Annotated in this window: 51 protein-coding genes (1 of these 51 running past the window's edge); 21 read left to right on the top strand and 30 right to left on the bottom strand. The window is 40.6% G+C overall.

The window, feature by feature from the left end; translation table 11 throughout:
- From K5Q58_RS08270 to K5Q58_RS08260, 3 genes are all read right to left on the bottom strand, one after another.
- On the bottom strand, window positions 1-1,900 hold the 5' portion of the coding sequence (locus tag K5Q58_RS08270; RefSeq protein WP_220753469.1) for an efflux RND transporter permease subunit. The gene continues 1,169 nt to the left of window position 1, outside the view; the window shows 1,900 of its 3,069 coding nt (coding positions 1-1,900); the start codon lies at window positions 1,898-1,900; its stop codon lies beyond the left edge, outside the window.
- 76 nt (window positions 1,901-1,976) lie between these two features.
- Window positions 1,977-3,077 (bottom strand): efflux RND transporter periplasmic adaptor subunit, encoded by a 1,101-nt coding sequence (locus tag K5Q58_RS08265; RefSeq protein WP_220753468.1) that lies wholly within the window; start codon window positions 3,075-3,077, stop codon window positions 1,977-1,979.
- 1 nt (window position 3,078) lies between these two features.
- Window positions 3,079-4,164 carry an efflux RND transporter periplasmic adaptor subunit gene (locus tag K5Q58_RS08260; protein WP_220753467.1) on the bottom strand — a complete coding sequence of 362 codons (1,086 nt, stop codon included), beginning with the start codon at window positions 4,162-4,164 and terminating at the stop codon, window positions 3,079-3,081.
- A 142-nt stretch (window positions 4,165-4,306) separates the two neighbouring features.
- Here K5Q58_RS08260 and K5Q58_RS08255 point away from each other — a divergent pair, with 142 nt between their 5' ends.
- Together K5Q58_RS08255 and K5Q58_RS08250 are read left to right on the top strand one after the other, a co-directional pair.
- Entirely contained in the window at window positions 4,307-4,696 is a 390-nt protein-coding gene (locus K5Q58_RS08255) for a thiol-disulfide oxidoreductase DCC family protein (protein ID WP_220753466.1), read from the top strand.
- A gap of 21 nt (window positions 4,697-4,717) precedes the next feature.
- On the top strand, window positions 4,718-5,494 hold the full coding sequence (locus K5Q58_RS08250) for an SDR family NAD(P)-dependent oxidoreductase (RefSeq protein ID WP_220753465.1): 777 nt from the start codon (window positions 4,718-4,720) through the stop codon (window positions 5,492-5,494).
- An 85-nt stretch (window positions 5,495-5,579) separates the two neighbouring features.
- On the opposite strand, the gene mdh is transcribed toward K5Q58_RS08250, so the two are convergent.
- Window positions 5,580-6,515 (bottom strand): malate dehydrogenase, encoded by a 936-nt coding sequence (gene mdh / locus K5Q58_RS08245; protein WP_220753464.1) that lies wholly within the window; start codon window positions 6,513-6,515, stop codon window positions 5,580-5,582.
- Window positions 6,516-6,832: 317 nt separating this feature from the next.
- Between mdh and argR the strand changes: the two genes are divergently transcribed.
- Entirely contained in the window at window positions 6,833-7,303 is a 471-nt protein-coding gene (argR, locus tag K5Q58_RS08240) for a transcriptional regulator ArgR (RefSeq protein ID WP_153912722.1), read from the top strand.
- Between the two features lie 153 nt (window positions 7,304-7,456).
- Here the strand turns inward: argR and K5Q58_RS08235 are convergent, their stop codons facing one another.
- The 6 genes from K5Q58_RS08235 to K5Q58_RS08210 all read right to left on the bottom strand — a co-directional run bounded on the left by K5Q58_RS08235 (window position 7,457) and on the right by K5Q58_RS08210 (window position 13,837).
- Window positions 7,457-8,395, bottom strand: coding sequence for a Dyp-type peroxidase (locus tag K5Q58_RS08235; RefSeq protein WP_220753463.1), 939 nt, complete (start codon window positions 8,393-8,395; stop codon window positions 7,457-7,459).
- A gap of 108 nt (window positions 8,396-8,503) precedes the next feature.
- Entirely contained in the window at window positions 8,504-9,532 is a 1,029-nt protein-coding gene (locus tag K5Q58_RS08230) for an ABC transporter ATP-binding protein (RefSeq protein WP_220753462.1), read from the bottom strand.
- A 1-nt stretch (window position 9,533) separates the two neighbouring features.
- Entirely contained in the window at window positions 9,534-11,165 is a 1,632-nt protein-coding gene (locus K5Q58_RS08225; RefSeq protein WP_220753461.1) for an iron ABC transporter permease, read from the bottom strand.
- A 53-nt stretch (window positions 11,166-11,218) separates the two neighbouring features.
- Window positions 11,219-12,238, bottom strand: coding sequence for a Fe(3+) ABC transporter substrate-binding protein (locus K5Q58_RS08220; RefSeq protein ID WP_220753460.1), 1,020 nt, complete (start codon window positions 12,236-12,238; stop codon window positions 11,219-11,221).
- Between the two features lie 224 nt (window positions 12,239-12,462).
- Entirely contained in the window at window positions 12,463-13,212 is a 750-nt protein-coding gene (locus tag K5Q58_RS08215) for a ferredoxin--NADP reductase (RefSeq protein WP_220753459.1), read from the bottom strand.
- Between the two features lie 40 nt (window positions 13,213-13,252).
- Window positions 13,253-13,837 (bottom strand): DUF5610 domain-containing protein, encoded by a 585-nt coding sequence (locus K5Q58_RS08210; RefSeq protein ID WP_220753458.1) that lies wholly within the window; start codon window positions 13,835-13,837, stop codon window positions 13,253-13,255.
- A 265-nt stretch (window positions 13,838-14,102) separates the two neighbouring features.
- Between K5Q58_RS08210 and K5Q58_RS08205 the strand changes: the two genes are divergently transcribed.
- The gene (locus K5Q58_RS08205) at window positions 14,103-15,584 is read left to right on the top strand and encodes an FMN-binding glutamate synthase family protein (protein ID WP_220753457.1); all 1,482 of its coding nucleotides are present in this window, start codon (window positions 14,103-14,105) and stop codon (window positions 15,582-15,584) included.
- Between the two features lie 532 nt (window positions 15,585-16,116).
- Here K5Q58_RS08205 and K5Q58_RS08200 read toward each other — a convergent pair.
- Both K5Q58_RS08200 and K5Q58_RS08195 read right to left on the bottom strand, forming a co-directional pair.
- A complete protein-coding gene (locus K5Q58_RS08200) occupies window positions 16,117-16,365 on the bottom strand; it encodes a hypothetical protein (RefSeq protein WP_153912714.1) in 249 nt (82 codons plus the stop codon).
- Window positions 16,366-16,503: 138 nt separating this feature from the next.
- The gene (locus K5Q58_RS08195) at window positions 16,504-18,291 is read right to left on the bottom strand and encodes an ABC transporter ATP-binding protein/permease (protein ID WP_220753456.1); all 1,788 of its coding nucleotides are present in this window, start codon (window positions 18,289-18,291) and stop codon (window positions 16,504-16,506) included.
- Between the two features lie 382 nt (window positions 18,292-18,673).
- Here K5Q58_RS08195 and K5Q58_RS08190 point away from each other — a divergent pair, with 382 nt between their 5' ends.
- Window positions 18,674-18,847, top strand: coding sequence for a hypothetical protein (locus tag K5Q58_RS08190; RefSeq protein ID WP_102528249.1), 174 nt, complete (start codon window positions 18,674-18,676; stop codon window positions 18,845-18,847).
- Between the two features lie 69 nt (window positions 18,848-18,916).
- On the opposite strand, the gene aroG is transcribed toward K5Q58_RS08190, so the two are convergent.
- The 6 genes from aroG to K5Q58_RS08160 all read right to left on the bottom strand — a co-directional run bounded on the left by aroG (window position 18,917) and on the right by K5Q58_RS08160 (window position 25,631).
- A complete protein-coding gene (aroG, locus tag K5Q58_RS08185) occupies window positions 18,917-19,969 on the bottom strand; it encodes a 3-deoxy-7-phosphoheptulonate synthase AroG (protein WP_220753455.1) in 1,053 nt (350 codons plus the stop codon).
- Window positions 19,970-20,289: 320 nt separating this feature from the next.
- Window positions 20,290-21,519 carry a tetratricopeptide repeat protein gene (locus K5Q58_RS08180; RefSeq protein WP_220753454.1) on the bottom strand — a complete coding sequence of 410 codons (1,230 nt, stop codon included), beginning with the start codon at window positions 21,517-21,519 and terminating at the stop codon, window positions 20,290-20,292.
- 189 nt (window positions 21,520-21,708) lie between these two features.
- Complete coding sequence (locus K5Q58_RS08175) at window positions 21,709-22,074, bottom strand: hypothetical protein (RefSeq protein WP_259651288.1); 366 nt, start codon at window positions 22,072-22,074, stop codon at window positions 21,709-21,711.
- A gap of 98 nt (window positions 22,075-22,172) precedes the next feature.
- A complete protein-coding gene (locus K5Q58_RS08170) occupies window positions 22,173-23,423 on the bottom strand; it encodes an ammonium transporter (RefSeq protein WP_220753453.1) in 1,251 nt (416 codons plus the stop codon).
- 10 nt (window positions 23,424-23,433) lie between these two features.
- Window positions 23,434-23,772 (bottom strand): P-II family nitrogen regulator, encoded by a 339-nt coding sequence (locus tag K5Q58_RS08165; RefSeq protein ID WP_220753452.1) that lies wholly within the window; start codon window positions 23,770-23,772, stop codon window positions 23,434-23,436.
- A 545-nt stretch (window positions 23,773-24,317) separates the two neighbouring features.
- Window positions 24,318-25,631, bottom strand: a complete 1,314-nt coding sequence (locus K5Q58_RS08160; protein ID WP_220753451.1) for a polymer-forming cytoskeletal protein — start codon at window positions 25,629-25,631, stop codon at window positions 24,318-24,320.
- Window positions 25,632-25,860: 229 nt separating this feature from the next.
- On the opposite strand from K5Q58_RS08160, the gene K5Q58_RS08155 reads away from it, so the two are divergent.
- Entirely contained in the window at window positions 25,861-26,481 is a 621-nt protein-coding gene (locus K5Q58_RS08155) for a helix-turn-helix transcriptional regulator (RefSeq protein WP_220753450.1), read from the top strand.
- A gap of 99 nt (window positions 26,482-26,580) precedes the next feature.
- On the top strand, window positions 26,581-27,789 hold the full coding sequence (gene zapE, locus K5Q58_RS08150) for a cell division protein ZapE (RefSeq protein WP_259651287.1): 1,209 nt from the start codon (window positions 26,581-26,583) through the stop codon (window positions 27,787-27,789).
- Between the two features lie 107 nt (window positions 27,790-27,896).
- Here the strand turns inward: zapE and K5Q58_RS08145 are convergent, their stop codons facing one another.
- The 3 genes from K5Q58_RS08145 to glnE form a co-directional block, all read right to left on the bottom strand.
- The gene (locus K5Q58_RS08145; RefSeq protein WP_220753449.1) at window positions 27,897-28,178 is read right to left on the bottom strand and encodes a DUF3081 family protein; all 282 of its coding nucleotides are present in this window, start codon (window positions 28,176-28,178) and stop codon (window positions 27,897-27,899) included.
- 198 nt (window positions 28,179-28,376) lie between these two features.
- Entirely contained in the window at window positions 28,377-29,345 is a 969-nt protein-coding gene (locus tag K5Q58_RS08140; protein WP_220753448.1) for a sensor domain-containing diguanylate cyclase, read from the bottom strand.
- Between the two features lie 251 nt (window positions 29,346-29,596).
- Complete coding sequence (gene glnE, locus K5Q58_RS08135) at window positions 29,597-32,458, bottom strand: bifunctional [glutamate--ammonia ligase]-adenylyl-L-tyrosine phosphorylase/[glutamate--ammonia-ligase] adenylyltransferase (protein ID WP_374758486.1); 2,862 nt, start codon at window positions 32,456-32,458, stop codon at window positions 29,597-29,599.
- 246 nt (window positions 32,459-32,704) lie between these two features.
- Between glnE and K5Q58_RS08130 the strand changes: the two genes are divergently transcribed.
- The 8 genes from K5Q58_RS08130 (at window position 32,705) to K5Q58_RS08095 (ending at window position 39,578) form a co-directional block, all read left to right on the top strand.
- The gene (locus tag K5Q58_RS08130) at window positions 32,705-33,673 is read left to right on the top strand and encodes a hypothetical protein (RefSeq protein ID WP_220753447.1); all 969 of its coding nucleotides are present in this window, start codon (window positions 32,705-32,707) and stop codon (window positions 33,671-33,673) included.
- A 9-nt stretch (window positions 33,674-33,682) separates the two neighbouring features.
- On the top strand, window positions 33,683-34,582 hold the full coding sequence (locus tag K5Q58_RS08125; RefSeq protein WP_220753446.1) for a DUF350 domain-containing protein: 900 nt from the start codon (window positions 33,683-33,685) through the stop codon (window positions 34,580-34,582).
- A 4-nt stretch (window positions 34,583-34,586) separates the two neighbouring features.
- A complete protein-coding gene (locus tag K5Q58_RS08120; protein ID WP_220753445.1) occupies window positions 34,587-36,335 on the top strand; it encodes a polyamine aminopropyltransferase in 1,749 nt (582 codons plus the stop codon).
- Window positions 36,336-36,415: 80 nt separating this feature from the next.
- On the top strand, window positions 36,416-36,829 hold the full coding sequence (locus K5Q58_RS08115) for a YjfI family protein (RefSeq protein ID WP_220753444.1): 414 nt from the start codon (window positions 36,416-36,418) through the stop codon (window positions 36,827-36,829).
- Window positions 36,830-36,840: 11 nt separating this feature from the next.
- Window positions 36,841-37,530 (top strand): PspA/IM30 family protein, encoded by a 690-nt coding sequence (locus K5Q58_RS08110; protein WP_220753443.1) that lies wholly within the window; start codon window positions 36,841-36,843, stop codon window positions 37,528-37,530.
- A 7-nt stretch (window positions 37,531-37,537) separates the two neighbouring features.
- On the top strand, window positions 37,538-38,194 hold the full coding sequence (locus tag K5Q58_RS08105) for a hypothetical protein (RefSeq protein ID WP_220753442.1): 657 nt from the start codon (window positions 37,538-37,540) through the stop codon (window positions 38,192-38,194).
- A 29-nt stretch (window positions 38,195-38,223) separates the two neighbouring features.
- Entirely contained in the window at window positions 38,224-38,547 is a 324-nt protein-coding gene (locus K5Q58_RS08100) for a hypothetical protein (protein ID WP_220753441.1), read from the top strand.
- Window positions 38,548-38,768: 221 nt separating this feature from the next.
- Window positions 38,769-39,578 carry an ion transporter gene (locus K5Q58_RS08095; RefSeq protein WP_220753440.1) on the top strand — a complete coding sequence of 270 codons (810 nt, stop codon included), beginning with the start codon at window positions 38,769-38,771 and terminating at the stop codon, window positions 39,576-39,578.
- A gap of 109 nt (window positions 39,579-39,687) precedes the next feature.
- On the opposite strand, the gene K5Q58_RS08090 is transcribed toward K5Q58_RS08095, so the two are convergent.
- Window positions 39,688-41,169 (bottom strand): inorganic triphosphatase, encoded by a 1,482-nt coding sequence (locus K5Q58_RS08090; RefSeq protein WP_220753439.1) that lies wholly within the window; start codon window positions 41,167-41,169, stop codon window positions 39,688-39,690.
- 224 nt (window positions 41,170-41,393) lie between these two features.
- On the opposite strand from K5Q58_RS08090, the gene K5Q58_RS08085 reads away from it, so the two are divergent.
- The 6 genes from K5Q58_RS08085 (at window position 41,394) to K5Q58_RS08060 (ending at window position 47,613) form a co-directional block, all read left to right on the top strand.
- The gene (locus K5Q58_RS08085; protein ID WP_220753438.1) at window positions 41,394-42,077 is read left to right on the top strand and encodes a TIGR00153 family protein; all 684 of its coding nucleotides are present in this window, start codon (window positions 41,394-41,396) and stop codon (window positions 42,075-42,077) included.
- Window positions 42,078-42,102: 25 nt separating this feature from the next.
- Entirely contained in the window at window positions 42,103-43,371 is a 1,269-nt protein-coding gene (locus tag K5Q58_RS08080) for an inorganic phosphate transporter (RefSeq protein ID WP_220753437.1), read from the top strand.
- Window positions 43,372-43,620: 249 nt separating this feature from the next.
- Window positions 43,621-44,184, top strand: a complete 564-nt coding sequence (locus K5Q58_RS08075) for a TIGR04211 family SH3 domain-containing protein (RefSeq protein ID WP_308443221.1) — start codon at window positions 43,621-43,623, stop codon at window positions 44,182-44,184.
- 488 nt (window positions 44,185-44,672) lie between these two features.
- A complete protein-coding gene (locus K5Q58_RS08070; protein WP_220753511.1) occupies window positions 44,673-46,031 on the top strand; it encodes a Na+/H+ antiporter NhaC family protein in 1,359 nt (452 codons plus the stop codon).
- Window positions 46,032-46,192: 161 nt separating this feature from the next.
- Window positions 46,193-46,897: a hypothetical protein gene (locus tag K5Q58_RS08065; RefSeq protein WP_220753435.1), complete on the top strand. Its 705-nt coding sequence runs from the start codon at window positions 46,193-46,195 to the stop codon at window positions 46,895-46,897.
- Window positions 46,898-46,911: 14 nt separating this feature from the next.
- Entirely contained in the window at window positions 46,912-47,613 is a 702-nt protein-coding gene (locus K5Q58_RS08060) for a pseudouridine synthase (protein WP_220753510.1), read from the top strand.
- A gap of 25 nt (window positions 47,614-47,638) precedes the next feature.
- Here K5Q58_RS08060 and K5Q58_RS08055 read toward each other — a convergent pair whose 3' ends face one another.
- The 8 genes from K5Q58_RS08055 to K5Q58_RS08020 form a co-directional block, all read right to left on the bottom strand.
- On the bottom strand, window positions 47,639-49,795 hold the full coding sequence (locus K5Q58_RS08055; protein ID WP_220753434.1) for a S46 family peptidase: 2,157 nt from the start codon (window positions 49,793-49,795) through the stop codon (window positions 47,639-47,641).
- A gap of 265 nt (window positions 49,796-50,060) precedes the next feature.
- Window positions 50,061-51,266, bottom strand: coding sequence for an amino acid permease (locus tag K5Q58_RS08050; protein WP_220753433.1), 1,206 nt, complete (start codon window positions 51,264-51,266; stop codon window positions 50,061-50,063).
- 460 nt (window positions 51,267-51,726) lie between these two features.
- The gene (gene nqrF, locus K5Q58_RS08045; RefSeq protein WP_220753432.1) at window positions 51,727-52,944 is read right to left on the bottom strand and encodes an NADH:ubiquinone reductase (Na(+)-transporting) subunit F; all 1,218 of its coding nucleotides are present in this window, start codon (window positions 52,942-52,944) and stop codon (window positions 51,727-51,729) included.
- Between the two features lie 76 nt (window positions 52,945-53,020).
- The gene (gene nqrE, locus K5Q58_RS08040; protein WP_055025195.1) at window positions 53,021-53,629 is read right to left on the bottom strand and encodes an NADH:ubiquinone reductase (Na(+)-transporting) subunit E; all 609 of its coding nucleotides are present in this window, start codon (window positions 53,627-53,629) and stop codon (window positions 53,021-53,023) included.
- Window positions 53,630-53,634: 5 nt separating this feature from the next.
- Window positions 53,635-54,255, bottom strand: a complete 621-nt coding sequence (locus K5Q58_RS08035) for an NADH:ubiquinone reductase (Na(+)-transporting) subunit D (RefSeq protein WP_220753431.1) — start codon at window positions 54,253-54,255, stop codon at window positions 53,635-53,637.
- Window positions 54,255-55,025, bottom strand: a complete 771-nt coding sequence (locus tag K5Q58_RS08030) for a Na(+)-translocating NADH-quinone reductase subunit C (protein WP_220753430.1) — start codon at window positions 55,023-55,025, stop codon at window positions 54,255-54,257. The genes K5Q58_RS08035 and K5Q58_RS08030 overlap by 1 nt, the downstream gene beginning before the upstream one ends.
- Window positions 55,015-56,232 (bottom strand): NADH:ubiquinone reductase (Na(+)-transporting) subunit B, encoded by a 1,218-nt coding sequence (locus tag K5Q58_RS08025; protein ID WP_220753429.1) that lies wholly within the window; start codon window positions 56,230-56,232, stop codon window positions 55,015-55,017. Before K5Q58_RS08025 ends, K5Q58_RS08030 begins: the two co-directional genes overlap by 11 nt.
- Window positions 56,232-57,593 (bottom strand): Na(+)-translocating NADH-quinone reductase subunit A, encoded by a 1,362-nt coding sequence (locus tag K5Q58_RS08020; RefSeq protein WP_220753428.1) that lies wholly within the window; start codon window positions 57,591-57,593, stop codon window positions 56,232-56,234. The genes K5Q58_RS08025 and K5Q58_RS08020 overlap by 1 nt, the downstream gene beginning before the upstream one ends.
- Window positions 57,594-57,671: the final 78 nt, after the last annotated feature.

Here is a 57,671-nt window from a genome sequence, read left to right as displayed (position 1 = left end):
CATCAGTTAAGGTTTCAAAGTCAGTAGTACGAATCGAAATCTGCGCATAAGATGCATAGTTTTTTTCAGGCGAATACGTCAGCAAGAAACGCGGAAAACCCTTACCTATGGTCGAAGCCACATACTCAACATTATTCAGTTCAACCGCGATAGCCTCCATTCCTTCAACCACCGTTTGGGTTTCACGAATATCTGTGCCTTCTGGCATCCACACATCCACTAAGAATATCGGTGTTGTCGATGGCGGGAAGAAAGATTGCTTAACGTATGCAAAGCCGTAAATTGACACACAAAACGCAATAACGACAGCAACGACGCTAACCCAACGAAAGCGCATACAGACATCAAGCAGTGCCTTGTAGTACATGAAGAATGCACCGCCATATGGATCTTTTGGCTCACCTTCTGACTTTTCAGCTTCTGCGCCGAAAAATAATTGTGCGAAGAACGGTGTAATCGTGATGGCAGTAATCCAAGATAAAAACAGTGAAAACAACAATACCCAGAAAAGAGAACCTGCAAATTCACCGGTTGAATCCGGCGATAAACCAATTGGCGCAAACGCGGTAATGGCGATAACTGTCGCACCAAGTAATGGCCACATCGTTTGTTTTACAATACCCTGAGCCGCCTCAAGGGTCGTTTGTCCTCGTTGCCGCCCAATAAGTATGCCTTCAACAATAACAATGGCGTTATCCACCAGCATACCAAGGGCAATAATCAGCGCCCCCAGTGATATCCGCTGCAGTTCAATTTCAGCTTGCAGCATCAACATGAAGGTGCCTAAACAGGTTAAAAATAAAATTAACCCGATTAATATCCCTGATTTAAAACCCATGAATACCAGCAGTACACCAACCACGATCACCACTGCAGCAATCAAGTTCCATACAAAGCTACCTACCGATGCATCCACCTCGTTAGGCTGGTTGTACATGGTTTCAATCACCATCCCCGCAGGACGGACACTTTCGATACTAGCAAGCTTAGCATCAATGGCTTTACCCACCTCAACCACATTCACGCCAGTTGAAAATGAAATACCAATATTAATGGCATCATGTTGATCAAACTTAAGCAAATTAGTGGGAATATTTTGAAAGCCGCGCGAGACTGTGGCGACATCTTTTAAATAAATGAGTTTGTCACCCTGGGTACCCGGGATAATCAGCTCTTCAAGCTCGCTCACCGACTTAAAGCCGCCACTGGTGCGGATTTTCAGGTTATCGGCAGACACTCGGATATTACCGGCATCTGACACCATGTTTTGCGAATTCAGCAAGTTTTGAATAAGCGATGGATCGATGTTCGAACTGGCCGCTTTGTTCAGCGACATTTCCACAAACACTTGTTCTTGTTGATTACCTGCTAGTGACACCTTGCCCACACCTGGCACCAGTTCAAGCTCACGCTTAACATAGTCAACGTAATCCAGAATATCGCGGTAACTGTAGTCTGTACCACTGACCATTAACATGATGCCGTATACGTCGCCAAAGTCATCATTCACAATCGGAGTTTGCACTCCAGGTGGTAAACTAGCCGACATATCGTTTACTTTGCGGCGCAGCTCATCCCATATTTGCGGTAGCTCTTCTGGGCCGTATACGTTTTTCATGGTCACGGTGATTTGTGACATACCTGAGGTGCTCAGCGAGCGTATATAATCCACATAAGGCAAAGCTTGAATTGCCTTTTCAATGGGATAAGTCACTTCCTCTTCTACTTCTGTAGATGTTGCGCCAGGATATAAAGTCACTACAACAGCATCTTTAATGGTAAATGGTGGATCTTCTAACTGACCTAAACCGGTAAATGCCATTAAGCCACCGATCAGTAATATCAATGTGAACATCCAGCTGATAACGGTATTTTTTACAAAGTAGCCTGCTATATTCATTACACACATTCCCTTGTATCAGCTTTTCTGGTGGCGTTTGGATTGTTTAAACTCAGTGAGTATTGATGATTCATCTTTACCCCTCCTGCAGCAATTTGACTTGCTGACCTTTAACTAACCGCGCCGCGCCAGTGGTAATGATGGTTTGGCCATCATCAAGTCCACTTGTCACTTCGATTTCATCACCGACAATCACCCCTAAGGTGACAGGTTGATATTGAATAGAGTTATCTGCCGCGTTATAAAGCCACACGCCACTTGTTTGAGTATCGATATCACTGCCGTCTTGCATCACAACAGCTTCAATAGGCACCAAAAACTCTCGATGGTAGGTGTAAGTCATGTTACTTAAGTTCACCGTCACTTTAGCGGGCATCCCCTCGAGCACTTTGTATTTAGGGTCTAAATCCACCGCGATAGTCGCAATATATGTTGATGTGGTCGGGTCTTTTTCAGTGTTAACTTCCAATAACCGCCCTTTAAAAGTGGTATTCGGAAAAGCTTCAAAGCTCACATTTAATGCTCCAGGCTTCTGCCTGTCCTCTTGCTTTTTCGATACCGCAATTAACATATCAGGGATTTGCACATCGACTTCAATTCGTTCAACTTTTTGGATGCTCAGCACTGACACTCCCGGCTGCACGTTTTCAAATGACTCTAGAAATACATCACTGACAATGCCAGAGAAAGGTGCTCTAAGTTCCGTATACTGCAGATTTAACTGCGCTTGTCGCTCCTCAGCTTTAGCCACTAAATATTGGGCATTCATTTGATCGTATTCAGATTGAGCCATCAACTTGCTTTCAACCAACTGTTTACCACGCTGAGCCTGTTTAAGACTGACTTCCATTCGAGCTTTACGATCGCTTAAGGCAATGGTGTAATCACGCTTTTCAAGTACGGCTAATAAGTCACCTTTTTGGACAACTCGACCCTTTATTGCAGGAATACGCTCTATACGGCCTTCAACACGAAAGGATAAATTGGTTAAATCCTGCGCCCTAGCAACACCATTAAATTCGCGCATCACTTCATTGTTGGCATCGGGTAAGGTGTATGTTTTTACTAAGGTTTTAGTTGGCTCGATATTCACCGCACGTTCACATGCGGATAAGCTCAGAAGTCCAAATATCACCACTGCGATGCTATTGGATCTAGCGTACTGAATTATTTTCATATTATAGCCCTCGCTCTTTAATCCACTTCACCGCAGCTTGGCCATCTTTAAGCTCAGCGGCTCCTGCGACGACGAGCCAATCACCATCATTTAGCCCTGACATCATCCGAGTTCCCTGTAAGGTAACAGGTACCTTTTTGACTCGTTGCTGAGTCGGTGACCAAGTAAATACATAGGCTTGTTGTTTTTCTTGGACCACTGCGCCTTTGGGGATTTTCGGATGGGCATCGGCTGTTCTTGCGGGCAACTTAACTTTAACTCGTGCTGACATTCCAGGTAGGACATTCAACTCCTCTGGCATAGGCAGCGTTAAGATAATGGTGTAACTACTGGTGGTGGGGTCAGCTACAGTATTGAGCTCTTTTAAACGAGCAGGATACCATTGCTCGCGGCTATCAAATTTAACTTCTATATTATCAATATCTTCTAGACTTTTATCCGACTTTTGTAAAAAGCCAATGAACTGCTCAGGTAACTGAAAGCTAATATCAGCAGCGGAATCTGTACGGATGCCCATGACTTCTTCTTGGGCTTGTACAAATTCAAATTCACGCTTATTACGTTTAGATATCACCCCTTGATACGGCGCTCTGAGCTTAGTGTAAGTGACATCTGTTTTGGCTTTGTCTAATGCAGCTTGTGCAATAGTGTAATCACTTTTAGCTTGATCATAATCATTACGTGATACCACGCCCTGTTCAACCAGTGACTCATTCCGCTCAAATAACACTTTAGCCAACTCATACTGTGCCTGCGCTACTGCGAGTTGTTGCTGGTATATATCACTGTCTAAAATAGCTAAAATATCGCCAGGTTCAACAGGGTCTCCAGGTCTCACTAATATCTGTGCAATCTCACCAGCCACTCTAAAAGATAATGCCGCTTTGTCAGATGCTTTCACTTCACCGGGTAAGAAACGCTCACGATATTCGGTACCAACATCAACTTGGATAACTTTAACTGGCCGTGGGATCACTGTATTTGAGACTTCGTTGGCATCTTCGGCAACGGCAATATTAATAAAGGTGCTAGAAATAACAGCGGAGGTTAACAATAAAAAAGAAGTAAACTGGCTGAGTTTCTTCATATTTTGTTCCATCAAAAGTGTGCAATTAGTTTGATACTAACACTCAATTACACCTCAGAATAGGTGCGAAAGCACACATAAAAGATCCATTCTGTGATATTCGGCGTAATACTTTCTAATCAAAACAAGTCGAGGCAGTACTATGGAGTTACGTATTTTTTATGATAGCGCTTGTCCATTGTGTAGCAATGAGATGCAGCAGCTTAAGAAGCACGACCGCCTACACAAAATTGAGCTTGCTGATTTAAACCAAGAAGGCTTCGAGCAAAAGTATCCTCATATCGATCTTGCAGTTGCCAATTCTATTTTGCACGCAGAAACCAATACAGGTGAAATATTACGTGGCCTTGACGTTACCGCCAAAGCTTGGGCATTAACGGGTAAACATAAATGGATACAACTACTGAGGTTACCTTGTATTAAACCCTTTGCCGATGTGGCATATCGTGGCTTTGCCAAAAACCGGTATAAAATATCTTACTTATTAACCGGTCAACAACGCTGCGAAACTGGCAGTTGTAACCTAAAATAATTATGAGTAATTACAATAAGTATGAATAATCTCGTGCTAAAGCCCGTCAATTCTGCCGTAATTATTGGTTCATCTTCCGGCATTGCCAATGCCATCGTTGATGAACTTATTGAGGATGTTGATATAGAGCAGATCATAACCATTAGCCAAAATGAGAACAGTAACCTCAGCGGAAACCACGGCAATGACATCAATCACGTACATAAGGTTTGTAATTATTCAGCGCAAAGCATTGCCAATGTTTGCCAAGATTTATCATCAATCAAAGGCTACTTGGTCAAAGTGTTTATTTGCAATGGCAGACTGCATTCTGTAAATACTGAAGATGAAACCGCAATAAGCCCAGAAAAGCGCTTAGAAGAAATAAATCCTGAATCAATGCAGGCTTTGTTTCACTCAAACGCCATAGTACCCATGCTGTGGTTGCAACAGTTAGCGACTGTGGTTAATAGCAAACAAAATTGTGTTATCAGTGTATTAAGTGCCAGAGTGGGCAGTATTAGTGACAACCATTTAGGTGGGTGGTATAGCTATCGCGCATCAAAAGCTGCCTTGAATATGTTACTTAAAACCACAGCAATTGAATATGCTCGCAGGGCCAAAAACGTCAAACTCATTGCCTTTCATCCAGGTACTACCGATACCGAGCTATCTAAACCTTTTCAAGCAAATGTACCTGAGGGTAAATTATTCACAGCAGGATTTGTCGCTAAACAATTAATGAAGACTCATCAACAACTGGTCTTTGATTGCAAAGCTGAATTTTTAGATTGGCAAGGAAAAACGATTAACTGGTAAATTGGCTATTTGATGATCAATTAGATAGCAGGCACAAAAAAGCGAAGCTCAAGGCTTCGCTTTTAAAGTTAAAAAACCAAGTGGTTTATTTAACGAATTCAACACCTAGGTTGATATCGCCTTTTAATGTATCAAGCATTGCATCACGAGCATTCGCTTCAAAAGCACTTACTTCACCGTAAGCTAATACTTTTTCTACGCCGTTTTTACCAAGTACAACTGGTTGCGCGAAGAATTCAGCATGTTCACTGCCGCCATCTACGTATGCACATTCAACAACGTTCGCTTCACCTTGAAGACCACGAACTAAAGATAGGCCGAAACGACATGCCGCTTGACCCATTGAAAGTGTCGCACTACCGCCACCCGCTTTAGCTTCAACAACTTCAGTACCAGCATTTTGGATACGAGTGGTTAATGCAGCAACTTCTTCATCAGTAAAGCTTACGCCTTCAACCTGTGAAAGAAGTGGAAGAATAGTCACACCACTGTGGCCGCCAATAACGTTAATGTTAACGTCAGCAACGTTTAGACCTTTAAGATCTGCGATGAAAGTTTCAGAGCGGATAACATCCAGTGTAGTCACACCGAATAAACGATTCTTATCGTAAACACCTGCTTTTTTAAGCACTTCTGCAGCGATAGCAACCGTTGTGTTCACTGGGTTTGTGATCACACCAATTAAGGCTTTAGGGCAAGTTGCTGCTACTTTTTCAATGAGGTTACGTACGATACCAGCATTGATATTGAAAAGATCTGAACGATCCATACCAGGCTTACGTGCAACACCCGCTGAAATAAGAACAACATCAGCATCAACTAGTGCAGGAGTTGGATCTTCACCTGCAAAACCAGCCACTTCAACGTCTGTTGGGATGTGGCTTAAATCAACAGCAACACCTGGAGTAACAGGAGCAATGTCATACAGAGACAACTTTGAGCCTGCTGGAAGTTGAGTTTTTAATAGTAAAGCTAGGGCCTGGCCAATACCGCCAGCAGCACCAAGTACAGCTACTTTCATAATTATCTCCAATAACGTTCTAGTGTTTGACTTCTAAGTTTATGATTCGCAGTCTGTGACATAGATCATATTTCTTGTGGCGTCACATTACTGCATCAGCGACACAATTTCAATTATCCCTTAGTGGAGTAAAGCAATTAACTTATTCTATGATATGTATATAAATAATCACTGATTTACCCACTTACACTGTAAAGTGAATTTTTATTCACCAATTTAGCTTATTTCTTGACTTGTGTTGTTTATATATTCAAAATGAACCCGTTTTGTGAATATATTGTATTCATTTTAAAAATTACTAATAAGACGAAAAAAATATGCCAGCGACCAAGAATCAGGATGAACTCGTTAGAACGTTTAAGTCGATACTAAAGGAAGAGCGCTTTGGAAGCCAAAGTGAGATAGTTAATGCGCTGCAGGCGGAAGGGTTTGGCAATATCAACCAATCAAAAGTTTCGCGTATGCTGAGCAAGTTCGGTGCTGTTCGTACCCGTAATGCCAAGCAAGAAATGGTGTATTGTTTACCTGCTGAGTTAGGTGTGCCTACTGCAGGTAGCCCAGTCAAAAACTTAGTGTTAGACGTTGATCATAACCAAGCTATGATAGTGGTTCGCACCAGCCCGGGCGCTGCACAGTTAATCGCTCGTTTGCTAGACTCAATAGGTAAGCCTGAAGGAATTTTAGGTACCATTGCCGGAGATGACACAATTTTCATCTGTCCATCTAGCATTAAGACTATTGATGATACGCTTGAAACGGTTAAGTCACTATTTAACTATAGTGAGTAGCTTTTACGAGTAGCTTTTACGAATAGCTGTTATGAACCATTTTCGTAATTAATACCTGCATGTTTGCGAGTATCAGCCAATAAAAAAGCAATGCCTAGGCATTGCTTTTTTATGTCTCAAATTTATGTGATGGCTTGTGCCATTACAATGAGATTAGTCGTTAGCAAACTGTGCTAAAAAGTCTAACGAAGGCGCAAAGAATGATGAACCGGTTAATGCTTTAGTGAACTGCATCAAGTGATCATGATTACCGTGACCATCACCATGTACCATGCTACGAAGCATTTCTTCAAAGTGAGTCGGCTTGTTGCAAGTAGAGATAAACATCAAACCTTGCTCTTTTAGCGAACCAAACGGCATACTTTGACGCAAAATCTCCATCGACTTACCATCAGCATCTTTTAGATTAACTCGCTTGATATGGCTGGTTAATGGCTTATCTTCTGATGCATATTCAATATCATCTTGCTTAGTACGACCGATAATATCTTCTTGCTTCTTCTGCGGTAGACGGTTCCATTTACTTAAGTTATGCGCATATTTTTGCACATGAACATAACTACCACCTTTAAATGAGATATCCTCATCTGCCACTAAAGCAACATCTTGACGGCTACGCCCTTTCGGGTTTTCTGTGCCATCGACAAAGCCGGTTAAATCACGGCTGTCCATAAATCTAAAACCGCGTTCTTCTTCGATTAACTCAACTAAACCTTCAAACATTTGGCTGATTTCGTTGGCAACCAAATGTAAGATGTCATAACGATCACAGCGAATATGCATAAACAAATCATATTCTATCGCTGGCGCGTCACGATTACCTTCACTCATAGCAGGAAAAGGACGAAGTTGCGCAGGACGTTGGTCGCCAAAAATGGTGTCCCAATAGTTAGCACCTATTGCGACGAAGCCATTAAAAGCACTGTCTGCATATTGATCTGATAGCTCATAAATATATTGAGCAACATTGGCTAAACAAGGGCGTAGTTGGGCTTCAACGCCGTCATTTACATTGAACATCAAGTAGACGCTATGCAAATTCCCTTCAGCACAAACTCCTAACTGTTCACGAGGCATATTCTGTGTTTCCATTTTGGAATCAATCACCTTTAACAATAATAAGATTAAAATAGTGTAAGGTAATTAAGCAAATTATTCCTTACGCTCTAAGCAATTATTAACCAACTTTGACTTAAATCACTAAAATATCACTAACGGATGCGCCGATACTGATAGGTTAACTTTTTGGCCAAGTGTCAACGTCGTTAATTGACTTCTCACTTCGAGCGTTTGTAACCCTACTTTAACCCAATAATGACAAATTGTACCCAGAAAACGACGCTCAACAATTTCGCCATGTCCTTGAGCGGCAGGTTGTAAGTCAATCTGTTGTGGTCTTAATAACAACTCACCTTGACTATTAAGAGGATGATTAAGGACTGTAGTGCTTTCAATTAACCCTAAAACTGAGGATATCTGTGTCGTACTTTTAATCGTTACCGTAATGTAGTTACCTTCACCCAAAAACTCAGCCACATAACGTTCATTGGGCTCACCATATAACTCTTCAGCTAAACCATGTTGAACAATGCCACCTTGTTTAAAGAGTGCCAATTTATCGGCAAACACAAAGGCTTCATCTTTGCTGTGCGTTACAAAAACCGCACTAACATTGCGCTGTTTGAGAATTTGTCTGATTTCTAACATCATTTCACTGCGCACTTGCGAGTCGATATTAGAAAATGGTTCATCAAGCAATAACAACTCAGGTTGGTAAGCCAGTGCACGAGCAATAGATACCCTTTGCTGCTGCCCCCCCGATAACTCGTGTGGGTAACGTTTACCAAGTCCTTCAAGTTTTACCAATTGCAACATATCATCAAGACGCTCACAGCGCTCTTTATCCGTTAAACCTTTAACGCCAAATAAAATATTGTCACTTACGGTTAAATGAGGAAATAAAGCGTAGTCTTGGAAAATCATCCCTATGCCACGTTTTTCACTTGGTACGAATACGTCATCAGCACTAAGCGTTTGACCATTAATCGCTATACTACCTTCACTGATCGCTTGTAGACCGGCAATTGCACGAAGCAAAGTGGTTTTACCGCAGCCACTAGGGCCTAACAGAGCTACTATTTCACCTTGCTCTAACGTCAGGTTTAACCCATTAAGAATCACCTGTTCTTGGTAGTCACTTTTTACATTTTTAATGGTCAATGTGGACATATTAGCTCTCTTGCTCCAAAGAACGGTTAAGATAAATCAACGGGATAAGTCCAACAAGAACAATCACAATTGCCGCGAGCGCGCCATGTTCAAGTTGCTCATCTGAAACGAATTGGAAGACATGGGTTGCAAGGTTTTCAAAACCAATTGGACGTAATAATAGTGCTGCTGGCAGCTCTTTCATACTTTCAATGAACACTAACAGCGCACCAGCAAAAATACCTTTACGCAATAAAGGTAAATGAACTCGCCATAATAACTGTCTTGGTTTTTGTCCCATGGTAATGCTCGCCATATCTAGTGAAGGCGAAATACGCTTATAACTGTTTTCAATACTGCCAATTGAAATCGCGACAAAACGGACACAAAAAGCAAAAATCAGTGCAAAGACACTACCGGTAAATAGCAAGCCTGGACCACGAGCATCAAAGTAGTCATAGATATCGTTAATAGCGAAATCCAAATAGGTTAGCGGCACTAACACCCCAATGGCTAAAACTGTGCCAGGTATTGCGTAACCAGTACTGCTCAACCTTGAAGGTAAGATGTCACTTTTACGCGGACTAACACGCCTGATAAACATCATCACTAATGCCAGCACAACACAAATAAAACTCACCACAGCTGCAATGTATAAGCTATTAAAGCTGTATTGCCAGAAGCGGCTATTCCAACTCTCGTCGAAGTAGTCGACGGCATAACCCGCAAGCACAGTAAACGGCAGTAAAAAAGCTAGCACAATGAGCAAGCTGCAATAGCCAAATGATAACCATGCTTTAAAGCCTGATAAGTGATAACGATCAGATTCAGTTAAACGTGATTGCTTTTGAAATAACTCTTGTTTGCGGCGAGCGAAACGCTCGAAGCCAACCATAGCGAAAATCACTAATAACATGATGGCTGAGAGTTTAGCTGCTGCGGACAAACTTCCATATCCAAGCCAAGTGTCATATACAGCGGTAGTTAAAGTCGGTACGGCAAAGTAACTCACAGTAGCAAAGTCGGCAGCGGTTTCCATTGCTACCAATGCCATCCCAACAGCCAAAGCAGGCCTTGCCATAGGTAAACCTAGACGCCAAAAGCTTTGCCATGGGCTACAACCCATAATACGTGAGGCATGTAATAAGCTTGAGGATTGCTCCATAAAAGCAGTACGGGCCAACAAATAAATATAAGGAAATAATACCAAGGACAGCATGACTGCTGCGCCGCTTAAACTACGAATATCAGGGAAATAGTAATCTTGAGGGGAAGTCCAACTAAATGCTTGTCTTAAAAAGCGCTGCACAGGCCCTGCATAATCGAGCATGTCAGTATAAACATAAGCAACAATATAGGCTGGCATGGCCAAAGGCAGTAACAGCGCCCATTGGAAATAGCGGCGGCCAGGGAAATCACACCTTGCCACCAACCATGCTGCAGGAACAGCAATAACCAAAGAACCGAGACAGACCTGCAACATCAGCAACAAGCTGTTACTGATATAGGTAGGTAAAACGGTATCAATTAGATGACTAAAAACAGCTTCGTCAGGTAGTGTAGCTTGTACTAAAAGTGCAAAAAGCGGCAATATTAATATTACCGCAATCGCATAACCAGCGAGCGACCAGCTTCTGGTTAAGCCTAAGATCATAAATACTTTCCAGTCAGTGCCCCATGACTACCATAGGGCGAGATAAAGCATCCTTACAGATCAAATTTTACTTCATCAAGTAACTTCACTGCAGCTTGATGATTTTCTGCTAGCTTGAAGATTGGCAGACTATCAGCTTTGAAGTCTCCCCATGAAGCTACCATGTCAGAAGGTGTTACATCCGCTTTAACTGGATATTCCATGTTAACTTCTGCGTAAGATTTTTGAGCTACATCAGACGATAAAAATTCCATTAATTTTATCGCATTATCTTTGTTTGGTGCAAACTTAGCTAATGCCATTCCTGAAACATTGATGTGAGAGCCACGATTTTTCTGATTAGGGAAGTTAATGTATACCGCTTCAGCCCAGCTTTTTTGCTTAGGATCTGTCATCATTTTACCGAAGTAGTAGCTGTTACCAATAGCAACATCACATAGGCCTTCTTTAACAGCTTTAACTTGAGCGCGGTCATTACCTTGTGGCTTGCGTGCTAAATTAGCTTTTACACCTTCAAGCCATGTTTTCGTTTCAGCTTCACCATGGTGAGCAATCATAGAAGCAACTAATGCGATATTATAAGGGTGCTTGAAGCTACGAGTACAGATTTTACCTTTGTACTCTTCTGACGCTAAATCTTCATAGCTTAAGTCAAGCTTACCTACACGATCTTTAGAAGAGTAAACGTTACGAACACGCATAGTCAGAGCATACCAGTCATTTTCAGGCGAACGATATTGCTCAGGAATATTATTATTGAGAGTGTCGCTATCAACATCAACAACAAGATTTTTATCAACCAGTTCCATTAAGCGAGAAAAATCCGATGTGAGAACCACATCAGCAGGTGAAAGACGACCTTCACGAGCAATACGTTCTGCTATACCGTCTTTAGCAAATACCACATTGACTTTGATACCAGTATCTTTGGTGAATTGCTCTAAAATCGGCTCAACAAGAAAAGCTTGTCGGTATGAATAAACAGTAAGATCATCAGCGGCTGTTGCAGCGATTGAACCCATTGATGACACAGTAGCTAAACCTAACAATGCTAGACTTTTAAACGATTTCATTCCAAATTCTCCTTGGCTTGGCATTACTTAATAATATTGAACAGATTGGTTAAGTAATTGCTTATGGAAATGATAATAATTATCAATTGCGGAAAGGATAATAGATCACTGCTTAAGGAGCAAGTGTTGTTTATGTCTACAACCTAGGTTATTTAGAAAGGTTTACGGTGATTATGATGTTAAAAGCTGTACAGTTTCTATTCCGTACAGCTTTTTAAAGATGGCTACCAATATTTCTCTACGGTAATTTGACCTGGTGCACGACGTAAATTTTTAACTAACCCCTTCTCATTTAATGCCGTTTGCGCATCAGTAATCATACCGGGATTACCACAAATCATAACTTGTGAGTTTTCTGGATTTAAGGCAACGCCTGCTGTTTGCTCAAGAATACCACTTTGCAATCCATCAGGAATACGGCATGAAAGGCCACCGTCATAACTTTCACGGGTCACTGAAGGAATAAACACAAATTGGGTGGGAAACTTTTCTTGTAGCGCGGTTAATTCTGGTAAATATGCCAAATCTTCAATCAACCTAACTCCATATACCAACACTACTTTATCAAATCGCTGCCATGGCTCTTCAGTTTCCATCATTGAGATAAAAGGACCAACAGCAGTTCCTGTCGCTAGAAACCATAAATGCGGGCCTTGTAGCGCCCCAGTAGGGATTTCATCTAGTGTCATAAAGCCTGCAGCTTTTGTACTTACTTCAATGCTATCGCCAATGTTAAGCGCTTGCAGATCAGGCGATAACTGACCGTCTTCCACAGCCACAGCTAGCACTTCGACATAATCTTTACCCGGTGGATTAACAACAGAGTAGGCGCGCGCAATACGCTTTTCATCTCGGATCTGGCTTAATTTAATAAACTGTCCAGCAATAAATGGTTCAACATCGGCTTTGATGCGCAGCGAGAATAACTTCTCATTCCATTCAATACGTTCAATGACGGTACCCGTTGTCCACATAAGCTATTCCTTCAATCTTAGATGCATAAATTCACTGTGCTCAGTCTGCTTGCGGCGGAGTTGTATTTTCTTTAAAGGCTTCAAGCCCAGCTTGTATCAAGCTATAAGTTTGCTCAACTCCTGCAGCAATGTCTCCTTCAAGCACCTTTAACCCCGATAGTATCTCGCTTGCTTCTTTAAAGCCTTGATCTATCGCACCTGAAATCTTCTCCATAAAGCTATCTAATTGCTCAGTAAATTCCATTTGGCTATTTTGTTGCTGATGCACTGAAAAAAAGTTAGTCGCAAAACTGACTATACGCTCTGCCGTTGCTTCTGGCGAATAATCCACATCACTCTCAGCTGCTTTCTGTATGGCGTTTTCACCCATTGAAGGCGCAAGTTCAACATTAATTGCATCTATGGCTGCACGATATAATAACGCCATAGATTGATCGCCTGCTGCGATACTGACTTGTTCTTGTGCCGCCAAAATACTGCTATTTTTAAGCTCTCTGCTCACTTGGCTAATTGAAACTTTATCAGTTTGCTGGGATGAAGCACTTTTATCAGCAGAGGTATCATCAGTTAATTGTTGACGATTATTTGCTTTGGCATTTAATTGCGTTGGGTTATATAACTCCATCATCAGCTCCGGTTAAAGTATGTACAATTGAGGATAACTTAGTTATCGACCATAATCTTCAGACCTAAAGTTAAACCCTAAATTTAAAGCATAAAGTTTAGGTCGAATATATTTGCACACATAACACATGCCTTAAATGACCTAGAACAAGCGCATGGGTTCATCCATAATAATGATAGTCAAGAAGTAAACAATTTAGCTACTATCAATCACTAATAAATACGGGTTGCGATAAAGGCCCAAGGAACATTTTTAAGGAACAAAAATGCAACCACATTGGTTTATTGTCGGTTTAGAAATTTTTACAGGATTATTCTTAGCCTGTATTGCGTTTGGTGTTATTGCAATTATTTATATGTATATCGCCGATAAACTTCAAACTAAACAAGCAATTCGTCATAACTACCCTGTGATTGGCCGTTTTCGATACCTGTTCGAAAAGCAAGGCGAATTTTTTAGACAATACTTCTTTGCTCAAGACAGAGAAGAGCTGCCCTTTAATCGCGCTGAACGTAGCTGGATATATCGCGCAGCTAAAAATATCGATCGCACCATTTCTTTCGGCTCAACTCAAGCGCACGATAAAACTGGCACAGTGATGTTTTTAAATGCAGCCTTTCCCAAATACGATTCAGATCAACATAGCGACAAAACAGTCACTATCGGTGCAGAGTGCGAAACTCCATATCAAACATCAACTGTTTGCCATATTTCAGCCATGAGCTTTGGGGCTTTATCTCGCCCTGCTGTCACCGCCTTGTCGCACGGTGCTGCACAAGCGGGTTGCTGGCTAAACACTGGTGAAGGTGGATTAAGTGAGCATCACTTAAAGGGCAATTGTGATTTAGTGTTTCAAATAGGTACTGCTAAATATGGTGTTCGAGATAAAAATGGCAAGTTAGACGATGAAAAGTTAAAAGCAGTTGCGGCTCATGACAATGTGAAGATGTTTGAAATAAAGCTCAGCCAAGGCGCTAAACCCGGTAAGGGAGGTATTTTACCTGGGGTTAAAGTAACAAAAGAGATTGCTGCGATCCGCGGTATTCCAGTTGGGCAAGACTCTATTAGTCCTAATGGCCATGCTGAGTTTAACAATGTGGCAGATATCCTCGATATGATAAATCATGTCCGAGCAGTAACAGGAAAACCCACTGGAATTAAAGCTGTGTTAGGTGACGAGCAATGGTTAATTGATTTATGTGAAGAGATTAATCAGCGGGGAGTTGAACATGCTCCTGACTTTTTTACTCTAGACAGTGCGGAGGGAGGTACTGGCGCTGCGCCACAAGCCTTGATGGATCATGTGGGCTTACCAATTAAAGAAAGCTTACCGATTGTCATTAACCTACTGAGACAAAAAGCCTTAAAGCAAAGGATCAAAGTTATTGCTAGCGGCAAGATGGTTTTACCTTCTCAAGTCGCATGGGCATTAGCCACAGGCGCTGATTTTATCGCATCAGCCCGCGGGAATATGTTTGCGCTAGGCTGTATCCAAGCACTGCAATGCAATAAAGACACCTGCCCTACAGGTATTACCACCCATAACAAACATCTACAACAAGGATTAGACCCGCGTAATAAATCAGCAAGAGTCGCCAACTATAATCGTTCACTTCATCATGATTTAAAAATTATTGCTCACTCATGCGGTGTCAGTGAACCAAGACAATTAACTCGCCATCACGCAAGAATTGTTACAGAAAGCGGTATTTCTATCTCGTTAGATAAATTTTATCGACAGTATTAATAAGCGAAATAAACCGCTTACAGGCAAGAATAATTTTAGAGTAAATAGTTAAATTAGTAAAAACTATTAGACCAATTGCTAATATATTGACAAGCGATTACTTTGGACTATTTTTATAATAGGTGTAAAATTGTGACACAGAGCACATTTAGGGGCTTACTTTGAAAACTGAAAATTCGATTATGACATCCAGCGGGAGTCATAAATCAATGTCACTAACGTGCAGTAACTGCGAAAAACTTTCTGAGATTGAAGGTGAAAAGGTGTGCTTTGAGCAAGGGAAAATCACCCGATTGATTGAAGATGTTAGTAGTACTTCGATGATTACAATGGTCTGCAATAGCTGGTCTAAAAATAGATAAACACAAGATAGATATTCTCAAAAAATATCTTTACACATACGGTAAGCGTATATCAATCCGATTTTTAGGTAACAAAAAAGCAATCATCTGATTGCTTTTTTTATGTGCCTTTTGAGTCACATTAGAATCATTGGATATCTCCATTACAGGGACGGCTTATCCAAAGAAAGTTACACCAAAATATCTGCCGCGCTATCGTCTGCTTTCAATAAACTGTCTTCGCTTTCGTTATCGTTTATTTTTGCAAGTGTTAGCCCACGGGTAGTTACAATCAAACCTGCGCATAATTCATCATAGACAGACTGTAGTTCATCTTGATTCATTTCTCGCTTCTCAAGCGTAGCCATAATTGCAAACCAATCTGTGGTCACTTTATGTTGTGTACCCTCTAAGGCTGCTATTAAAGAAATGTTTTGCACTAACGACCTCCATATTTAGGCTTAATTACCTGATAATTTCCTATTTACCTAAACGATCTCAATCCTTTCCAGGCAATTAAAGTTAATTATACACAAAAACTGCACTATCAAAGAGAGAAAACATCTACAAGCAGCACTTCAAAGTGTGATTGTTTGCTCATTTTGGATTCGCCACAGTTTTGCATACACGCCATTTTGGTCTAATAAGCCCTGATGCGTGCCTTGTTCCGCAATTTTCCCTTGGCTCAAAACCACAATTTTATCTGCATCAATAATGGTCGATAAACGGTGGGCAACCACGAGACTAGTATGTCCTTTTTCAGCTTCTTTCAATGCCGTCAAAATGGCTTGTTCCGATTTACTGTCCAATGAGGACGTCGCTTCATCAAATACTAGAATGGGTGCTGATTTTAAAATAGCTCGAGCAATGGATACCCTTTGCTTCTCCCCACCAGATAATTTTAACCCGCGCTCACCCACTTTGGTTTCCCATTGATTAGGTAAAGATTCAATAAAGTCGGTTAAGTTAGCTAATTTAACAGCTTCTTTGAGCTCATCAACGCTTGCTGAAGGCCTGCCATAAAGAATATTGTTATAAATGGTGTCGTTAAAAAGCACAGTATCTTGCGGCACAATAGCAATAGATTTCCTTAATGCTTGTTGAGTTAGCTGTTTAATATCTTGCCCATCAATTGTCACTGTACCACTGTCAACATCATAAAATCGAAACAGCAATTTAATTAAGGTTGATTTACCTGCACCGCTTTCCCCCACAACAGCCACTTTTTGCCTAGCTGGAATGGTAAAACTGACATCTTTTAATATCGGTCTTTCATCGTAATTAAAGCAAACATGATTAAAAGATAACTCGCCTTTTGTTGGCACCACATCCGATGCATGCGGCGTATCTTGAATGGCTGGCACTTTATCCAATAAACCAAACATGCGCTCAATATTAGCCAAAGCACCACGAATTTCGCGATAAACAAAACCGAGGAAGTTAAGTGGGATAAATAACTGCATCATAAACGCATTAATCAATACAAAGTCACCTAAAGTCATATTAGCCTCAGTAACCTCGTAGGCCGCCAGCCACATCATTGACGTCATCGCTATGGCGATAATCAGCGCTTGACCTGCATTCAAAGCAAATAGAGACAGACGATTTTTGCGTTTAGCCACTTCCCATTGATCTAGCGCAGAGTCATAACGCTCTGATTCATAAAGTTCATTATTAAAATATTTAACGGTCTCATAGTTTAGTAAGCTATCTACTGCACGGGTATTTGATAAAGAGTCTGCATTAGCAGCATCACGAACAAACCCTGTTCGCCACTCTGTTGCCACTACTGAGTAGCCAATATAGGCCACTACGGCAACTAGTGTGATTAGAGCAAAGCCGATACCATAATTAAAAAAGAAAATAATAATAACTAAACTGATTTCGAGTAAGGTTGGTACGATATTGAACACCATAAAACGCATCAAAAAACTGATGCCGCTGGTGCCACGTTCAATGTCTCTTGATAAGCCACCGGTTCTGCGGTCTAAATGAAAGTCGAGATCCAAGCGATGTAAATGCTCAAAAACCGCCAAGCCTAATCGCCTTATTGCGCGTTCAGTAACACGTCCAAACAGCGTATCCCTTATCTCTCCGATAATGACATTTAGAAATCTGACTGAGCCATAGGCGATAACTAATGCAACAGGAACTCCAACTAACGCAGCCGTCTTTTGCCCATCTAAGCTATCGACTAAATCCTTTAAGATGAATGGTAAACCTACGCTGGCAAGCTTGGCGACAATTAGGCATAACATGGCCAATGCAATACGACCTTTGAACTCGAATAGGTAAGGCCACAATAATCTCACGACTTTCCAGTTCAGCTTACCTACTGGTCCATCAAAATATGCCGACGGTCTCATTTATTTCCACCAATTAAAAATTATATTCACTTCAACAAAATAGCCAAGAAGCCTTATTTACAATCATCACATCAACATTAAGTTAACACTTTTTCACTGAGGTAATATTTATTTAAAATCAATAAACGTCGATAAACATTGGTCATGCACACATCATTTTTAATGCATTTTAATAGCAAACCGAGCAATAAATAATACTTTAGAATTACTTTTAGCCAATTTAAGTAGTTATAAAGGCTAGTTTTAATAAAATAATTCAATAAATAAGCAAATAATCGCGTGTTTCTAGTTCAGCAACCAAAGAGAATTTGATACTCTTTATTGGATACTTTTTGGCGGATTATACTAGCCATTAACATTTTCCCCGTTCAAAGGAAGCAACATGTTAGACGCAGCAAAAGTTCAGCACCCACCATTACAACTAATACAAACATGGGTATGGATGATGATTGAATCAGGTAACCCTGAACTTCAAGATAAAGGAAGGAACAATCTAATTTCGGCATTTGGAAGCCTAGCTAAAGCCAATGAGTATTTAGCCAATACCAACAAATAAATAAGGCGCTAAATAGCGCCTTATTTTTGCAACTGAATCCGAATATTAGATAGCCTATTGAATTAATGATTAGCCACGTCTTTTAAGTACGCTGTCACTCAATGTAGCAAGCAACTTTTCAGTGTCGCTCCAGCCGATACACGCATCTGTAATACTTTGTCCGTAACAAAGCTCTTTTCCGACAACAAGGTCCTGACGGCCTTCTTCAATGTTACTCTCAACCATCACACCAAAAATATTTTGGTTACCTGCACTAATTTGTCCTGCAACATCTTCAGCAACAAGCATCTGCTTTTTATAATCTTTACTACTATTAGCATGACTGAAATCAATCATAATGTTCTTTGGCAGCTTAGCTTTATCTAACTGGGCCTCAATTTTAGTCACGTCACCTTCGCTGTAGTTAGGAGCCTTACCACCACGTAAAATAATATGGCAATCAGAGTTGCCTTTAGTCGATACAATCGCTGAATGACCAAATTTGGTCACAGATAAGAAATGATGCGGGGCACTGGCAGCACCAATTGCATCGATAGCGACTTTGATTGTACCGTCGGTGCCGTTTTTAAATCCAACCGGGCTTGATAAACCCGACGCAAGTTCTCGATGCACTTGTGACTCAGTGGTTCGAGCACCAATTGCTCCCCAACACATCATATCAGCCACATATTGAGGCGTGATCATATCGAGAAACTCACCCGCAGTTGGAATACCTGATTCATTCAAATCAACCAATAACTTACGTGCCGTTCTTAAACCATCATTTAGCTTAAAGCTATTATCCATGTATGGGTCGTTGATTAAGCCTTTCCAGCCCACTGTAGTGCGAGGCTTTTCAAAATAAACACGCATAACAATTTCAAGTTGCTCTTTGTATTGTTCACGCAAGGTTATTAAACGCTTACCATAATCTAAAGCAGCTACAGGATCGTGAATTGAGCAAGGACCAATCACAACCAACAAACGATCATCTTGGCGATTTAAGATACGGTGAATACCATCACGAGCATTAAACACGGTTGCTGATGCCGTTTCTGACGCCGGAAATCGCTCTAAAATAGCGATTGGAGGCAATAGTTCTTTTATCTCATCAATTCTAACGTCATCATTTTGGTAATACATATTTTATACAGCTCCAGCAAACAGTTTATTTATGCCAAACTTAAAGGTTGGCAGTAAAGCATAACGCACAGCTTTATAATTCAAACAGTACCATACAATAATTCACTCAATCTATGGTTTTATCTAATTTATGAGTATAAATCACTGTTAATAAATAACTTTAAAATTAACATTTTAAAATAACTAATAAATTCATTTATTTCGGTTAACCGAGATACTTTCAGGCGTGCTTTGAGACGAAAATAAAAAACCATTTTCAGCGCTATCTGAAAATGGTTTTCTATGTTGAAGCTAATGGATGATGACTAAAAGTGTTAGAACTAATGCCGCATCATGGCTTGAAGCTTCCCTTTGTATCGATTTTGATTCGTTTGATCGATACTTAGATCGAGTGCTTTTTCCATATTCTTCTTCGCTCGTCTTTCATCACCCGTTGCCCAATAGGCACGTGATAATCCAAAATAAAACTCATGACGGTAATCTGCTCTGTCCACAGCACGCTTATACCATACTAATGCCTCTTGATATTGCTTTTCAAAGTAGGCTTGTTGAGCCATATCAAAATAATAAAATGGATTATTAATACGTGCGAGCTCCAGCACTTTATGAACTTGTTGCCACTCCTCTAATCTATCTTGCTCGCCTAGGATGATAGCTAAATTATATAAAGTGGTAATATTTTTAGACTCTAACTGAAGTACATGTCGATAAGCTTTTTCAGCTAACTCATCCATGCCTTTATGACGATAAATCACGGCTAACGTATTAATGCTATTTACATAATAGGGATCCAGTTCAATAGCCCTTTTAGCCAACGCATAAGCAAGATCGTATTGATTTTTAACCAGTGCTTCTGCTGCGACATTATTAAAATACATTCCAGCTAAAGTCTGTTTGTTTATCTGTTTTACTCTATAAGCTCTAACAGATCTTTCAGGTAAAAAATCTACTAATATCTCTGAACCTCTCATACTGAACGTATTCGCTTGGTCACGGTGAAGGAGCTTCATGTTCACGTGACCATTCACTAGATAAAAACCACCCCGTCTATCCCAGATAGGCTCAACATCAATATCTTGATATTTAACAGGTACATCAAGCACATCTGCGATAGCTGTCGACAACACCACCAGCGACATGCAATTTCCAGCACGCTCCTGTGCGGTTACGCTAGCCATTCTGGTGTAATGATCGCGATACTCAAAGCCACCGTTTTGAGCATTGATATATTCTGCTAACCATTTATTGACAGGCATTTTCTCACCAGTGATCCCAGCAGATCGCGCATACTGTCTCCTTATGTCATTTACCATTTCTTCGGGGAGCTCAAATATGGCATCTGTTTCAGGAATGGCGACAGCAGTAAAGTCACTGTCGCTAAAAAGTGAACTGGCTTTCGCGGTATTTTTTGCTTGTGATGTGCTTCTACAACCTGAAATGATGGAAAAAGAGAATAAGAAAATCAACAAATATAAGCTATGGATCAATAACCTAGCAAGCGCTGAAGACCCGCTAAAAATAAATATCGTACTTTCATTTTTTTGTAACATTTTTATGCTCCAGCTAATGCCTTTATTAAGCATAGATGCAAGTGCAAAAAATGAGACACTTAAACGTTACAAAACTTATCTAACAAACAAGTCAAACTATCGCTGTTTTCTTAAAAATGAAGATAAAACTTCAAATTTTTACGACAGAAATTATTGAGTCGATTTTACCTTAGAGTGAATATTAACAGACTAATTAGGTTTATTAGTTGAATGATGGTTAGAAGTATTTTTTGGTTGATCAATTTGAATAAATACCTCTTTGCCCTGATAAGGATAAGGTCGATAAGCATTACCAGAACAGTTAAAGTAATGGTACGGGACAGCTATAGGTAAGCAGCCAACGGGTAGCGCCTGTAGTATTTGAATTTGCTGCTGCATACGGAGCATTTCTTGCCATTGATGCTCTTGCTGAACTTGATCTCTAATCGCAAAAGCATCAAATGGCTCAGAAGCTTTGCGCACAACCACTTTACCAGCCTGAGCAGTTTCTGCAGACAAGATCCAAAGCAATCCTGACATACTAATAATAGTAATGAGTTTAGCTAGCTTGTTCATATCAAAGCCCAATTAAATGCTTATACTAGTTTGAGTATAACAAAAAAGCAGAGCACTAAGGCTCTGCTTTTTTAAGCTATTTCAAACTAAGTCATTTATTATCCAGCTGATTTAATTGAAACAAACTCAGGGTATGCATCAACACCACAATCTGAAGCATCCATTCCGTTATACTCTTCTTCTTCAGTAACACGAATGCCTACAGTCGCTTTCAGTACAAACCAAACAGCGAAAGAAGCAGCGAATACCCAAGCAAAGATAACTGCAGCGCCATATAACTGAGCACCAAAGTTAGCATCAGCATTTGAAAGCGGTACTAGCATTAAGCCTAAGAAGCCACATACACCATGAACAGAAATTGCACCTACTGGGTCATCAATTTTGATACGGTCAAAACCAACAATTGAGAAGATAACCACACCACCAGCAACAATACCTGTCACAGCTGCCATCAATAATGAAGGTGATAATGGGTCAGCTGTAATAGCAACCAGACCTGCTAATGCACCATTTAGAATCATAGTTAAATCAGCTTTACCCCAAACAATCTTACAAACGATTAGCGCTGATACTGCACCAAATGCTGCTGCAGAGTTAGTGTTAACGAAGATTTTTGCAACCGCTGAAGCATTTTCTGCATCAGAAACTAACAACTGTGAACCACCGTTAAAACCAAACCACCCCATCCATAAAATAAACATACCTAACGTAGCCATAGGTAAATTAGAACCAGGAATTGGGTTAACTGAACCGTTAGCGCTATATTTACCTTTACGAGCACCTAGTAACAATACACCTGCGATTGCTGCCGCTGCACCTGCCATATGCACAATACCACTACCAGCAAAGTCAACGAAACCGGCAGCAGATAAGAAACCACCACCCCATGTCCAATAACCTTCAATTGGGTAAATAACGGCTGTTAATACCACAGAGAAAAGTAGGAAAGACCAAAGTTTCATACGTTCAGCAACCGCACCAGATACAATTGACATTGCTGTTGCAACGAAGACGACTTGGAAAAAGAAATCAGATTCTAGCGCATGATCGGCACCGTCAGCTTGTGAACCGATTAGCGAACCAAATGATGGTAACCAACCTGCTTCAACATTATCTACATACATGATGTTGTAACCCACTAACAGGTACATCACACAGGCAATTGAATATAAACATACGTTTTTAGTTAAGATTTCTGTGGTATTTTTTGAGCGAACTAAACCCGCTTCAAGCATGGCAAAACCTGCTGCCATCCACATAACTAATGCACCTGAGATTAGAAAATAAAACGTATCTAATGCGAAACGTAACTCAGTGACTGTAGTTCCTAACGCTGCTAGCTCTTCCATTTCAGCCCCCTTATAGTGCTTCGTTATCAAGCTCACCCGTACGAATACGGATTGCTTGTTCAAGATCAGTTACGAAAATTTTGCCATCACCAATCTTGCCTGTATGAGCCGCAGTGGTAATTGCTTCAAGTAATACTTCTAAATTTTCTGCTTTAGTAGCAATTTCTAGTTTTACTTTAGGAAGAAAATCGACTTGATACTCTGCACCACGATAAAGCTCAGTGTGTCCTTTTTGACGACCAAAACCTTTAACTTCAGTTACAGTCATTCCTTCAATGCCCATTCCAGCAATAGCTTCTCGGACATCATCCAATTTAAACGGCTTGATGATAGCGCTGACGAGTTTCATCTCGACCTCCAAAAGTGTGATTGTTATATATTTGTTTACAAATACAATTCAATCATCAGGCCAAACTTGTAAGCTTATGTTTTAAAACAAATAAGATTAAATCAGTCAGAAATAAAGGCATAGAAACGCACCAATAAAGTGCAGCTCGATTTCAGTGCGCACAAGATTAGCGCAGCAGGTTTTGTAAGGTATGGGATTCAAAACAGATTTCAAACTCATGTAAAAATAGCTCCTTATAACCCATAAAAGTCAGCTCTAATTTTTGGCATATGTGCATAATTGGACATAAATAAAACCGTGTAATGAGAATAATGACATCATTAAATAATCGCATTCATAAGGAGTCGAGTTACAAAATAAATGGCGTTAATTTAGGACATAACTACAAAATGGATGGTTAATTGGTCACTAAACACAGTCATGACAAAGTGTACAATTCAGAAGTTAATGCCAATAAAAAAGGCCCTCATTTGAGGACCTTTAAGATGTGATCTTTTTCTAAATATCAACAATATATTGCTAATTCAGATAACTAACTCTATTGACTATAGATTACCAGTTGAAGTTTCTTCAACTGCATCTGTAGGTTCAACAAGCTCAGTACGATCTTCTGCAAGTAAGTCAGCTAACAGACTATCTACTTTAGTTTTATCTACAACATCAGCTTCAGAAGCTGTAATCACTTCATCAGTTTCTACTGCAAGATCTGCTTCTAAATCAGCACTTGTTTCATCAAGCTCTGCTAATAATGCTCCTTGCTCAGTAACCGATGCAGCAACTGCATCATTAGTTACTGATTCAATACCTGAATTAGCATTTGTTCCAGCGGCATCTAATTGCGCTAACGCTGTTTCTGCATCAACTGCTTCTGCGGTACTCGGTGTTAATGCTTCAGCCACTTCTTCAACGATAACTTCTTTAACTGCTGGTTCAGATGTTACGTTTTGAGATGATGTAGAGTTAAATTGAGCCATTAAATCTTCGGTCAATTCAGGCTTCATTACAACAACGCCTGCTGCAGCAGCTAATACAACTCCAGCAACGACAAACTTAGCACCTGAACCGGATTTTTTCTCTTGCGCTTTTTCAGCTGCAGCTTTAGCCGCTAACTGCGCTTGAGGGTTTGGTTGAGGCTTAATTTCAAGTTTTGATTTTGGCTTTGGTGCTGTTTCAGCTTCAGTATTTTGCACAGGAGCTGCTTTTCGTTCTGGCGTTGGCGCAGTTCTGGGCTCAGCCTTGATAACAGGTTCAGTCATTTGAATGTCAGCGTCTAAATTATCCCTGATATCAGATATTGGCTCTGGCTTTACTTCTGGTTTAATCTCAGTTTTTACCTGAGGAGTGTCAACAGCAATGTTAGAAATAGGCTCTGCCATTACATTAACATTACTCACTTTTGCAGCCTGAGCTATCGGCGCCTCTGCAATAGGCGCTTCAGCCTTTGGGGAGGCGTACGCCGGTTCATCATTAAATGGTGCACTATAGGCAGCAACAGATTGTTCGTCCGCCGCTAATTCAGGTAAAACACCTTGCTCAGGTCCTTTTGTTCTAGCACCTAAGAATTGCCCGCCATCATAGATTTCCATCTTATGGCTTGAAACATCACCTTCAACTACACCAGAGCTTACGATGACGAGACTGTTACAGTGCAAAGAACCTTTAAATACACCACAAACTCGTAATTCTTGACAGTAAAGCTCACCGTCAATTTCGCCACCTACTTCAATTTTAACTTGGTCTGTTGAACGAATAACACCTTTGACTTGACCAGCAATCAAAGCAGGCCCCTTTACTGTCATTTCCCCATCCAGTGAAGTTTCGGGACCAATAAAAGTTACCCCGTTTCCTTTGTTATTCATACCCAGCAGTATCCTTTTTATTATAAATTTTCGACTTATAGTAAACTAACTAAATAAAAACAACAATAACATTACATTTACAACCCATTCACTTACCAATCAATGCAAATTAATCTAATCCATTAATAACTTCAGTGTTTTCTAATTATATGTAATAATCTGTATCTGCTAGATTTGCAGACTATTGTTAAGGACTTCAATAGTTGATTGTTATAAACAAGGACGTAAGATGATTTTATCGGATATTTTCTTAGGTGATATTCCTGAGCCTTTGACGCAACAACTCTGTCAAATTACTGAACTACTCAAATGTAATACCATCAGCCATGACCCACTTGATTTCCATTGGCAACATGCTGATCAGCACAAAAAAATTCTCCTACACTTTGTTGATGATCCGAAACAGCATATACCTAATTTGTCTACCGAGCTTATCTCTGAAGGTAAACATTTGGCTTTTTGCACTAAGCTAAATTCAGATACTGAAACTTTATTGATTGCTAATGGATTTCACGGCGGATTAGCTATAAGCGCATCGATTATCGAGATAATAGAAGCATTAAAGAATATCGATAATAACAAGCTCTACTTCAGCCACGACTCAATGTCGCATTATATACAATCTCGTAATCGCCAACCTATCACCCAACGTCAAACAGAACTACTTTCGTTAACAACCAAGAAAGAACAGCAAGTGTTATCGTTAGTTTGTCAGGGCTTGTCGAATGAGCAAATTGCTGCAAATTTAAGTATCTCAATCAATACCGTTAAAATGCATATTCAAAATATTTTCAAAAAAACCAATGTTTCAAGCCGAGGTCAGCTGTTTTATGTATTTACTCAAGTGTAAATTTATAACCGATAAGAGAATTCAATTGCGACTTTAAGCAGAATTAATTGCTGATATACTTTCAATACTAATCCAACTAAGTTATTGAGTGACTGCAGCGTGACGACTGATTTATTACACTTTTATCGCGCTAAAATAGTGCAATCGCAATCCAATGAGTTAACTTCATCAAGCCAAGTATTCGTTGACGATCCCGATCAAAATCAAGCCCTCACCACACTTAACCAGCTATTTATCCAACTCAATAAACAACAAGGTGCAGAGCCTATATCGGAAACGGAACAACCAACTAATCAATCACCTCAAACATTAGGCGTTTACCTTTGGGGGGATGTTGGCCGCGGTAAGACCTTCTTGATGGACATGTTTTATAGCAACCTAAATACCAATCGCAAGTTACGGTTGCACTTTCATCGCTTTATGGCAGAGGTACATCAGCAGCTCAATACAGCCAAGGGGATAAGCGATCCTTTAGTTCATATCGCACATTTATACGCTGACAAATACCAAGTTATTTGTTTCGATGAGTTTTTTGTATCAGATATTGGTGACGCCATTATTCTAGGGCGGCTATTCGAACATATATTTAACCAAGGGGTTATTTTAGTCGCCACCTCGAATATTGAAGTCAATCGACTTTATGAAGGCGGGTTGCAACGTGAGCGTTTCTTACCTTTTATTGAACTCTTAACAAAAAAAGTTCATCAAGTTGAACTCAAAGGGCTAACTGATCATCGTATAAACCAGCAATCCATTACACCACTTTCTGTACAACTCTCCCTTCAGCCATTAATGAAGCAGCAAAGCTTTATTGAACTAGCAGGTTTATATTACCCCCACGAAGCTGCAGTTTGCACTACGCATGACACCATCATCATTTGTAATCGAGCTATTGAATATCAAGCTCGTGTGAATAAGCTCATTTGGTTCAACTTCAAAGATTTATGTGATGGGCCTAGGTCTCAGTTAGACTACATCGAAATCGCCAGCTTATTTGAACATGTTGTCATTGATAAAGTGCCACAACTGGGTGGTGAAGTGAGAAATTGGATTAAAGCTCGGGGAACAGAAGATGCAGCTATTGGCAATAAAACTGGCGAACGCCAGCTCAGTTATGCCACTAATGATGATCCTGCAAGACGCTTTATCAGCCTGGTAGACGAGCTTTACGATCAGAAAGTATCTCTGACTGTTTGCTCAAGCTTTAATATCAATCAGTTGTACTCTGGCGGCGCACTGTCATTTGAGTTTCGCAGGACCATAAGTCGCTTAATAGAAATGAAACGCTGGAATAAAGCGTTAAAATAAATTAGCCCAACAATAAAAGTCGTGTAAACACCTAGCACGCTAGGATTAAGGTTTAAGCTTTAAATGCTTAATAAAATCTTCAGCGGCACTAAATATGCCTTATGAGCCTATTGAACAGTATGCTTAATGACTTCACTGAAGCGACGCATAAAGTTTTCAAAGGCTTCATTATCTGGGTAGTCAAATTGGTATTTATTATGGAAATAGATATTGAGTGAAGTGCGCCCGTCACTAAGTGTAATCGTATATCCATCATAACCCGTTTCAGCATGTAAACCGCAAAGTTGATAAGTCGAGTTATATCCGCTTTCACTAGAATGTTTTTCACCAAACTCAGTTATTTTATTAAACACTTTAAGTGCTTGATAAATATCTATGGCATTTTTCATGGGACGACTCCTGACTGATTGCAGACAAATAAAAGCGAATGTGGTTAATCAGATAATTTAGTAATCTTAACTTACGCCTGAAGCGGCTTTTAGGATCATATAATTATAGTACATAGAGTCTAGGTGAGCGGTAAAAGATAACAGTGATAAAGCGCCAATAATTGCCAACAAAATGCTCAGATTATGTATCAAATTGCTTCAGCGAGCGTCGTGATGTCTCGCTTTCACTTGGTACATTTCTCGATCTGCTAAATCTAAATATTGAGTAACATCTAACTTTTGTTTTGCTTTTCTCGACGCAACACCCACACTATAGGCCAACTCAAAAGGTTCATTGCTGGCGTCATTGTGTTTTTTAAGCGCTCGTTGAAACCGTTCAAGTGCAAAAGTGACATGACCTTCATTACACTCACAAAATAACACTAAGAATTCATCACCACCAAAACGGGCAATAACATCTGAATCTCTAAACTCTTGAGTTAAAAGATTAGCGAACGCCTTTAGCGCTCTATCGCCGGCTTCATGACCATGATTATCATTAATTTGTTTGAAGTAATCCAAATCAAAAAATACCAGGCAGCTGCCAACCTCATTTCGATCCCAAGTTGCCATCGCTTGATTGGCTAATACTTCAAAACCGCGACGGTTAGAAATACCTGTCAGCTCATCTAAAGTGGTTTGCTGTATTGAAACAAGTTCAGAGACCACCATTTCAGCTAAATCTTGTAGTGCAATTTTATCATCTTGACTAAATTCACGAGGCTTATCGTCGATGATACATAAAGTTCCAACACGCATACCATTAGGCATAGTCAAAGGATGGCCTGTGTAAAAGCGAATATGGGGTGCTTCTGTCACTAATGGATTATCTGAAAAGCGTTCATCCTTTGTAGCATCATTGACAACAAAGGCACCTTCATGATGAATAGCATGACCACAAAAAGAAATATCCCGAGGAGTTTCACTGGCTACCAAGCCTTGGCAAGATTTAAACCATTGGCGGTTTTCATCTACCAAACTAACTAGGCAAATTGATACTGAAAATAGTCTCTTTGCTAAACGAGTAATACGATCAAAGCGCTCTTCTGCTGCGGTATCTAATACGTTTAAATTCCGCAGAGTTTGTATGCGCGCTTCTTCATTGTCGTGTATTGGTGCAATTAACATATTTCCAGCCCAAAGTTACTAAGAATCATTTTCTATTTTTATTATTAACAATAACTTATAAAAATATCAATTGTATAAGTTGCTGATTATCATTCAGCGTAGCAGCTTTACATTAACTCTGCCGACAATGTCTGCATTTATCTTTAAAAATAATTTGATTGCCTAAATTACAATTAGGGCATTTGACACGAAGCGTTAAATGAATCAGTTACCGCCTTATATACACTCTAATCAATCGCTTAAAAATACTACTAACTGAAAGACTCAACACCCAAAATATGTTGATAAATATCGATAACCTGTGACACATTTTTATCTGCGATATCGGCATCGATAACACCTTTCAACTGCTGTAAGGTCAGTCGATGATTTTCATCTCTTAACCAACAATAGGTTTGAGTTAAATGTTGTGCTGTCATCATAGGTAAGATTTCTAGCTCTGCCAGAACTTGAAAAATACGTACATTATCAGACCAGATTGCGAGCTCTTTGTACTCATTGGCATTCGCAAGCACCAAGTACTGAGCCATGAACTCAATATCAGCAATACCCCCGACACTTTGTTTTAAGTCAAACTTATCACTACTGACTTTGAGTAAGTGATCGCGCATTTTTACTCGCATATCTCTGACTAATTTTGCCAACTCAGGTAAATCTCGAGGTTGTGAAAGTACTGACGTTCTAATTTCGCTAAAGCGAGCGGCAAGCTGATTGTCACCATAAACAAAACGAGAACGCACCAGAGCTTGATGCTCCCAGTTCCACGCTTCTGTTTGTAAATATTCCTTAAATTGCTCTACTTCTGTTACCAATAATCCTGATGCGCCAGAAGGTCTAAGACGCATATCCACTTCATAGAGTTCACCTGACGTGGTTCGGGTTGCAAATAAATGCACAATTCGCTGTGCCAGTTTTAGATAAAAGTGGCCTACGCCAATCGGTCTTTTACCATCGGTCTCTCCGGTATTAAGGCTATTGCGCAAGAACACTAAATCTAAATCTGAACCATAACCTAATTCAATCCCGCCCAATTTACCGTAACCGATAATGGCAAAGCCCATTTTATCTGGACTGGTTCCCTCTGGAACGCCATGACGAGCCGCCACTTGATGCCATGCTTGTAGCACAACTTGCTCAATTATCGCTTCAGCCAGAAAGGTAAGATGATCGCTGACCTCCATAACAGGTAAAACACCAGTGACATCGGCAGCGGCTATTTTTAGCTGCTGCGACAATTTAAACTGGCGTAATGCTTCCATTTGCATTTCCATGTCATCTTCTGGCACGCGCAGTAAATACTGTCTTAATTCACTTGGGTAATCGTCAACTGAGGTGGTGTCATAAAGTTGCGATGGGTCAATAAGCTCATCTAGCAACATCGGAAAGTTAGCTAACTCTTGCGCAATCCAAGGACTTGCACAACATAAACTAATTAATTGTTGGCGTGCACCTGGGTTTTCACATAAAAGTTCGAGATAAGTTGTTCGCGTTAAAATTTGCTCTAATACACCAGATACTGCTTTTAATGCCACGCTTGGAACTGGCTGTTCAAGTAATTCAGACAATAACCTTGGCATGAGCTTTTCGAGGGTTTCACGTCCTCTAGGGCCAATTGACCGTTTAGTGGTAGTTGAGCGCCACTCGATTAATGTCGGCCAGAAATTCATATCATCAACTAAATGCTCATCCAATAATGCCGCTGCGTTGTCAGGATCTTCAATCACCCATAACTGGCTTGTCCAATGCTCGCTTTGATCATACTCATCTTCACCGCCCACAGTTTCTTTAAAGTGACTATGAATACGAGCCATAGCATTCGAAATGTTAGCTCTTAGTTCCTCTTCATTCTCTATTCCCATGGCAATACACAACCTTTGCCAATCAGCAGAGTTGTCTGGCAATGTTTGCGTCTGTTTGTCATCAATGGCTTGCAGCAGGTTTTCAACGCGGCGTAATAAAATGTAGCTGTGCTTTAGTTCATCAACAGCAAGGTATTCAAGTTGTCCAAGATTATACAAAGTATCAATCGCACCAAACAAACTTTGCTGGCGCAGCGAAGGCTCTCGCCCTCCTCGTATTAGCTGAAAGCTTTGTACCACAAACTCAACCTCGCGAATGCCACCAGCACCAAGCTTAATGTTATCGGTCAATTGTCGGCGACGGACTTCTTGGGCAATCAATTGCTTCATTTTCCTTAATGAATCAATCGCTGAGAAATCAATATACCTGCGATAAACAAAAGGCCTTAATAAGTCATGTAGATCATCACTGAACTGTGTCCATGGCCCAAGCACCCGAGCTTTGACCATGGCATAACGCTCCCAGTCTCGGCCTTGTTCTTGATAATAATCTTCAAGACCGCTGAAGCTAACCACAAGCGGTCCGCTTTCTCCGTAAGGACGAAGGCGCATATCAACCCGAAATACAAAACCATCAACGGTAACTTGATCGAGCAAGTTAACTAAACGTTGCCCCATTCTGATAAAAAACTGCTGATTAGCTTGTGCGCGTCGACCACCAATAGTTTCGCCATGTTCTGGGAAAGTAAAAATTAAATCGATATCTGATGAAAAGTTAAGTTCACGGCCACCTAGTTTGCCCATGCCTAAAATAAGTAAAGGTTGCGGATTACCTTCTTCGTCTGATGGCGTGCCTAATTGTTGGCACATTTCTGCATATAGCCAATCTCGAGCAGCTATAACTAACGCTTCAGCAAGGGCAGATAAATCTAATAATGAGGATTCAACATCGGAGTAATTAGCAAAATCACGCCAAGCTAAACGGACCATTTGTAAGTTACGATATTGACGTAAAACTGTTTTTACTGCGTCTTCAGAGCTGATTGCAGATAATTCAGCGCTTAATTCTGTAACGAAACTTTGTCTATCGACATCATTTAGTAAGCCATTAAACAATCTTTCAATCCATTGTGGATTTCGACATAGCTGCTCGCCAATGTAATCACTCAATCCAAAGACTGACTTTAACTTCTGCTGTTGATCTTGGTTTAGCTTGGCCGTGATCTCAGGACACTCATCAGATAGTCTTAACCAGTAACGTTCTGCAATGTCAGATAATTCGGCAGATAAGGCGTAGTTACTCAGGTTTTGCATTTTTATTCGATCCCTTCAGCAATTTACACACAGCGTAACACTTTATAATCGACATAATATGTCAAAATGTGCTATACCATTCATAACAAAAGTTTAATGTAAGTCTTAATTGAATATGCCATTAAGATTACTATAACCTGTATAGTAGTTATACCTAACCGTATAAATATTTGGTCTTTATTGAACACATATTTATGCGGTTTGTTATTATATTTATAGATGAATTTCTTACCATTTGGAGAAAACATGGCTGGCATGCTTCCCCGTGTCCTCGCAGTATTTTCAACGATAATATTGTGCTTAACATTAACAGGCTGTGGCGATGACAGGCCTGAAAAAATTGCTCAGTATCAGCAACTATCTCAACAACGTCTGAGTCAGTTAAGCTCGATGCTCAACGCCGGTGAATTACGTAACGCAACTTTGCTGAACCAATACGCTAATTTACTAAAACAAAGCAAACCTGATTTAGTACCGCTTTTAGATGAGTTGGCTAAAGATGCTGGCACTTCAGGACCTATGTTTCAGTCTTTACAAAGACGTGTGAGTGAACTTTCAAGTTCAGCTAACTTTGTCGATTTAGATCAACAGCTCGATGAAGCGCAGAACATTTACCACGCAGCAGATCCTAGTCTCTACAACGATATGCTTTCTGATCCAGTCAATGTGGTAGCCGATTTATCAGCAGGACAATTAGCCCGAGTTAACTCTATCAGTCGTGAAGCTGCAGCATTAGCTAATGGTAACGAAGACTTTGGCGCAGGTAGCCAACTAGTGGGTAACCCGTCGTACGGCAACTGGCAAACTAACTCCAGTGGCATGTCTTTTTGGGCTTGGTATGGCATGTACTCGATGTTTTCTAACGTGATGAACCCAGTTCGTTACGACCGCTGGTCAAATAATCGTGGTTACAGTTACTACAATGACGTTGGCCGTTCACGATACACGTCACCAAAACAAGCCACAGCGCAAAACCGTACCTATGAGAACACCAAGAAAGCCTTTAATTCTCAAGGTCGACAGTTTAACAGTCCCTATGCGAAATCTCGTACAGGTTCTACCGGTTTATCGAGACAGAGTACTTCTACGCCTAAAGCCAGCACAACGGGTACTAGAAGTGCAAGCTCAAGTAAGTTCCGTTCGACCTATTCTAAAGACAGCAGTTTCCGTAATTCATCAAGCCGCACTACTCGCGGTGTACGCCGAGGCAAATAAGGAAAAATCATGACATTTTTAACTGACTTCGGGCTCACCCTAGATCTCGCTATCATTTTAGCAATCGATATTACTATCGCCGTCATTCTATTAGCGCTTATGCGTTACTTGCAAGGTTGGAGCGTAAGAGTAAATAGCCGAGAAGAATTAGCAGAAAGAGATAATTTCGCCTTTGGTGTCAGCACTGCTGGCGCTGTTTTAGCGTTAGGCATTGTCCTCAGCGGTGCAATTACTGGCGAAGCTGCTAACTCATATGTAATGGAAGCCATAGGGATGACAATTTATGGTGTATTTGGTTTAGTACTGATTAAATTTGGCCGATTCTTACATGATAAAGTCGCGCTCAATGAAGTCGATAAAAACGACCAAATCATTAACGGCAACATCTCCGTTGCCATTGTCGACGCCGCTGCTGCTATCGCCACAGCCATTATCATTCGCTCAGTGTTAATGTGGGCTGAAGATATTACTATCGATACCTTTATTGCAATTTTCACAGCCTTTTTAATCTCGCAACTTATGTTAGTTGTATTAACTCGATTCCGTGAGCACCAATATGCTAAACGTAATCAAGGTGACTCAATGCAAAAAGCATTAGAGCAAGGGCAAGTGGCTATCGCTATTCGTCATAGTGGATATATGATTGCCATGGCATTTACTTTTAATGCTGCAAGTCATTTCATTATTTTTGATCCTACTGCTTACATGGTTAACATCATTGGCTGGTTAACCTTCTCTATCATTATGTTAATTGCCCTTTCTGTGCTGTTAGCCATTGTGAAAAAGTTAGTGCTAGCTAATATTAATTTAACTGAAGAAGTAGAAAAGCAGCATAACGTTGGTGTTGCTGCCGTTGAGCTTGCTATCAGTATTGCTATTGCACTGATCCTTGCGGCGTTAATGGCGTAAATTGATGAATAATACTTTGCTTGAAAATGGCCAGGAGGGCAGCAACAAGCAAAGCAGCCCTTCTAAACGCAGCTTAGCTTGGTTCGACGACGCCCTTTTATTGGGCATCATGGCACTCCTTGCTGGCTGCGGTCTTATCTACGAATACCTATTATCCCATTACGCAGGCCGTATCTTAGGCGCGCTTGAAGCCGCAATTTATACCATGATTGGTATAATGATTGTGTCGATGGGCATAGGCGCCTTTGCCGCTCGCAAAATACGCTGCGCGTTTACCGGTTTTGCGTTACTTGAACTCACCGTGGCTTTTTGTGGGTCATTAGCCATTTTAATTACCGCAGCTGTTATTGGCTTTGGTCAACAACTTCCGCTAATTATTGCCAACACATTAGGCCTGCCACCCGATCATATGCCTGATGGCGGCTTTATTGGCACCTTACAAAACTTAAGTGAATACTTACCTTATGTCTGGGGTGTTATTTTAGGCTTGATGATCGGTATGGAAATTCCGCTCATTGCTCGCGTACGCCAGTCATTGTCTGAAGAACATTTACTGCATAACGCAGGTACTATTTATGGCGCAGATTATATTGGCGCAGGTGCTGGCGCAGCGATCTGGGTATTGTTCATGCTGTCGCTGGATATCCAATTAGCTGCAGCGTTAACTGCTAGCGTTAACTTATTGGCAGGGTTTGTTTTTATATGGCGTTTTTGGCAACAAATTCGTTGGGCTAAATTGATTCTTATTGGTCACTTTGTTGCCAGTGGTGTACTGGTACTATTGGCGATGCACGGCCCAAGTTGGGAACAAAACTTTAATAACCTGCTTTATAAAGACAAAGTGGTTTATTCAGAAGCCACACGTTTTCAGCAACTGACCTTTACCGAAAGGTTACGTGGCAGCGGTCAAGCGCCTGTTTATTCATTATATATTAATGGTCGTTTACAGTTTTCCAGTATTGATGAACATATCTATCATAGCTTCTTAGTACACCCAACTATGGCAGCAAGCGCGAGACAAGATAATGTATTGATTATTGGTGGCGGTGATGGACTTGGTTTAAAGCAAGTTTTCAAGTGGCAACCAAAGTCAGTCACCTTGATGGACTTAGATGAAAAGCTAGTTGATTTATTTCGCGAGCCACACATCAATATGCCAACGTATGTGAGTAACGCCATGCTCGAATTAAATGGCGATGCGCTTAACGATCCTCGAGTAAACCTAGTTTATGACGATGCATTTAACGGTGTCGATAAGCTCATTAAAGATAATCAAAAATTTGATGTCATTATTGTCGATCTCCCCGATCCGAGTCACCCCGACTTAAATAAACTCTATTCTGATTTATTTTATCGAAAGTTAGCAGAGTTATTGAGCGCTGATGGTGCAATGACGGTGCAATCAACCTCACCTTATCATGCGCAACAAGCTTTTATCTCAGTAGGTAAAACCATTGAGTCAGCGGGTTTTGCTGTGCAGCAATATCATCATAATGTTCCAAGCTTTGGTGAATGGGGCTGGACAATAGCGACCCGTTCAGGACAAGACGCCAAATCACGCCTTGCCCATGGTCAACCATTACCAATCGATGAGGATTGGCTAACCCCAGGACTGATACAAGGCTCATTTGAGTTCCCGGGGAATTTTTACGATGGCAAAGATGATATCGAAATTAATAGAATTGGATCATTGCAGCTTTACCATTATCACTTAGCGTCCTGGTCAGAGAATCAAGGGATGAATCTTTTTTAATCTACCAAAAATAGCCTTGACATAATATGTCTAAGTGCTATCTTTGAAACCTAAGACATAATATGTCAACAAGGACAAATATGAATATCCATAAGATTGCTAACCACTTAACTGAACTCGGCGACGAAAGTCATACCGGTTTAAAGTTTGATTGTTTCCCAATTGACGGCGATGTCGAAGTATTACAAGTCAACGTTGCTGGTCGTGAAGAACTACCCGTATTCGTGTCTGTAACTGATAATCAAATTTTATGCATCAGTTACTTATGGGATGAGAGCGAAGTGAAAGAAGAGACTCGCACCCAAATGTTTGAAACCATGCTAGAACTGAATATCCCTATGCCACTTTCATCGTTCGCAAAGATAGACGATAAATACGTGGTTTACGGTGCACTATCAGTAACCTCGAGCATGGAAGAGATTGAACAGGAATTATCAGTATTGTCTGATAACTGTTTAGAAGTCATCGACGAACTTGTCGAATTTTTGAAGTAAGGAGCCATATTATGGGCATTTTAAATAAAATTTTAACGGCGTTTCGTGGTGGTGCTAACGAAGTTGGCCAAAACATTGTCGATGCAAACTCAACCCGTATTTTTGAACAAGAAATCCGTGATGCAGAAAAGCACTTAACCAAAGCTAAGCGCGAACTTACTGACGTAATGGCAAAAGAAATGCAAGCTAGCCGCGAAGTTGATCGTCTAAAGCGCAGCATTACTGAACACGAAGGTTATGCAACTCAAGCACTTGAAAAAGACAATGAAGCTTTAGCTATCGAAGTGGCAGAGAAAATTGCGCAGCTTGATCAAGAACTCGCTGACCAAGAAACCGCTAACGCGAGCTTCTCTGCTCACGCATTACGCTTGAAAGACTTAGTTAAGAAAACTGAACGTCAGTTAACTGATTATCAGCGTCAACTAAGTATGGTAAAGACCACTGAAAGTGTTCAAAAAGCTACTGCAACTATCACTGACTCTTTCGCTTCGAGCAATTCAAAGTTGATGAATGCTAAAGACTCTTTAGAGCGTATTAAAGCACGTCAGCAATCATTTGATGATCGCTTACAAGCCTCTGAAGCATTAGCTGAAGAAAACAGTGATAAGTCACTGCATGCTAAATTAGCTGAAGCTGGCATCGGTGAGCAAAAATCGAGTGCTAACGCAGTGCTTGAACGCCTTAAAGCGAAAAAAGGTTAATTAAGTTATGGGATTTCTAAGTGGCCTTTTCGGCAAGAAAGAAGCCCCAAAACGTCAGCTTGATCATGTGAATAAACTACTCAAGGGAGATATGATCTCCCTTGATGATAGCTTTGCTTTACCTGAGCAACTGCGTGGGCAGCAACTTAAAGTTGAAGAAGTACATACCTACGAGTATGAACGTTCTCAGCAATGTGAGTGGTTACTTAGAGGCCATAGTGGAACTGCTATTTACCTCTCATATCATCAAGAAGATGAGGCGTATTTAAGTTTTTCAATCAAGGTCAATCGAGCCGTTGTAGAACAGCTGTTTGACTTAGACCAGTTCGGTCAAATTTTTGAAGAGCCCGGCAATGCAGAGCTCACTACCCTTTCATTATCAAATGAATTAGATAGCGAATACGGGCGTTGGCTTGCTAGCGCATATCATCAAGTTGAGTTTGGCTGTTTTGGCTACTTCCACCGTGAAGATTATCGCGGTCAAAAACCGCCTCAAGATGATAGCAGTCAACACCGTGGAAATGCTTTTGAAAGCTATTCATTGATCAATAATGAAGAATCGCAAGCCGTCGATATTGAGGTTTACGAAGGTGGCGATACAGATGTGATGTTGACACTTTATCGTCCAGTGACTGATATTCGCGAGTTTTGGCCTGCGAGTTAACATTCGCAAAATAAGGAGTAACACCTGTCATGAGTAAAGGTAAAAAATTACCAGATACATGGATTAAAAATCAGCAAGCAGCAAAAGCGACCCAAGTAGCTTTTGATCTCGATGAAAAGTTTCAATACTCAATTCGAAAAGCAGCGCTTGATGCAGGTGTTAGCCCTTCTGATCAAATTCGTTCAATCTTAGGTTTAGAAGTGACTAAACGCCCTAAACGACCAAGATTAACAGTATCGTTAAGCCAAGATGATTACTCCATTTTAGCTAAACGATATGGACTAGAATCTGATGCTCAACTTGAAATAAAAAAGCGCGTATTAGATGATTTAGTCCAATTTGTTGATGTGTAACTGCTTGGTGCCTAGTTTACAGATGTCTGGTTTGCTGATGCTTAGTTACTGATGCCTAGTTTGTTAGTCATCGATTACAATCGCTACTGAATTAATCTCACATAGTTATCTATCGAACATTAAACACGCTTTCAAGCGTGTTTTTTTATGCCCTGAGATTGTGTCACCAGAGCTACATTGATAGCATCATTGCAAAGAATTTTGTAAAAATGGATTTTAAAATGATTGATAAAAAACGCTGGTCACTTAAAAGCTTAAATGGCCCTAGCCCATTTGATTTAGCCATGATGGTGTTATCTCTGTTTTCAGTCATCGTGGTGTTAATCTTGACCTTTGGCAAGGTTGATGCTGAAACTAGGCGCTTACTGCTCTTTATTGATCTCAGTATATGTATCATTTTCATGTCGCGATTTTTCTATGGTTTAGTTAAGGCCAGCAATAAGAAGTTTTACCTACGACATCATTGGATTGATTTTGTTGCCAGTATTCCAGCTATTGAAGCACTGCGTATCGCTAGGGTTTTCCAAATTCTTAGAGTCATAAGGCTGATAAGAGTCAGTCGCACTTTGATTATTCCATTAATAAAACAACGTAAGCAGACCACCTTAGCCAGTTTGCTACTTGCGATGGTGTTTATATTGACCACTGCTTCCATTGTGATTTTATTAGTGGAAGCTGGAGTTGATGGAGCCAATATCGAAACAGCAGAACAAGCCATATGGTGGACTCTAGTGACTATTTCAACTGTGGGTTATGGTGATTACTACCCGGTTAGCACAGTAGGACATGTCATTGGCGCACTTGTGATTATGAGTGGTGTGAGCTTTTTTGGTGTAATTTCAGGTTACATGGCTTCGGTTTTTGTTGCCCCAGATGAAAACGAGCGCAGTGAGAATAATAAAAAAGAAATCAAATTTGAACTTGAAAAAGTAATTTTACGCATGGAGCAAAATCAAGTTCAAATGGAAAAAAACCAGCAGCAGATGCTTGAAGAAATTACACGCCTACGTAAAGAAATCAATGATAAATAGCTGACATAAAAAAACCTATCAAATTGATAGGTTTTTCTATTCACAACAATTTAGCATGTCATGGTCTTGCTAACTTAGTAATAAATTTAGCTAGCAACTGCACTTACCATTACCAATACGGTTGATTATTAAGCGCACTTTTACGTGAATGTTCCATCGCAAATAATAAACTTTGCTCTTTATCCTCTAACCAACCAGAAATATCCACCTCACTATCTTGGGTCAATTTAGCCAATAATTGATAACAACCTAAGGTTTGGATCCCTAACGCTAAGTCTTGCCAAGGTGCACGAAACGCTTCTCTGTCTTCTTCTTGATAAAGTTCACCATAAGCAAAACCAACCAAAATACTCTCATCTAACGCTTGAGCCACTTTTTGATAATCTAAACTATCCATCGCGGCGCTGACTGGCATTACATCGACAATTCTTTGCCATGAATCTTGTTGTAAATGATTAGCAAATAAACCAAGCTCTGGGTAATCGACCAGTTGATGACCACCATTAGTCGTTTTTAATAATAAATCCACTAACGATAATTGCAGTTGCCCGTATTCTGGCACTTGCCAAAGTTGTGCAAGTTTATGAGTTGAAACTAACTCGGTGACACTTTTTAATACCAATTCAGTAATGACAGTTTTATTGACTCGCTTACCGAGGAGTTTTTTCTGTTCATCTAAAATTAGACTCAAACTCTGTAAAGGCTCAATGAACTGCATTTGCTGTTCTATTAATTCAAAATATTGCAGTACTTGTTTACTAAGTAAACCAAACTGACTCAAGGTCAATCTTAATAACCTGACACATGCTCGAAGTTGCATCCAAAGTTTAGCTTGGTGCGGTATATCTTGTGTTTCCAGCAATAAAGACTCAATGTTCTGCCAACGCTCGATACCGGTTTCAAGTAAAACCTTAAGGGTTTTCGATAAACTCTTGTCTGCCGGCAGGCAAATATAGTCAATTTTTTCTAGTGGTGCTGAGTGTTGATGGCCCGATAACTGATATCCTCGTTGAGCTTTACTGGCTTTGCCTAAGCGAACAGGAATAACTCGCGCAACTTCAATGGCCAAATGTAATAAGGCTGAGGCTTCCCCTGCAAGTAGTTCAAACTCAATTTCACAAATCGGTTCAGTCTGACCATTAGCAATCACATCACCCAAATCAAAAGCGACCTCTACTAAGCTGCCTTCGATATATATATGCCAAGCCTGACGGGTAAAATTAGTTTCAAAAACACAGTGTAAGTCATCTTGTAGCGCATCAACATCGGCCTCATTTGGCCAGATTTCTTTAGGAAATAAATCAAGTGACGGAGTATTTTGTTCGATAGCAATATTGTATTCAGGACGAGTGTGAATGCCACCTATTACCGAGCCTGCTGTTTTAATGGTTTGTTCAGTGAAGTTTTCGCTATTTCTGACCCGTAAACCCATTTTCCAACGACGAAATTGTAATGTAGCAGTATCAAAATATTTATTTGATAAATGACGGGTTTCTTGTGGTGTCGATTCACTCATCCCACTGAGCAAACTTACTAATAAATCATGATGTTGCGACTGCATAAACAGCTTAAGTTCTATCTCAGCGTCCATTGACTTCTTACTCACCTTGTCATTAAATCTTCATAAATGCGTCATGATAAGTTCATAATGTCACATTTCTGTAATAAAAATCCCTTAGGATTGCGCAACTCAGTTCTATATACTGAGCGATAATAACTGTAGATTAAATTAAAAACACAGTTTCAATATGCGGACGCTTGAGGTAACATGCGCCCGTTTTTCCAACTTTGGAATCATTAAATAGGTTAACCGCAATGCCAGTAAACTCTATTTTAGGTGTGTTTGCAAAATCACCCCTTAAACCATTAGAACAGCATATAGATAAAGTACACGAATGTGCATCTTTACTAATTCCATTCTTTGAAGCTACAACTTCAGGTGATTGGGACGAAGCTGTGAATGTACGTAAGCAAATTAGCTTATTAGAAAATGACGCTGACGCGCTAAAGCGTGAAATTCGTCTTACCCTTCCTAGTGGATTGTTTATGCCTGTAGAGCGTACTGACTTGCTTGAGTTATTAACTCAGCAAGACAAAATCGCCAACAAAGCTAAAGACATCTCAGGCCGAATTATTGGTCGCCAATTAGTTTTCCCTCAACCAGTTCAAGCACCGTTTAAAGCTTACCTCAAACGTTGTTTAGATGCTGTCTCTCTTGCTAAGCAAGCAATTAACGAACTCGATGACCTTCTAGAAACAGGTTTCCGTGGTCGTGAAGTCGAATTAGTCGCTAAGATGATCAATGAATTAGATCTGATTGAAGCTGATTCTGATGATCTGCAGATCCAAGTACGTCGTTTACTACTAAGCTTGGAAGCAGATTTGAATCCTGTCGATGTAATGTTTATGTACAAAATCATCGAATGGGTTGGAGGCTTAGCTGATTTAGCTGAGCGTGTAGGCTCTCGCCTTGAGTTAATGTTAGCTCGTAGTTCATAACTAAAAAAGTTATCAAGGAAACAACATGGTTGATGTATTAGTCACCAATGGTCCAATGCTAATTGGTATTGCGGCTGTATTTGGATTTCTGATGGCATGGGGTATTGGCGCAAATGACGTTGCTAATGCTATGGGAACCTCAGTAGGTTCCAACGCTATCACAATCAAACAAGCAATTATTATTGCAATGATCTTTGAGTTTGCCGGTGCTTATTTAGCAGGTGGTGAAGTCACAAGTACCATTCGTAAAGGTATTATCGATGCAAGCTTCTTCGTCGACTCACCTGAACTATTGGTATATGGCATGATCGGCTCTTTATTAGCTGCGGGTTTGTGGTTAATCGCAGCGTCGGCTTTAGGCTGGCCTGTATCTACAACTCACTCCATCATTGGCGCCATCGTTGGTTTCGCTGCTGTAGGTGTGGGTACGGAAGCTGTCGAATGGGGTAAAGTTGTTGGCATTATCGGCTCATGGGTGGTGACACCTGCGATTTCCGGCTTCATTGCTTTCATGCTATTCCAAAGTGTTCAAAAGTTAATTTTCAACACAGATGACCCTTTAGCTAACGCAAAACGTTATGTGCCTTTTTACATGGGGCTTGCGGGCTTTATCATGTCGCTTGTGACTATCACAAAAGGGCTTAAGCACGTTGGTCTTCATTTCTCAACCGTTGAAGCATACGGCTTAGCACTTGCTGTTGCTATTGGTGTGGGGATATTCGGTAAGGTGGCAATTGGTCGCTTGAACATGCCAACCAATGTTAACCGCCAAGCAGAATATGCCAACGTTGAAAAAGTATTTGCTATCTTAATGGTCGTAACCGCTTGTTGTATGGCGTTCGCTCACGGTTCAAATGACGTTGCTAACGCAATTGGCCCATTAGCAGCAGTTGTTTCTGTTGTTAACAGTGGCGGTGAAATTGAATCTAAAGCAGCATTAGCTTGGTGGATCCTTCCTTTAGGTGCTGTAGGTATCGTAATGGGACTAGCTATCTTTGGTAAGCGTGTAATGCAAACCATCGGTAAAAACATTACTCACCTAACACCAAGTCGCGGTTTTGCTACAGAATTAGCCGCAGCGTCTACTGTTGTTATTGCTTCTGGTACAGGTCTTCCTATCTCAACAACACAAACGCTTGTTGGTGCTGTTTTAGGTGTGGGAATGGCGCGTGGTATCGCAGCGATTAATATCGGTGTAGTCCGTAATATTGTCATCTCTTGGGTTGTTACTCTCCCAGCAGGTGCTGCATTATCTATCTTGTTCTTCTTCACCATTAAAGGTGTATTTAGCTAAGATAGCTTATTGCTAAAATGCTTTAAAAGCCGGTCATGAAAAATGCCCGGCTTTTTTGTATCTATCGATTAATCGCCAAGAGTTATTCCGTCTAACCTTATTTTTACCGCTTTTTTAGCTAAAAAATCACATTTACATCAGTAATCCCGCTTATTTAAATAAGACTTTGACGTTCTTCCTTGCAATCAAGTCGCTAAATAAATAGCATGACGGATAGTTCTAATGGTATGGAAAAATAACGTGTTCAGAATGCTTACAATAGTAGCCTTGCTACTTCTCTCTAAAGGTTTAATGGCTCAAACGCATTACATTACTGACGATGTGTTTATTTACATCCACGGTGGTCCAGGTACTCAGTATCGTATTTTAGGCAGCATTGAAGCCGGCCAAACAATTACGTTATTAAACGAGACTCAAAACGATTACAGTAAAATTCGTGATCATAAAGATCGTGAAGGTTGGGTAAAATCTGACTTGATTGAAACGGGATCAAGTTTACGAACTCGCTTACCTATTGTTGAAGCTGAACTAGTGCAGACCAAAGCCACCTTAGCGCAATTAGATCAAAGTTCAGAATCAGTTGCTCGTGAGCTGACATCGTCAAATAACCAAATATCTTCTTTGCAATCTGAGCTGGCAAAAGTCACTAATGAACGCGATACGGCTAATCAACAGCTGCAATCAATTAAAGACAATGCCCAATCAAAAATGTGGCAACAGGGTGCGTTAATTGCTGGTTTAGGGGCATTAATCGGCATTATCTTGGTTTACTTACCAAGACCTCAGCGCAAGCAGAAAAGTCGCTGGATGTAATCTCTACAGATTTTCTCAAATTAAAAGCCAATGCAATGCATTGGCTTTTTTGTTTATCTGCTGGTTTCAAGCCTAACTTAAAACTAAAAGCTTAAATAAAGCGGTTTCAAATGATCAATTTTCTACCTTATTACTACTCAATCGACCATGGCACTGACATCGATAACGGCAGTCATCTAAAAAAATATTAAAACCGACTAGGTTACGGGCGGTTTGTTCTTAAGCACAACTTGCTCACCTTTTCAGCTTGCACAACAAATTTTAAACACCAATGTTAATTTAACAAAACAAAATATAGTGTACTTTGTAAAAGTTGGCTCAGAAGCAAAGAAGTCTAGACGTCTAGATTGACACTAATTTGCAGATCTCCTATGCTTGCCAGACCTTAAGAGAGCATCATAATACTACTTATTAATGCAGAGTTTGCTAAAGTAGTTGATTGCATCAAAAGACGCTTAACCCGATTTACTAAAATTAATAAGATTGAAATCAATAAGACTAAAAGAGAGACGACCTTGACGACACAAAACACCACCACGACGAGCCCAGCCTCCTTTATCGCTTTATTGCCGCTATTCGCCTTCCTAGCCCTATTTATTGGCGCTGGCGTATACTTCCAAAGCCAAGGCGTCGATTTTGCTTTCTATCAACTACCAAGTGTTATCGCTATTTTACCAGCTATAATCTTGGCCTTGCTTTTATCTAAGCAGAAATTAAACCAATCTATCGATACTTTTATTGCTGGTATCGGTCACAGCAACATCATCGCGATGTGTTTGATTTATTTACTTGCTGGTGCATTTGCATCGGTAGCAAAAGCAACTGGCGGTGTCGATGCAACTGTTGCGTTGGGTCTATCAATGATCCCGTCAAGCATGTTGCTACCAGGCTTCTTCGTTATTGCAGCTTTCATTGCCACAGCTATGGGAACGTCAATGGGCACTATCGCAGCTGTGGCACCAATCGCATTAGGTGTAGCTGATCAAGCGCAAATTGACTATGCATTAATGGCTGGTGCTGTTATGTCTGGTGCATTATTCGGAGATAACCTATCAATTATTTCTGATACTACGATTGCAGCAACTCGCACCCAAGGCTGTGAAATGAAAGATAAGTTCCGTGAGAACTTAATTTTCGCCTTACCTGCATCCTTGATAACTCTGACCCTGTTTGCTTTTGCTGGCCAGGGGCAAGCTGAAGTTGCAGCACAAGAAATTGATATCATCAATGTAATCCCTTACTTAACAATTCTATTTTTAGCCGTTGCAGGTGTAAACGTATTCGTGGTGCTAACCGTAGGTATTTTACTGGCTGGTGCAACGGGTTTGTTTGTAGCTAATTACGGTGTAATCCAGTTTGGGCAGGATATTTATGCTGGTTTCACAAATATGCAAGAAATCTTCATCCTTTCAATGTTAGTTGGTGGCCTAGCCGCATTAATGCAGCAGCAAGGTGGATTAAAGTTTGTTAGCGAGAAAATTGAAGCGTTGATTAAACGTTTCTCTAAAGCCAAAGGTGGCACTTCAACTCGTGCAGCTGAATTAGGCATGGCGAGCATTGTTGCAGCAACCAATACCTGTGTGGCAAACAACACAGTATCGATTGTTGTTGCTGGTGACATTGCTAAAGATTTAGCCCAAAAGCATGGCGTAGAACCCAAACGTGCAGCAAGCGTTTTAGATATCTTTGCATGTATCGTACAAGGACTTATTCCTCATGGTGCACAGGCATTATTGATTGCTTCAACTTTTGCAATAAGCCCAATCGCTGCGATATCGAACGCTTGGTATTGCATGATATTAGCAGTTGTTGCCATCGCCATCGTTATTCTACGTAAACGTCACTAAGTAACGCGCTAGCACAAAATTTTACCCCATTATTAAGCCTGATATTGACGAGCCACATGGCAGTTAACGTCAGGTTTTTACGTATTTCAGTTAATGAAATACGTAATATAATGATAATCTGTCTTTACGATTAGGTTAATAAAAATTGGTAATTCCTGCCCATGTCTCAGACTATTGAAGTAAATAAACATTACGACTTACATTTAATGATTATTTTCATGTCTTTAGCGACGGCGCTAATTAGCGGGCTAGGTATAGGTACTGCTTTAATTGCTGAAGTTTCTCGTTTAGGCGTCAGCCCTCTTAGCATCCGTGCTGATACTTTAGGTGATTACTTGACCTCGCCACTGGCCATTGTTTACAACATGGGCTTAGTCATTGGCGGGGCTTGTTTAATGCTATCAATGCTTGCACGGTATTTTGTGTTTGAAGATTTTTACAGCAGGACCATTACTATCACAGGTGCTATTTTGGGGGTATTGATCGTATTAATCGGCATTTTTCCGATTAACTTTCTCGAACAACATCGCTTCTTCTCTACTGGTTACCTCATTTGTACTTTCATGCTCCACAGTTTTTGTTTTATTGATTACTTCAGAAAAAATAGCTCTCTTACGACTTCTTTATTTGGCTTTAACATTGTTGGGCTTATTTTCTCAGTCGCATTGATGTACTTACTTAACTGGTCAACATTAGACTTTGATCCTTGTACTCACAAACTCAATGATATCTGCTGGGTATCGTTAGTGATGTGGGTACTGACCCAAGCCAATATTCTGTGGTGTGTTGTACTGGGCTTAAATATGAAAAAGATGATCAAAACCCAACAAAAGCAGCTTGCAACTCTAACATTGGCGAGCCAGTAACCTTGCCCGTCAAAATGCGTTTAGAGCAGTACCTCGCCCATTGTGGTGTCAGTTCAAGGCGCCAAGCACAGCGCCTCATTGCCGCTGGCCGAGTCAGCTTTAACGGCCAAGTCGCCTCCGCATTAGACCGGGTGAGCGAATCAGCAGTTAGCCCCAACATTTTATTAGATGGTGCGCCAATTGCTCCGATTGAGAGTAAACAGTATTGGCTGTATAACAAACCTGTTGGTATTGATTGCCGCTTATTGCCCGACCTTCCTGCAAGTCTCATCCATATACTGCCTCCTGCCCCAAGACTTTACCCTGCAGGCAGGTTAGACAAGGATTCACGAGGACTGTTATTACTCACCAATGATGGTGAGTTAACTCATAGATTAATGCATCCAGATTTTGGTCATGAAAAAGTCTACCTAGTGACTGTTGATCGCAACTTCACTGAAGATTTCATGACCCAAATGAGTCAAGGAGTGAGTTACCGTGACGTCACCACTAAGCCTTGTAAAGTCGTCGCAATAAGTGACAATCAATTTGAAATAACCCTAACTCAAGGGTTAAACAGACAAATCCGCAGAATGGCTAAAGCGTTGGGGTATAACGTGATTGATTTAGTCCGTTTGAGTATGATGAATTGCCAGTTATCAGATTTAGCAGAAACAAAAATGCGGCCCCTAGAGGCCGCAGAAATTTCAATGTTAAGGCACTTACTTAAACTCTAGGTGCCGCTTTCTTGAGTTTGTAAAATTATTTAACGATTTCCATCTCTTCAAGCAAGTTGTCAGCATTATCTAAATACTTCATTACCCACAACATATAACGGCTGTCTACTTGAATAGAACGGTTAGTTTCAGGATCGTAACCCCAATCACCAATAATACTCTCGTAAACACCATCAAATAGCAGACCGACAAGTTCAGCGCGTCCATTTAAGGTCGGTGAACCAGAGTTACCACCAGTTGTATCAAGGGTAGATAAAAAGTTAACCGGAACAGAATCAAGCGACTTCACATAGTAATCGCCGTATTGCTTTTGGTTGATCAATTCAAGTTGTTTAGCCGGTGCATCAAATGGATCTGCGCCAGTATCTTTTGCAACAATACCTTCTAAGCGTGTGAATGGTACTGCCACTAACCCATCTTGTGGGCTGTAGCCTTTCACATTACCCACAGTCACTCTTAGGCTAGAGTTTGCATCAGCGTATACAGGCTTATCTAATTCGCGGTTATAAGCAATAATAGCGTCCATGTATTGAGGGCGCACTTTCATCAAGTCACCAGCAAGTTGCTTTTTATCAAGCTCACGCTTCATTCTTTCATCATAAGTACTGACGGCATACTGAATGAATGGATCCTTCGATTTTTTAAACTCTGCTACAGATTTGTCCATCCACGCTAAACGGGTTTCTTTATCCGATAATGTCGTTTTAGCGTACATTTTATCGAGGTTCTTGCTGAACTTAGCTTCATCAAACTTTTTACCAATAGCGAATGCTTTATCAAATGCTGGTAAACGCTGCTCAGTTGGCAACGCGGCATAGCGTTTGATTAAATCCGCAAGCATGGCTTTATCTACACTAGCAGCATAACGACGTTCAATACGCTCCATACCAGAGGTAAAGTTAGTCATATCACGTTCTTGATAACCTGGTTCACGTTCCATATCAGGTAACGCTTTTTCGTTAGCAAGACGATATAAACGGCTCGCTGTGCTCATCATGGTGCTATAGCCCATGTAACTCAACAGTAAATCACGTTCTTGATCTTGTTGACTCTTGGCAATCAACTTATCTAACTCAGCCAGTGTTTCACCATATTGTGACTGACGCTTTTTATCAGCTTTGATCCATTTGGCCAGTTTTTGCTCAAGACCTTTACGCTCTTCAAGCATTGGTGACTTGCCGTAAAACTCAATCATTGAGGTAAAGTTTTTAGCGTAGTTAGCTAAACCTGCAATCGAACTTTCATATTTAATTCGCTCGTCACTGCCTTCTGGTGCAGTTTCTTTAATAATTTCAATTAAACGCTCGCGTAAAACCTTACCTTCTGGGTATGCCCATTCAAATTGGTTTTCTACTTCGTTTGCTGTGCGGTAACGGTTTGTACGACCAGGGTAGCCGGCAACCATAACAAAATCGCCATCGCTCACACCTTTAGCCGATACTTTTAGGAAGCTTTTTGGCTCGTAAGGTACATTGTCTTTACTGAAGTCAGCAGGTTTACCATCTTTACCAACATAAGCTCGGTAAAAAGAGAAGTCACCAGTATGACGTGGCCACATCCAGTTATCGATATCGCCACCATATTTACCCACACTACCCGCTGGGTTATAAGTTAAGCGTACGTCACGAATTTCCATTTGTTTAACTAAGTAATACTCAAGTCCGCCGTGAAAGCTGTAAACCTTACAGCGGTAACCATCTTCGGCTTCACACTCAGCAACAAGCGCTTTCTCTTTTTGCTCAATCCCTTTATAAAAGTCGTTACCCACTTTATTCATTTCGCCTGATTTTACTTGCTCAGTCACATCCGTCACTTCTTCTGTTACAAAAATGCGAGAACCAGGTGTTGCCGGTAATTCATCAGCATAGGTTTTTGCTAAAAAACCGTCTTTTAATAAGTTATTCTCTGGCGTTGAGTTGTACTGGATTGAACCATAAGCACAATGATGGTTAGTAACGACTAAGCCCTTAGGTGAAACAAATGATGCGGTACACCCACCGAGGCTAATCACAGCATTCATAGGGTATTCAGTCAATTTAGAAATTGAATTAACATCAATTTCCAATCCTTTCGCTTTTAATTCATCAGCCATTGCAGGTAGCTGATAAGGCTGCCACATTCCTTCATCTGCTTGAGAGGCAAATGATGCCAATATTGCAGCGCTTAATAACCATGTTTTCATTGTAATAATTCCATTTTTTAAGTTAGTACACTTTGTGACTTATTATTCTTTTATGCCAATTACTAAAGTCTATTCCTGATAAAGTAATTTAAAAACAATGCTTTAAACCTAAACCAGGTTAAAACTCAGTATGTTTGACCCACAAAAAAGTCAGGCATATAGCCTGACTTTATCATATAGAAACAAATTAAAAATAGCGGTTGTAAAACTCCGTTACATTCTTATTGCTATCGTCTGACCTAAACTGTTCATTTATTGTGTCAATTTAGCCTAAAGCAACCATCAACTGAGCCAGAACAATTAATACACCCAGTAAACCTGTGATACCTAATGCGAGATTACCACCGCTAACTTGGTAGCCTCCCATTTGCGCTTTACGTTGCTTAAGTGCCATCGCTATCGGTAAAAATATAATCATCACAACTAATGGAATTGCAGCAAAACCAAGTACCTGGAAGAATCCGTCAGGGTAGTAAAGCGCACAAAGTAATGGTGGCACAAAGGTAATTAACCATGTTTTAGCTCGACCTGCAGTGTCATCTTTTGCTCGCGTAAGCTCTGCGACATAGTCGAATAAGCTCATAGTCACACCTAAAAATGACGTTACTAAGGCAAGGTTTGCAAATAAATCAATAAATTGACTGACAATAGCCGACTGAGCAACACCTTGTAGCGCAATCACGAGCTCTGGTAATGAACCTGCAAATCCATGAACAGTCTCGCCACCTAATGTTCCTAGCGTCACAAGTATCCATAAGATGTAGCAAAATAGCGGAATTGTAGAACCAATCAATAAGATTTTTCGCAGTGACATCGCATCACCATCAAGGTAGCGCACGATAGTTGCAATACACACATGAAAACCAAATGAAGTAAACACTACAGGGATAGCGGCAAGCCATAACTGATCAAGCTTGTCACCTTCAGCAACATTGGCAGAAAAGTTAGTCAATGAAGCAACAATATTCACTTCAGGCAATAAGAAAGCTACCACTAACACCAACAACACGATCATCGAAGTAAATAAAACTCGGGAAATTTTATCAATCCATTTCACGCCAACAGCAATTACGCCACCAAAAACGAGGGTAAACAATAGCACTGACACTTGGTTATTTAAGTCAACACCAAGCAGAGGCTCTAGACGGGATTCAAGTAGTGAAGAACCGCCCATTAGATAAACCATAGTGAGTGCAAATAACAAGCTCAGAAAAGAAGCTCCCTGAATTAACTGACCCACTTTACCTAAGGTTTTACCGGTAATGCCGTGTACATTATCACCTACACCAGCACGTAAATTAATTTCTAGCATCAGTAATGAGGTATAGGCTGATAATCCCCAAATTACTACCAGCAATAAAATTGCCGGCATAATACCTAATGCTGCTGTAGCAAGGGGTAAAGCTAACATGCCCCCACCAATCGCAGTTCCAGCCACAATGGCTATTGAGCCAAGCATTTTTAAATTCAAAACATGAGTCCCATTTAATTTTATTTATTGGTCGTTATAGTACGCAGCTGAAGTCTTATTGATGATCCATACTACGAATTCGACAGTATCAGATGCTTCTTGTAACAAGCAATAGGTATAGACAGATAAAGGCTTACAAGCGCGTTAATAAACAATTACGCAACAAACCATTAAAGACTTTAACGCAACAATTTTGCAATGGTGTAGCATTACAACACTACATTAATTATTACCATCGATATGAATAAAGATGACAAGAAACGAGATGTGGGATGTGAGATGTGAGATGTGAGATGTAGAAGATATTCTAGCCTAATATCTCATTGAGACTTAACCTTGGACGACTGCAGTAGGCTAACAGGTTATTATCTTTAAACAAGCATAAAAAAGCTGAAACCATGGTTTCAGCTTTTTAACTAACTATCGATATTTCTGCTAACTGCGTAGTAAGTTTCTAAAACTAGTCACCGAAATCATCGAGTAGAATATTTTCTTCTTCAACACCTAAGCTTTCTAGCATGCTGATAACTGAAGAGTTCATGATTGGAGGGCCACACATGTAGAACTCGCAATCTTCTGGTGCTTTATGGTCTTTGAGATAGTTCTCAAGTAACACGGTATGAATAAAACCAGTGTATCCCTGCCAATTATCCTCTGGTAAAGGATCTGACAGCGCTACGTGCCATTCGAAGTTGTCATTTTCAGCTGCTAACATATCGAAATCTTCTTGATAGAAAATCTCTCTAGCTGAACGAGCACCATACCAAAATGTCATTTTACGTTTGGTTTGCTTACTCTTTAATTGATCAAAGATATGCGAACGCATTGGCGCCATACCTGCCCCACCACCGACAAATACCATTTCAGCATCAGTCTCTTTTACAAAGAATTCACCGAATGGACCTGAGATAGTGACCTTATCACCAGCTTTAAGGTTGAAGATGTATGAAGACATTTTACCTGGTGGTAAATCATTATTCGGCGGTGTAGCAATACGTACATTTAGCATAATTCGCCCTTGCTCATCTGGATAATTTGCCATTGAGTAAGCACGCAACACATCTTCATCAACCGTAGACACTAAGTTAAATAATTCGAAGCGCTCCCAGTCATCACGGTACTGCTCAGGAATATCAAAGTCGGCATATCTCACTTCATGGGCTGGTGCTTCAATTTGAATATAGCCACCCGCTTTGAAATGAACCTCTTCGCCCTCTGGTACTTTAAGCAATAACTCTTTAATGAATGTCGCTTGGTTATTATTGGAAATAACCTCACACTGCCACTTTTTCACACCAAAGATCTCTTCGTCGACTTCTAATTCCATGTCAGTACGTACAGCAACCTGACAGGCTAAACGACAGCCTTCTTTCGCTTCTTTCTTAGTAATATGGTCAAGCTCTGTTGCTAAAATATCACCGCCACCTGATTTAACGGTTACTCGGCACTGTCCACAAGTACCACCACCGCCACAAGCTGATGGAATAAAGATATTCTTACCAGCCAAAGCTCCCAGCAGTTTATCTCCCGCGGGAGTACGCACACTTTTGTCTGCGTCACCATTGATCCCAATGGTGACATCACCAGTATTCACCAATTTACTTTTGGCGAATAGAATTACCATCACTAGCAAGCTTACCACTATGGTAAACATGCCTATGCCAATTGCCATTTCCATTAAATGTACCTTCTCAACAATTTGTCATCACTCAGAGAATTCATATTCGATTGCATTGTCATTTCTAAGCACCACACTATAAGGTAATTCCAGCGAAAGACATGAAACCCAACGCCATCAACCCTGTGGTAATAAAGGTAATACCGATACCCTGTAAACCTAGCGGAATAGCATGAAACTTCATTCGTTCACGAAGACCGGCTAGCAAGATAATCGCCATTGCCCACCCCACTGCACTACCACCAGCAAATACCATAGACTCAACCAAGTTGTAATCACGGTTTGCCATAAAAATAACACCTGCAAAAATCGCACAGTTAACGGTTAGCAGTGGTAAGAAAATCCCTAGGGACTGATACAAGGTTGGAATATAACGTTCAAGGAACATTTCCAAAATTTGTACCAAGGCAGCAATTACCCCGATAAAGGTAATAAGCTGCAAATAGCTTAGATTTAACTCAGGAAATCCAGCCCAAGCAAGCGCACCGGGCGCGAGTACATTTACGTAAATAACTTGGTTCAAAGGGACAGCTAGCATCATCACGACGATAACAGCAATACCTAAACCAAAAGACGTTGATACTTTTTTAGATACCGCTAGGAACGTACACATACCTAAGAAAAATGACAGCGCCATGTTGTCGATAAACGCGGCTTGAATAAATAAATTAATATAATGTTCCATCGCCATTATCCTCTCTTACGCTGCACAACATTGATCGCCCAAATCATCACGCCGATCAAAAAGAATGCACTTGGTGGCAAGGTAAACATTTCGTTTGCAAGATACCAACCACCGTTTTCAATTGTGGTAAATATCTCGTGACCAAATAATGTTCCGCGTCCAAGAAGCTCTCGTACAAATGCGACTCCGAGTAATATCACGCCATAACCCATGGCATTACCCAACGCATCAACTAAGGCCAAATGCGGTGGGTATTTCATCGCAAAAGCTTCTGCTCGTCCCATAATGATACAGTTGGTGATAATCAAGCTCACAAACACCGATAATTGCTTTGAAAGCTCATAAGCAACGTCTTGTAGCACCATATCAACAATAATCACCAAAGAAGCAATTACAGTCATTTGAGCAATAATACGTACACTATTAGGGATGAAATTACGAATGGTCGAAATGATTAAGTTCGACATCACCAACACAAAGGTTACCGCCAATGTCATCACTAATGCCGTTTGCATTGAGTTACTGACAGCCAACGCAGAACATACGCCAAGCACTTGCATCGCTACTGGATTGTTAGCAAATATAGGCGAGGTTAAAATCTGCTTTGTAGATACTGAACTACTCATTATTTAGCCTCCGTCGTAGCAAATTGCTTGAGGAAAGTTTGATAGCCTTCAACACCAAACCAAAACTCAACTGCGCGTTGAATACCAACACCGGTTCTGGTTGCACCACTTACGCCATCAACGCCATGAATGTCGCCTTCTTTGGCTCCACCTTTAACGACTTTAATGGACATTTTGCCGTTTTCATCGAATAGTTGCTTACCTTTCCATAAGTCAGTCCATTCAGAATCAGTGACAAAATCGGCAATACCTGGCGTTTCACCATGTTCGTAAAAAATAATGTTCTCTACTGTGTTTAAGTCAGGTTTTACAGCTAAATAACCATAAATCATTGACCATAAACCTTTACCGTAAATCGGCATCACTAAGCTAGAAAGCTCTCCGCTTTCATTTCGCACTTCAAAAATACGAATATTGTCAGCGCGAGTTTTAATCTTAGCGGTATCTTTTTTAGGTTTAGAAGAGGTTTCAGGATTGATTGCCGCCATACGCTCGTCTAAATCCAGTAAGTTTTCTTGTGCAATAAACTCCCCAGATTCCAGATTCACCAGCTTTGGCGTAACACGTTCGCTAAATAATTCGCGGAAATCACCAGCACTGATATCAACATTGGCAGCACGTAATACAAATTGTTGTACTTCATCGCGCTTTTTAACCAGTTTACGTTCTTTGAGAATTTCAACGGTACCCGTGATCATAAACGAACAAACTAAACTCAGACTGATGATAAAGATCATCGTGCCTGCGACAGTATCTTTCTTAAAGGCCATGACGTTTTAGTCTCCGTTTAATGTTGGCGCGAGCCACCAGATAATCGAATAGCGGAGCCCATAAATTAGCAAATAAAATTGCCAACATTATGCCCTCAGGTAACTTCACGTTGAGTACTCGAATCAATACCGTCATAAAGCCAATCAAAGCGCCATAAGCATATTTAGCATTACGAGTATATGAGGCGGTTACAGGGTCAGTAGCCATAAACATCATACCCAAGGCAAAACCACCTGTGACAAGATGCCAAGTCCACGGCATTGCAGCAATTGAGTTCTTTGCTGGACCAAATAGATTGAATAAAATGGCAGTGACTATCATGCCTAACAATACGCCAGCAACCACTCGCCAATCAGCAACCCGAGTTAACAACAATACGCCGCCACCAATTAAGATTGCTAAAGTGCTGGTTTCACCAATCGAACCCGGAGTGAATCCTAAAAATGCATCCATCCACTTAGGATCTGATAACGCGCCTAGCCAGCTCACATCGGCGTATAAATTAGCGCGACTTGCGGCAGCTTCAGTTAGCGTAGTTGCGCCTGCGAAACCATCGACAGCCACAAACTGACTAATCGCAGCCACTTCCGTTGGATAAGCAAAGTAAATAAAGGCATAACCTGCAAGAGCAGGATTTAAAAAATTATACCCCATGCCGCCAAACATCTCTTTGGCCACAATTACCCCAAAACTCACACCGACGGCGATAATCCAAAGCGGAGTCGATACAGGAACAATTATCGAGAATAATAAAGCGGTAATGAAAAAGCCTTCGTGCAACTCTTGTCTGCGCATTTTGGCAAAAATAACTTCCCAAAATAAACACACGACTAATGTGGCCAGATAAATTGGCACATAATAACTTGCGCCATAAGCAAACAAACTTATCAAACCTGATTGTTCAGTAAGCTGACCAAATAATGCTGCAAATATAGCTAATTGCCAGCTTTCTGGCTGAGTAGCACCTGAGGAAATCGCCACTTGTGCTTGTAAACCTAGGTTATACATCCCGAAAAATAATACGGGTAATAAACACATACCTACAATGTGCATAGTGCGTTTTACATCAATCGCGTCACGAACATGCACTTTACCTTTGGTACTGCGTCCACGAGCGATCCATAAAGAGCGCAAATAGCTTTTCATCGAGTGACCATGAGCATAATAACGCTCTTGCTTACCCGGTTTGTTCTGTTGCTGACTCATTAACCTTCCCTCTCGATGATATCTAGGCAAGCACGTAACTCTTTGCCAAAGTCATATTTACCTGGGCAAACAAAAGTACACAAAGCTAAATCTTCTTCATCTAACTCTAATGCGCCAAGCAACTGCGCTTCATCGGTATCCCTCACCACCAAATCTCTTACCAATAAAGTAGGCAAAATATCTAATGGCATCACACGTGCTAATTGGCCAAAAGCCATCATGGCGCGAGGCGAGCCTCCAGCATGTGTAGTAAAATCAAATAACTTTTTCGTACGACTAAAACCCGACATCATAATGCCAGTTAGTGAAAACTTTTCTTTGTTGCGTTTAACCCAAGGTAAAAGCTCATGACGTGCATTTTCAGTTAACACACAAACTTGTGAATGATAACGGCCAAGGTAGTTATAAACACCAATCGCGGTGTGTCCTGAAAGTACAGAACCTGACACTACTCGCGAGTGGACGTCTTTAATTTCACTCTCAACCAATTCACCTAAATCACTACCAAGTTGAGTACGAAGTAATCGCGGCTTTAATACGTTAGGGCCAGCTAAAGCAACGACTCTTTCGTTAAACAGCTCACCAGTTTGAAATAGCTTGCCAAAAGCAATCACATCTTGGTAGCCAATATGCCAAACCACGTTTTCAATATTCACTGGGTGTAATAAATGTATATGAGTACCTACAAGGCCTGCAGGGTGAACACCACCAAACTGGTGAGATTCTACTTGCTCTATATCATTACCTGGTAAACTTACACCTTCTCCATGACATAACATCACTTTGCCATCGGTTAAACGAGTTAACGCCTGCATGCCAACTTCGAATGCTTGTTGATGTTCAGCAATGATAATGCGAGGATCAGCAGCTAATGGATTTGTATCCATCGCTGTTACGAAAATTGCAGAAGGTTCCGTTTCAATCGCAGGAATACGAGAAAAAGGACGAGTTCGCAGTGCAGTCCATAAGCCACTTTTTATTAAGTTAGCTTTCACAGCTTCACGAGATAAAGACAACACATTATCTGTTGATTCAAAGCTGACAGACTCATCACCTTCACAGCGAATCACTACCGACAGTAACACACGCTTTTCGCCACGGTTTATTGCAATAACCTCACCACTAGCGGGAGCAGTAAATATTACTCCAGGTGTTTTTTTATCTTCAAATAGGGCTTGGCCTTTTTTAACCATTTCCCCTTCTTCGACAAGCATTGTCGGTTTGAGGCCGACATACTCCTCGCCAAGGATAGCGACACGAGTCGTTTGTTTTTCCGATTCAATGATTTGTTGCGGTTGACCCGCAATAGGCACATCGAGGCCTCGTTTAATTGTTATAACCTGATTTGAGGATCCAGCCATTACTTGTAACCTTTAAAATTCAGATACCACATAATAAATAATTTTGTGAGCTAAATCCGCTATTAAAGTCACACCTTT

It is taken from the genome of Shewanella sp. KT0246, from assembly GCF_019654955.1.
Lineage (GTDB): Bacteria > Pseudomonadota > Gammaproteobacteria > Enterobacterales > Shewanellaceae > Shewanella > Shewanella goraebulensis.
The sequence above is the reverse complement of the archived record's forward strand: the minus strand, read 5'-3'. Positions and strand labels throughout refer to the sequence as shown.

Coding starts and splice junctions, on each gene's coding strand:
- K5Q58_RS08065 (WP_220753435.1), top strand. CDS start 46,193: ATGTCTCAGACTATTGAAGTAAATAAACATTACGACTTACATTTAATG.
- K5Q58_RS08020 (WP_220753428.1), bottom strand. CDS start 57,593: ATGGCTGGATCCTCAAATCAGGTTATAACAATTAAACGAGGCCTCGAT.
- K5Q58_RS08205 (WP_220753457.1), top strand. CDS start 14,103: ATGCAACCACATTGGTTTATTGTCGGTTTAGAAATTTTTACAGGATTA.
- K5Q58_RS08075 (WP_308443221.1), top strand. CDS start 43,621: ATGCTTACAATAGTAGCCTTGCTACTTCTCTCTAAAGGTTTAATGGCT.
- K5Q58_RS08025 (WP_220753429.1), bottom strand. CDS start 56,232: ATGAGTCAGCAACAGAACAAACCGGGTAAGCAAGAGCGTTATTATGCT.
- K5Q58_RS08030 (WP_220753430.1), bottom strand. CDS start 55,025: ATGGCCTTTAAGAAAGATACTGTCGCAGGCACGATGATCTTTATCATC.
- K5Q58_RS08125 (WP_220753446.1), top strand. CDS start 33,683: ATGACATTTTTAACTGACTTCGGGCTCACCCTAGATCTCGCTATCATT.
- K5Q58_RS08105 (WP_220753442.1), top strand. CDS start 37,538: ATGGGATTTCTAAGTGGCCTTTTCGGCAAGAAAGAAGCCCCAAAACGT.
- K5Q58_RS08155 (WP_220753450.1), top strand. CDS start 25,861: ATGATTTTATCGGATATTTTCTTAGGTGATATTCCTGAGCCTTTGACG.
- K5Q58_RS08265 (WP_220753468.1), bottom strand. CDS start 3,077: ATGAAAATAATTCAGTACGCTAGATCCAATAGCATCGCAGTGGTGATA.
- K5Q58_RS08130 (WP_220753447.1), top strand. CDS start 32,705: ATGGCTGGCATGCTTCCCCGTGTCCTCGCAGTATTTTCAACGATAATA.
- K5Q58_RS08235 (WP_220753463.1), bottom strand. CDS start 8,395: ATGGAAACACAGAATATGCCTCGTGAACAGTTAGGAGTTTGTGCTGAA.
- K5Q58_RS08090 (WP_220753439.1), bottom strand. CDS start 41,169: ATGGACGCTGAGATAGAACTTAAGCTGTTTATGCAGTCGCAACATCAT.
- mdh (WP_220753464.1), bottom strand. CDS start 6,515: ATGAAAGTAGCTGTACTTGGTGCTGCTGGCGGTATTGGCCAGGCCCTA.
- K5Q58_RS08145 (WP_220753449.1), bottom strand. CDS start 28,178: ATGAAAAATGCCATAGATATTTATCAAGCACTTAAAGTGTTTAATAAA.
- K5Q58_RS08190 (WP_102528249.1), top strand. CDS start 18,674: ATGTTAGACGCAGCAAAAGTTCAGCACCCACCATTACAACTAATACAA.
- K5Q58_RS08255 (WP_220753466.1), top strand. CDS start 4,307: ATGGAGTTACGTATTTTTTATGATAGCGCTTGTCCATTGTGTAGCAAT.
- K5Q58_RS08165 (WP_220753452.1), bottom strand. CDS start 23,772: ATGAAACTCGTCAGCGCTATCATCAAGCCGTTTAAATTGGATGATGTC.
- K5Q58_RS08035 (WP_220753431.1), bottom strand. CDS start 54,255: ATGAGTAGTTCAGTATCTACAAAGCAGATTTTAACCTCGCCTATATTT.
- K5Q58_RS08140 (WP_220753448.1), bottom strand. CDS start 29,345: ATGTTAATTGCACCAATACACGACAATGAAGAAGCGCGCATACAAACT.
- K5Q58_RS08225 (WP_220753461.1), bottom strand. CDS start 11,165: ATGATCTTAGGCTTAACCAGAAGCTGGTCGCTCGCTGGTTATGCGATT.
- argR (WP_153912722.1), top strand. CDS start 6,833: ATGCCAGCGACCAAGAATCAGGATGAACTCGTTAGAACGTTTAAGTCG.
- K5Q58_RS08095 (WP_220753440.1), top strand. CDS start 38,769: ATGATTGATAAAAAACGCTGGTCACTTAAAAGCTTAAATGGCCCTAGC.
- K5Q58_RS08250 (WP_220753465.1), top strand. CDS start 4,718: ATGAATAATCTCGTGCTAAAGCCCGTCAATTCTGCCGTAATTATTGGT.
- K5Q58_RS08220 (WP_220753460.1), bottom strand. CDS start 12,238: ATGAAATCGTTTAAAAGTCTAGCATTGTTAGGTTTAGCTACTGTGTCA.
- K5Q58_RS08215 (WP_220753459.1), bottom strand. CDS start 13,212: ATGTGGACAACGGGTACCGTCATTGAACGTATTGAATGGAATGAGAAG.
- K5Q58_RS08120 (WP_220753445.1), top strand. CDS start 34,587: ATGAATAATACTTTGCTTGAAAATGGCCAGGAGGGCAGCAACAAGCAA.
- nqrF (WP_220753432.1), bottom strand. CDS start 52,944: ATGGAAATGGCAATTGGCATAGGCATGTTTACCATAGTGGTAAGCTTG.
- K5Q58_RS08175 (WP_259651288.1), bottom strand. CDS start 22,074: ATGAACAAGCTAGCTAAACTCATTACTATTATTAGTATGTCAGGATTG.
- K5Q58_RS08085 (WP_220753438.1), top strand. CDS start 41,394: ATGCCAGTAAACTCTATTTTAGGTGTGTTTGCAAAATCACCCCTTAAA.
- K5Q58_RS08160 (WP_220753451.1), bottom strand. CDS start 25,631: ATGAATAACAAAGGAAACGGGGTAACTTTTATTGGTCCCGAAACTTCA.
- K5Q58_RS08060 (WP_220753510.1), top strand. CDS start 46,912: ATGCGTTTAGAGCAGTACCTCGCCCATTGTGGTGTCAGTTCAAGGCGC.
- nqrE (WP_055025195.1), bottom strand. CDS start 53,629: ATGGAACATTATATTAATTTATTTATTCAAGCCGCGTTTATCGACAAC.
- K5Q58_RS08110 (WP_220753443.1), top strand. CDS start 36,841: ATGGGCATTTTAAATAAAATTTTAACGGCGTTTCGTGGTGGTGCTAAC.
- aroG (WP_220753455.1), bottom strand. CDS start 19,969: ATGTATTACCAAAATGATGACGTTAGAATTGATGAGATAAAAGAACTA.
- K5Q58_RS08180 (WP_220753454.1), bottom strand. CDS start 21,519: ATGTTACAAAAAAATGAAAGTACGATATTTATTTTTAGCGGGTCTTCA.
- K5Q58_RS08115 (WP_220753444.1), top strand. CDS start 36,416: ATGAATATCCATAAGATTGCTAACCACTTAACTGAACTCGGCGACGAA.
- K5Q58_RS08230 (WP_220753462.1), bottom strand. CDS start 9,532: ATGTCCACATTGACCATTAAAAATGTAAAAAGTGACTACCAAGAACAG.
- K5Q58_RS08260 (WP_220753467.1), bottom strand. CDS start 4,164: ATGAAGAAACTCAGCCAGTTTACTTCTTTTTTATTGTTAACCTCCGCT.
- K5Q58_RS08055 (WP_220753434.1), bottom strand. CDS start 49,795: ATGAAAACATGGTTATTAAGCGCTGCAATATTGGCATCATTTGCCTCT.
- glnE (WP_374758486.1), bottom strand. CDS start 32,458: ATGCAAAACCTGAGTAACTACGCCTTATCTGCCGAATTATCTGACATT.
- K5Q58_RS08080 (WP_220753437.1), top strand. CDS start 42,103: ATGGTTGATGTATTAGTCACCAATGGTCCAATGCTAATTGGTATTGCG.
- K5Q58_RS08100 (WP_220753441.1), top strand. CDS start 38,224: ATGAGTAAAGGTAAAAAATTACCAGATACATGGATTAAAAATCAGCAA.
- K5Q58_RS08195 (WP_220753456.1), bottom strand. CDS start 18,291: ATGAGACCGTCGGCATATTTTGATGGACCAGTAGGTAAGCTGAACTGG.
- K5Q58_RS08210 (WP_220753458.1), bottom strand. CDS start 13,837: ATGGAGTTATATAACCCAACGCAATTAAATGCCAAAGCAAATAATCGT.
- K5Q58_RS08170 (WP_220753453.1), bottom strand. CDS start 23,423: ATGGAAGAGCTAGCAGCGTTAGGAACTACAGTCACTGAGTTACGTTTC.